General features: G+C 41.9%; 59 protein-coding genes and 1 riboswitch (1 of these 60 running past the window's edge). Of the genes, 12 read left to right on the forward strand and 47 right to left on the reverse strand.

Translation table 11 applies throughout. The annotated features are described in order from the left end of the window. Window positions 1-96: 96 nt before the first annotated feature. The 4 genes from DCC39_RS07850 to DCC39_RS07865 form a co-directional block, all read right to left on the reverse strand. Complete coding sequence (locus DCC39_RS07850; RefSeq protein ID WP_205948484.1) at window positions 97-414, reverse strand: YuiB family protein; 318 nt, start codon at window positions 412-414, stop codon at window positions 97-99. A 200-nt stretch (window positions 415-614) separates the two neighbouring features. Then, on the reverse strand, window positions 615-1829 hold the full coding sequence (locus tag DCC39_RS07855; protein WP_116554346.1) for an NAD(P)/FAD-dependent oxidoreductase: 1215 nt from the start codon (window positions 1827-1829) through the stop codon (window positions 615-617). A gap of 173 nt (window positions 1830-2002) precedes the next feature. Continuing rightward, on the reverse strand, window positions 2003-2359 hold the full coding sequence (locus DCC39_RS07860) for a HesB/IscA family protein (protein ID WP_407071845.1): 357 nt from the start codon (window positions 2357-2359) through the stop codon (window positions 2003-2005). A gap of 81 nt (window positions 2360-2440) precedes the next feature. Then, window positions 2441-2677: a YuzB family protein gene (locus tag DCC39_RS07865; protein WP_116554348.1), complete on the reverse strand. Its 237-nt coding sequence runs from the start codon at window positions 2675-2677 to the stop codon at window positions 2441-2443. A 205-nt stretch (window positions 2678-2882) separates the two neighbouring features. On the opposite strand from DCC39_RS07865, the gene DCC39_RS07870 reads away from it, so the two are divergent. Both DCC39_RS07870 and DCC39_RS07875 read left to right on the forward strand, forming a co-directional pair. After that, window positions 2883-3950: an NAD(P)/FAD-dependent oxidoreductase gene (locus tag DCC39_RS07870; protein WP_116554349.1), complete on the forward strand. Its 1068-nt coding sequence runs from the start codon at window positions 2883-2885 to the stop codon at window positions 3948-3950. Between the two features lie 51 nt (window positions 3951-4001). Continuing rightward, window positions 4002-4229: a NifU family protein gene (locus DCC39_RS07875; RefSeq protein WP_116554350.1), complete on the forward strand. Its 228-nt coding sequence runs from the start codon at window positions 4002-4004 to the stop codon at window positions 4227-4229. 93 nt (window positions 4230-4322) lie between these two features. Here DCC39_RS07875 and thrB read toward each other — a convergent pair whose 3' ends face one another. From thrB to DCC39_RS07895, 4 genes are all read right to left on the reverse strand, one after another. After that, window positions 4323-5237, reverse strand: coding sequence for a homoserine kinase (gene thrB / locus DCC39_RS07880; protein ID WP_116554351.1), 915 nt, complete (start codon window positions 5235-5237; stop codon window positions 4323-4325). Continuing rightward, window positions 5234-6298, reverse strand: coding sequence for a threonine synthase (gene thrC / locus DCC39_RS07885; protein ID WP_205948488.1), 1065 nt, complete (start codon window positions 6296-6298; stop codon window positions 5234-5236). Before thrC ends, thrB begins: the two co-directional genes overlap by 4 nt. Before the next feature lies 1 nt (window position 6299). Next, window positions 6300-7592 carry a homoserine dehydrogenase gene (locus DCC39_RS07890; protein WP_116554353.1) on the reverse strand — a complete coding sequence of 431 codons (1293 nt, stop codon included), beginning with the start codon at window positions 7590-7592 and terminating at the stop codon, window positions 6300-6302. 113 nt (window positions 7593-7705) lie between these two features. Then, window positions 7706-8668, reverse strand: coding sequence for a 2-hydroxyacid dehydrogenase (locus DCC39_RS07895; protein WP_116554354.1), 963 nt, complete (start codon window positions 8666-8668; stop codon window positions 7706-7708). 303 nt (window positions 8669-8971) lie between these two features. Here DCC39_RS07895 and DCC39_RS07900 point away from each other — a divergent pair, with 303 nt between their 5' ends. Beyond that, window positions 8972-9463, forward strand: a complete 492-nt coding sequence (locus DCC39_RS07900) for a phosphatidylglycerophosphatase A family protein (protein WP_116554355.1) — start codon at window positions 8972-8974, stop codon at window positions 9461-9463. A 71-nt stretch (window positions 9464-9534) separates the two neighbouring features. Here DCC39_RS07900 and DCC39_RS07905 read toward each other — a convergent pair whose 3' ends face one another. Continuing rightward, complete coding sequence (locus DCC39_RS07905) at window positions 9535-10305, reverse strand: TIGR01457 family HAD-type hydrolase (RefSeq protein WP_116554356.1); 771 nt, start codon at window positions 10303-10305, stop codon at window positions 9535-9537. Beyond that, on the reverse strand, window positions 10302-10757 hold the full coding sequence (locus DCC39_RS07910; protein WP_116554357.1) for a DUF86 domain-containing protein: 456 nt from the start codon (window positions 10755-10757) through the stop codon (window positions 10302-10304). The genes DCC39_RS07905 and DCC39_RS07910 overlap by 4 nt, the downstream gene beginning before the upstream one ends. A gap of 89 nt (window positions 10758-10846) precedes the next feature. Here DCC39_RS07910 and DCC39_RS07915 point away from each other — a divergent pair, with 89 nt between their 5' ends. Both DCC39_RS07915 and DCC39_RS07920 read left to right on the forward strand, forming a co-directional pair. Beyond that, complete coding sequence (locus DCC39_RS07915; RefSeq protein ID WP_116554358.1) at window positions 10847-11122, forward strand: DUF3055 domain-containing protein; 276 nt, start codon at window positions 10847-10849, stop codon at window positions 11120-11122. A gap of 66 nt (window positions 11123-11188) precedes the next feature. Beyond that, window positions 11189-11473 (forward strand): hypothetical protein, encoded by a 285-nt coding sequence (locus tag DCC39_RS07920; protein WP_116554359.1) that lies wholly within the window; start codon window positions 11189-11191, stop codon window positions 11471-11473. Window positions 11474-11649: 176 nt separating this feature from the next. Here DCC39_RS07920 and DCC39_RS07925 read toward each other — a convergent pair whose 3' ends face one another. Both DCC39_RS07925 and lipA read right to left on the reverse strand, forming a co-directional pair. Beyond that, entirely contained in the window at window positions 11650-11922 is a 273-nt protein-coding gene (locus tag DCC39_RS07925; protein WP_116554360.1) for a YutD family protein, read from the reverse strand. A gap of 94 nt (window positions 11923-12016) precedes the next feature. After that, entirely contained in the window at window positions 12017-12904 is an 888-nt protein-coding gene (gene lipA / locus DCC39_RS07930; protein WP_116554361.1) for a lipoyl synthase, read from the reverse strand. Between the two features lie 506 nt (window positions 12905-13410). On the opposite strand from lipA, the gene DCC39_RS07935 reads away from it, so the two are divergent. Further along, on the forward strand, window positions 13411-14397 hold the full coding sequence (locus tag DCC39_RS07935; protein WP_407071846.1) for a M23 family metallopeptidase: 987 nt from the start codon (window positions 13411-13413) through the stop codon (window positions 14395-14397). A gap of 20 nt (window positions 14398-14417) precedes the next feature. On the opposite strand, the gene DCC39_RS07940 is transcribed toward DCC39_RS07935, so the two are convergent. From DCC39_RS07940 to DCC39_RS07965, 6 genes are all read right to left on the reverse strand, one after another. Continuing rightward, complete coding sequence (locus DCC39_RS07940; RefSeq protein WP_116554363.1) at window positions 14418-14525, reverse strand: methionine/alanine import family NSS transporter small subunit; 108 nt, start codon at window positions 14523-14525, stop codon at window positions 14418-14420. A 1-nt stretch (window position 14526) separates the two neighbouring features. Beyond that, window positions 14527-16053 carry a sodium-dependent transporter gene (locus DCC39_RS07945; protein ID WP_116554364.1) on the reverse strand — a complete coding sequence of 509 codons (1527 nt, stop codon included), beginning with the start codon at window positions 16051-16053 and terminating at the stop codon, window positions 14527-14529. 263 nt (window positions 16054-16316) lie between these two features. After that, the gene (gene yunB, locus DCC39_RS07950) at window positions 16317-17090 is read right to left on the reverse strand and encodes a sporulation protein YunB (RefSeq protein WP_165820804.1); all 774 of its coding nucleotides are present in this window, start codon (window positions 17088-17090) and stop codon (window positions 16317-16319) included. Between the two features lie 70 nt (window positions 17091-17160). After that, window positions 17161-17463 carry a YunC family protein gene (locus DCC39_RS07955; RefSeq protein ID WP_116554366.1) on the reverse strand — a complete coding sequence of 101 codons (303 nt, stop codon included), beginning with the start codon at window positions 17461-17463 and terminating at the stop codon, window positions 17161-17163. A gap of 209 nt (window positions 17464-17672) precedes the next feature. Next, a complete protein-coding gene (locus tag DCC39_RS07960) occupies window positions 17673-19070 on the reverse strand; it encodes a bifunctional metallophosphatase/5'-nucleotidase (protein ID WP_116554367.1) in 1398 nt (465 codons plus the stop codon). 26 nt (window positions 19071-19096) lie between these two features. Next, on the reverse strand, window positions 19097-19942 hold the full coding sequence (locus DCC39_RS07965) for a DUF72 domain-containing protein (RefSeq protein ID WP_116554368.1): 846 nt from the start codon (window positions 19940-19942) through the stop codon (window positions 19097-19099). Between the two features lie 276 nt (window positions 19943-20218). Here DCC39_RS07965 and DCC39_RS07970 point away from each other — a divergent pair, with 276 nt between their 5' ends. Next, entirely contained in the window at window positions 20219-20491 is a 273-nt protein-coding gene (locus tag DCC39_RS07970) for a hypothetical protein (protein ID WP_116554418.1), read from the forward strand. A gap of 349 nt (window positions 20492-20840) precedes the next feature. Here the strand turns inward: DCC39_RS07970 and sufB are convergent, their stop codons facing one another. From sufB to DCC39_RS08040, 15 genes are all read right to left on the reverse strand, one after another. Further along, on the reverse strand, window positions 20841-22238 hold the full coding sequence (gene sufB, locus DCC39_RS07975; RefSeq protein ID WP_116554369.1) for a Fe-S cluster assembly protein SufB: 1398 nt from the start codon (window positions 22236-22238) through the stop codon (window positions 20841-20843). A gap of 48 nt (window positions 22239-22286) precedes the next feature. Further along, complete coding sequence (gene sufU / locus DCC39_RS07980; RefSeq protein WP_116554370.1) at window positions 22287-22724, reverse strand: Fe-S cluster assembly sulfur transfer protein SufU; 438 nt, start codon at window positions 22722-22724, stop codon at window positions 22287-22289. Continuing rightward, the gene (locus tag DCC39_RS07985) at window positions 22714-23934 is read right to left on the reverse strand and encodes a cysteine desulfurase (RefSeq protein WP_116554371.1); all 1221 of its coding nucleotides are present in this window, start codon (window positions 23932-23934) and stop codon (window positions 22714-22716) included. The genes sufU and DCC39_RS07985 overlap by 11 nt, the downstream gene beginning before the upstream one ends. Next, window positions 23934-25238 (reverse strand): Fe-S cluster assembly protein SufD, encoded by a 1305-nt coding sequence (gene sufD / locus DCC39_RS07990; protein WP_116554372.1) that lies wholly within the window; start codon window positions 25236-25238, stop codon window positions 23934-23936. Before sufD ends, DCC39_RS07985 begins: the two co-directional genes overlap by 1 nt. 26 nt (window positions 25239-25264) lie before the next feature. After that, the gene (gene sufC / locus DCC39_RS07995) at window positions 25265-26047 is read right to left on the reverse strand and encodes a Fe-S cluster assembly ATPase SufC (RefSeq protein WP_116554373.1); all 783 of its coding nucleotides are present in this window, start codon (window positions 26045-26047) and stop codon (window positions 25265-25267) included. Window positions 26048-26295: 248 nt separating this feature from the next. Continuing rightward, window positions 26296-26430 carry a hypothetical protein gene (locus DCC39_RS19600; protein WP_276309901.1) on the reverse strand — a complete coding sequence of 45 codons (135 nt, stop codon included), beginning with the start codon at window positions 26428-26430 and terminating at the stop codon, window positions 26296-26298. 255 nt (window positions 26431-26685) lie between these two features. Continuing rightward, window positions 26686-27978 (reverse strand): O-acetylhomoserine aminocarboxypropyltransferase/cysteine synthase family protein, encoded by a 1293-nt coding sequence (locus DCC39_RS08000; RefSeq protein WP_407071844.1) that lies wholly within the window; start codon window positions 27976-27978, stop codon window positions 26686-26688. A gap of 88 nt (window positions 27979-28066) precedes the next feature. Continuing rightward, window positions 28067-28384, reverse strand: coding sequence for a thioredoxin family protein (locus DCC39_RS08005; RefSeq protein WP_116554375.1), 318 nt, complete (start codon window positions 28382-28384; stop codon window positions 28067-28069). A 207-nt stretch (window positions 28385-28591) separates the two neighbouring features. After that, on the reverse strand, window positions 28592-28978 hold the full coding sequence (gene gcvH, locus DCC39_RS08010; RefSeq protein ID WP_116554376.1) for a glycine cleavage system protein GcvH: 387 nt from the start codon (window positions 28976-28978) through the stop codon (window positions 28592-28594). Window positions 28979-29035: 57 nt separating this feature from the next. Beyond that, a complete protein-coding gene (locus tag DCC39_RS08015; protein WP_116554377.1) occupies window positions 29036-29395 on the reverse strand; it encodes an arsenate reductase family protein in 360 nt (119 codons plus the stop codon). A 24-nt stretch (window positions 29396-29419) separates the two neighbouring features. Further along, window positions 29420-30583, reverse strand: a complete 1164-nt coding sequence (locus DCC39_RS08020) for a toxic anion resistance protein (protein ID WP_116554378.1) — start codon at window positions 30581-30583, stop codon at window positions 29420-29422. Further along, the gene (locus DCC39_RS08025; protein ID WP_116554379.1) at window positions 30570-31223 is read right to left on the reverse strand and encodes a 5-bromo-4-chloroindolyl phosphate hydrolysis family protein; all 654 of its coding nucleotides are present in this window, start codon (window positions 31221-31223) and stop codon (window positions 30570-30572) included. The genes DCC39_RS08020 and DCC39_RS08025 overlap by 14 nt, the downstream gene beginning before the upstream one ends. A 227-nt stretch (window positions 31224-31450) precedes the next feature. Continuing rightward, on the reverse strand, window positions 31451-33226 hold the full coding sequence (locus DCC39_RS08030; RefSeq protein ID WP_116554380.1) for an acyl-CoA dehydrogenase family protein: 1776 nt from the start codon (window positions 33224-33226) through the stop codon (window positions 31451-31453). 93 nt (window positions 33227-33319) lie between these two features. Next, entirely contained in the window at window positions 33320-34495 is a 1176-nt protein-coding gene (locus tag DCC39_RS08035; RefSeq protein ID WP_116554381.1) for an acetyl-CoA C-acetyltransferase, read from the reverse strand. A 36-nt stretch (window positions 34496-34531) separates the two neighbouring features. Continuing rightward, window positions 34532-36916 carry a 3-hydroxyacyl-CoA dehydrogenase/enoyl-CoA hydratase family protein gene (locus tag DCC39_RS08040; protein WP_116554382.1) on the reverse strand — a complete coding sequence of 795 codons (2385 nt, stop codon included), beginning with the start codon at window positions 36914-36916 and terminating at the stop codon, window positions 34532-34534. 217 nt (window positions 36917-37133) lie between these two features. Here DCC39_RS08040 and DCC39_RS08045 point away from each other — a divergent pair, with 217 nt between their 5' ends. Together DCC39_RS08045 and DCC39_RS08050 are read left to right on the forward strand one after the other, a co-directional pair. Continuing rightward, window positions 37134-37421 carry a hypothetical protein gene (locus tag DCC39_RS08045; protein ID WP_116554383.1) on the forward strand — a complete coding sequence of 96 codons (288 nt, stop codon included), beginning with the start codon at window positions 37134-37136 and terminating at the stop codon, window positions 37419-37421. A 76-nt stretch (window positions 37422-37497) separates the two neighbouring features. Next, the gene (locus DCC39_RS08050; protein WP_116554419.1) at window positions 37498-37764 is read left to right on the forward strand and encodes a spore coat protein; all 267 of its coding nucleotides are present in this window, start codon (window positions 37498-37500) and stop codon (window positions 37762-37764) included. A gap of 266 nt (window positions 37765-38030) precedes the next feature. Here DCC39_RS08050 and DCC39_RS08055 read toward each other — a convergent pair whose 3' ends face one another. The 13 genes from DCC39_RS08055 to DCC39_RS08115 all read right to left on the reverse strand — a co-directional run bounded on the left by DCC39_RS08055 (window position 38031) and on the right by DCC39_RS08115 (window position 53112). Continuing rightward, window positions 38031-39143, reverse strand: coding sequence for a saccharopine dehydrogenase family protein (locus DCC39_RS08055; RefSeq protein WP_205948485.1), 1113 nt, complete (start codon window positions 39141-39143; stop codon window positions 38031-38033). 18 nt (window positions 39144-39161) lie between these two features. Then, window positions 39162-40793, reverse strand: coding sequence for an AMP-binding protein (locus DCC39_RS08060; RefSeq protein ID WP_116554385.1), 1632 nt, complete (start codon window positions 40791-40793; stop codon window positions 39162-39164). Window positions 40794-41041: 248 nt separating this feature from the next. Next, window positions 41042-42241, reverse strand: a complete 1200-nt coding sequence (locus DCC39_RS08065; RefSeq protein ID WP_116554386.1) for a thiolase family protein — start codon at window positions 42239-42241, stop codon at window positions 41042-41044. A gap of 2 nt (window positions 42242-42243) precedes the next feature. After that, window positions 42244-43536, reverse strand: a complete 1293-nt coding sequence (locus DCC39_RS08070; protein ID WP_205948486.1) for an acyl-CoA dehydrogenase family protein — start codon at window positions 43534-43536, stop codon at window positions 42244-42246. A 179-nt stretch (window positions 43537-43715) separates the two neighbouring features. Next, on the reverse strand, window positions 43716-45650 hold the full coding sequence (locus DCC39_RS08075; protein WP_116554387.1) for a sigma-54-dependent Fis family transcriptional regulator: 1935 nt from the start codon (window positions 45648-45650) through the stop codon (window positions 43716-43718). Between the two features lie 399 nt (window positions 45651-46049). Next, window positions 46050-46850 carry a metallophosphoesterase gene (locus DCC39_RS08080; protein WP_240613580.1) on the reverse strand — a complete coding sequence of 267 codons (801 nt, stop codon included), beginning with the start codon at window positions 46848-46850 and terminating at the stop codon, window positions 46050-46052. A gap of 70 nt (window positions 46851-46920) precedes the next feature. Then, the gene (locus DCC39_RS08085) at window positions 46921-47151 is read right to left on the reverse strand and encodes a hypothetical protein (protein ID WP_116554389.1); all 231 of its coding nucleotides are present in this window, start codon (window positions 47149-47151) and stop codon (window positions 46921-46923) included. Window positions 47152-47301: 150 nt separating this feature from the next. Next, the gene (locus DCC39_RS08090; protein ID WP_240613575.1) at window positions 47302-48729 is read right to left on the reverse strand and encodes a flotillin family protein; all 1428 of its coding nucleotides are present in this window, start codon (window positions 48727-48729) and stop codon (window positions 47302-47304) included. A 271-nt stretch (window positions 48730-49000) separates the two neighbouring features. Further along, window positions 49001-50692, reverse strand: a complete 1692-nt coding sequence (locus DCC39_RS08095; protein ID WP_116554391.1) for an AMP-binding protein — start codon at window positions 50690-50692, stop codon at window positions 49001-49003. A gap of 81 nt (window positions 50693-50773) precedes the next feature. Continuing rightward, window positions 50774-51088: a DMT family transporter gene (locus DCC39_RS08100; RefSeq protein WP_116554392.1), complete on the reverse strand. Its 315-nt coding sequence runs from the start codon at window positions 51086-51088 to the stop codon at window positions 50774-50776. Continuing rightward, on the reverse strand, window positions 51088-51429 hold the full coding sequence (locus DCC39_RS08105) for a DMT family transporter (RefSeq protein ID WP_116554393.1): 342 nt from the start codon (window positions 51427-51429) through the stop codon (window positions 51088-51090). The genes DCC39_RS08100 and DCC39_RS08105 overlap by 1 nt, the downstream gene beginning before the upstream one ends. A gap of 68 nt (window positions 51430-51497) precedes the next feature. Next, window positions 51498-51594: riboswitch (guanidine-I (ykkC/yxkD leader) on the reverse strand. Between the two features lie 5 nt (window positions 51595-51599). Continuing rightward, window positions 51600-52295 carry an IucA/IucC family C-terminal-domain containing protein gene (locus tag DCC39_RS08110; protein ID WP_116554394.1) on the reverse strand — a complete coding sequence of 232 codons (696 nt, stop codon included), beginning with the start codon at window positions 52293-52295 and terminating at the stop codon, window positions 51600-51602. Then, window positions 52288-53112 carry an ABC transporter ATP-binding protein gene (locus DCC39_RS08115; protein ID WP_116554395.1) on the reverse strand — a complete coding sequence of 275 codons (825 nt, stop codon included), beginning with the start codon at window positions 53110-53112 and terminating at the stop codon, window positions 52288-52290. Before DCC39_RS08115 ends, DCC39_RS08110 begins: the two co-directional genes overlap by 8 nt. 176 nt (window positions 53113-53288) lie before the next feature. Between DCC39_RS08115 and DCC39_RS08120 the strand changes: the two genes are divergently transcribed. Continuing rightward, on the forward strand, window positions 53289-54299 hold the full coding sequence (locus tag DCC39_RS08120; RefSeq protein WP_240613576.1) for an ABC transporter substrate-binding protein: 1011 nt from the start codon (window positions 53289-53291) through the stop codon (window positions 54297-54299). A gap of 53 nt (window positions 54300-54352) precedes the next feature. Then, window positions 54353-56263: an iron ABC transporter permease gene (locus DCC39_RS08125; RefSeq protein WP_240613577.1), complete on the forward strand. Its 1911-nt coding sequence runs from the start codon at window positions 54353-54355 to the stop codon at window positions 56261-56263. Window positions 56264-56491: 228 nt separating this feature from the next. On the opposite strand, the gene DCC39_RS08130 is transcribed toward DCC39_RS08125, so the two are convergent. After that, complete coding sequence (locus tag DCC39_RS08130) at window positions 56492-57496, reverse strand: LLM class flavin-dependent oxidoreductase (RefSeq protein ID WP_116554397.1); 1005 nt, start codon at window positions 57494-57496, stop codon at window positions 56492-56494. Window positions 57497-57576: 80 nt separating this feature from the next. Here DCC39_RS08130 and DCC39_RS08135 point away from each other — a divergent pair, with 80 nt between their 5' ends. Beyond that, on the forward strand, window positions 57577-57671 hold the beginning of the coding sequence (locus DCC39_RS08135) for a DUF456 domain-containing protein (protein WP_116554398.1). The gene runs 388 nt beyond the window's last position; only the first 95 of its 483 coding nucleotides appear in the window; its start codon is at window positions 57577-57579; its stop codon lies off the right edge, out of view.

Here is a 57671-nt window from a genome sequence, read left to right on the forward strand (position 1 = left end):
CGAAGGCGATTCATCTCCACCCTGCTTCGCTGAGGATGGAGTCTTCTCGCCTAAATACGATAAAAAAACCCTCTTTGCGTCTATAGCAAAAAGAGCTTAAAACATCTGATATCCTCTAACCCTCAGCATCCGAATGGCGATGCCTGCAATAATCGTACCGATGAAACCAAATGACAAGATTAAAATGTCAGCAACGGCAAGGCCGGTCAGGCGAGCGGCTAAATCCGAAAAAGCTGGGCCCGGATTTGTTACATATTCATAAAACCGAACATTATCGACAATCATGACAACAATTAACGGATAGACGACTGCCATAATCCACGTTGAACGCAGAAGCATATTTAATATAAAACCAATCCCAAAAAAAAGAACGAGGAATAATAACATCGATATAATTAGTTGTGGCAGTTGCAAAACGCTTCACCCCCATATCATTTTTCAGTTTACTCGAAAGGGGAATAGCCGTCAACGAAAGACACGATTTTGCAACAGTTAAGAATACCAGCTACGCATGAATCAGAGGTTAAACTCGTTTAACATTGGAAAGAGCAGATCTGGTTTTATCCATTCTTAATTACAATGAAGGCATCAAAAGTTTCTGATGCCTTGATCATTTAAAATAATTTAAGTTTCCCTTTCTTCAGAACAAGCCCTGGGCCACCGAGCAGGAATAGATAGCGGTTATCGATGATTTTTTTCATTGCTGAAGCCGTGCTTCCGTAAAGTTTCTTATTTCCAACAGTCCCGATTGCTTCTCCTTCACCTAAAGAAGCAACGGTTCCTTTGATATCAGGTTTAAATGATGCAAGTTCTTCATTGCCGCGAATGAGTCTCAAAAGGTTGGTTGCACATGTATATGCTTCTTGAATCGCGATTTGTGCTGTAGGTGGATATGGTCGATCATTTTCTTCATTAATGATTAGCGCACAGTCGCCAACAACAAATACATTGTCATAGCCAGGCGCGCGCAAGTCTTTATTAACCTTTACACGGCCGCGCATCGCTTCGAATCCAGAGTTCTCCACAATGGAGTTGCCGCGTACACCGCCCGTCCATACAACTGTGTTTGATTTAATCTCCTCTACCTGGTCATCCTTAGATAAAATAACGCCTTCTTCGGTGCATTCTTTAATCATTGTACCGAGCTTAAATTCAACGCCTTTTCTTTCTAGAATATTTTTCGCATACTCGACAAGCTCTGGATCAAATCCTGGCAAAAGTGTCGGCATGGCTTCAACGTTGATGATTCGAACGTTGCTGCGATCAATATCAAATTCGTTGCACAGCTTTGGAACACGATCCGCGAGTTCACCGATAAATTCAATTCCTGTGAAGCCGGCACCGCCAACGATTAATGTAAGCCTTTCCTTTTTCTTCTCTTTATCATTATTATAGCTTGCAAATTGATACTCGATATGCTCGCGAATTTTTCTAACCGAGTCAATGTTCCTAATGCTAAACGCATTTTCTTTTAACCCTTTAATGCCGAACGTTTCAGGTTCAAAACCGAGTGCAATGACAAGATAATCGTAATCTAATTCTCCGTTTTCAAGAATGACTTTTTGCTCTTCGCGTTTAATTTCTACGACTGTATCTTGAACAAAATTAACCTTATTCTCATCCACCACATCGTTAATCATAATCCTCGTCCGGTCATGATGCATCGTTCCAGCCGCCGGCTCATGGAGCCATGTTGTCTGATAGTGGTAGTTATGTTTATTGACAAGGATGATTTCTGCTTCGTTTGCATTTGTCTGTTTTTGCAAACGCACCGCTGTCATGATTCCGCCGTATCCAGCGCCAAGTATTACAATTTTAGGTCTACTCAATCAAATCACATCCACCTTAACGAATTTTTCAACGATTACCGAAATATGTTGCTAAATTTTCACAATTCGTCCCATATCAATAGTATTCTTTTTTCCTAGCTTTTTCAACCCAGAATCTGATGAAAAGTAAAAAACCCTTAATCTTTCCGATTAAGGGAGAAATGATAACATGATTAACAATCGCTTGTAGGCGTGCCGGCATTTGTCGCTGTTCGAAACGATGAGCCGCACCCACAGGAAGCGATGGCGTTCGGATTGTCGATGGTGAATCCGCCGCCCATCATGTTTTGTTTGAAATCAATGACGGTTCCTTTTAGCGCGGGCGCACTATCTACGTCAACAATCACTTTGATGCCGTTTGATTCAAACTGCTCATCACCGTCGTTTACTTCCGTATCAAATCCCATGCCATATGATAAACCGGTACATCCACCGCCTTTGATTCCTATGCGCAAAAATGAATCCTGTTCATTTTCCTGTTCCATCATTTCTTTAATGCGGTTAGCTGCGGGTTCAGTTAATGTCACAATCACGATAATCGCTCCTTTCCAAATGAATATAAAAGTTTCCTATCTATAGTATACAAAATCTTTTGCATTTTGCTCAAGAAATTAAAACATTGGATTTTCCTCTAAATATTCGTATATATTATCAACGAGCTCTTCAGGAGTTTCTCCTGTTACCACTTCACCGTTCACCAGTGCGTATAAATTGTCATAGCATAACCCGCAATTGCTTAGACAGCCATATTCGATAATGTCGAGGTTTGGGTCTTTTTCTAAGATCTCTCTCGCTCTCTGGGAACCGCTCGCTAAATTGCTAATACAAAATTCGATGATTGGATTCAATATGGTTCACCTCTTGTCTTCCACTCCTTATCCTAACTTTTCCCTTTGCCCCCGTCAATTATTTTACAACCTGTATTGTTGTAAACTGTATAAAGGTTCGTTATACTTTAGACGAATCTAATGAATGGAATCAAGACAAAATAGAACTTATTTGATCATTTTTTTAACAAATTTTTAACAAAGTTGGGCAAAGGAGAACGGTAATATGAGAAGATTGGTTATACTCGGTGGTGGTTATGGCGGATTACGAATTCTGCAGCGTCTTTTATCATCTTATCTTCCAATCGATCTTGAAATTATTTTAGTGGATCGTGAACCTTTTCATTGTATGAAAACAGAATATTATGCGCTTGCGGCAGGGACAATTTCTGACCAAGATGTGCGTGTTGCATATCCTCAACATCCTAAATTTTCCTTTGTCTTTGGAGAAGTGACAAACATTGATTTAGAGAATAATCAAATTGAAATAAAAGACAGAGATGAACCTCTTGCCTACGATGAACTCGTGATAGGGCTCGGCAGCGAAGATAAGTATCATGATGTTCCCGGAGCTGATGAATTTACATTAAGTATTCAATCGATTGATGGGGCAAGACAAACATCACAAGTGTTAAGCAACTTGCCCCCGAATGGCATAGTTGCAATTGTGGGCGGCGGGTTAAGCGGCGTTGAAATGGCGAGTGAACTTCGTGAAAGTCGCCCTGACTTAACCATTCAATTGTATGATCGCGGAAAAAGAATTTTGTCGGATTTCAGCGAGCGATTAAGCAGCTATGTAGAAAAGTGGTTTATTGAACACGATGTAAAAATTATAAATGAATCAAACATTACAAAGGTGAAAAAAAACAAACTGTATAATAATGGCGAACCAATTGAAGTTGATGCGATCGTCTGGACAGCCGGCATCCAGCCCCATCACCTTGTGCGGGAATTACAGGTTGAAAAAGACAGATATCATCGAATTGTTCTTTCGCCGCACCATTATATCCCAGCCTATCCAAACGTTTATGTTGTCGGTGATTGTGCCAGCCTTCCCCACTCACCTAGCGCCCAACTCGCTGAAGAGCAGGCTGAGCAGATTGTCTCAGTGATGATAAAACGTTGGAACGGTGAGGAGCTGGCCGAACTGCCGCCTATTAAGCTAAAGGGCGTCCTTGGTTCGCTTGGAACAAAAAGCGGTTTTGGAGTCATGGGAGGCACGTCACTTACAGGCAGAGTGGCTAGACTGCTTAAATCGGGAGTGCTTTGGCTTTATAAGCGCAGCAACGTTTAATATAGATTTTTTGAATCAAACCGATTATAATAAGAAGTAAGAAAGGGGTGGATGTTGTTGCATGAACAAGTGCAAGAGGTTTTAGATAAACTTCGTCCGTTTTTGCTCCGTGACGGAGGCGACGTTGAACTCGTAGATGTTGAAGATGGAATCGTAAAAGTGCGTCTTATGGGCGCATGCGGAAGCTGCCCAAGCTCCACGATTACTTTAAAAGCGGGAATTGAGCGCGCGTTGCTTGAAGAAGTTCCCGGCGTGAAGGAATTAGAGCAAGTATTCTAATCGTGCGTCTTAAAGACATATAAAATAGCTTTAGCTTATAAAGAACCGTACCCTTTACTGAGAAGAGCACGGTTCTTTTTGTTTTGTTTAAAATTACGAAAAAGAATTTTTTAATATCGTAACTGTCGCCCCTTCTTTTGATGGGGCTAGTAATTGGCAATTGTATGAAGGATAAGCATGTTTCAATTTCTCAATAGCAGCCAAGCCTTTTCCTTTTGCTGTGTAGCACATGATCGAAGGGCCCGCACCGCTTAAAGCAACACCTTCTAATCCGTTCTTTTCACCAAATGCTGTAATAAGGGGCAAATCTGGAATAATTTCCGAACGATAAGGTTGGTGAAATAAATCATCTTTCATCATTTTTCCCGCTGTTTTGAGATCGCCTTTTAATAATGCCGCAATAAGCACATTCGCCACGCTTGAAGCCTGGATACTATCCTGATAAGTGAGTGTTGATGGGAGTACTTCCCTTGATTCGCTTGTCATTAATTGATTTGTAGGTGTCATGATCACCATATCAATATTTGGAATCCCGCACGGAACGACAATCGTATCCTTTTCACTGTGGCTCGCAACGATAAGGCCGCCATAGACTGATGCGGATACATTGTCAGGATGGCCTTCGTAAATGCTTGCAATCCTTGCTTTTTCTTTTTTTGATAATGACAAATCAAGCAGTTGGTCAGCAAGTTCGATTCCTGCGACAATGGCGGCTGCACTGCTTCCAAGCCCGCTCGCAAGCGGTAGCTCACAATCCACATGAAGCTTGCAGGCTGGGACCTCTTTTTGAACGCCTGATTGCCTTGCGGTAAAAGCAGCCGCCTTGAAAATTAAGTTCTCTTCGTCCGTTGGGATGCTTTCAAATCCCGGCGTCCGGTAAATAAACTCCCACTGTTTTGATGGTGCAGCTTCAATCAGCAGAAAGCGATCAACCGCTAAACCAACGGAGTCAAATCCAGGCCCTAAGTTTGCGGTACTCCCAGGGACTTTGATTCGCAGTTTTCTCATGCATCCGTCCCCGCTCTTAAGCTTGCGGCTAATGCTTTTTCATCGTTTTCAATTAATGTAGGTTTCACTTCGATTGCTTCCATCGCAGTCGTCGGATCTTTTAATCCGTTTCCCGTTAGCACTGCAACAATTCTGGAACCTTTTTTAATTTCACCTGTGTCAAGTTGCTTTTTAACGCCTGCAAGTGAAGCACAGGATGCGGGTTCAGCAAAAATGCCTTCTTTTCTTGTAATCAGTTTATAAGCTTCAAGGATTTCTTCGTCGCTTACTTCATCAATTTTTCCGTTAGATGATGCAGCAGCATCAACCGCAAGATGCCAGCTCGCAGGATTGCCGATACGAATGGCTGTTGCAATTGTTTCTGGTTCTTCGATTACTTTGTTGCGTACGATGGCTGCAGCTCCTTCTGCTTCAAAACCGCGCATTTCTGGAAGCTTTGTTCCTTTGGCATGATGATATTCTTTAAAACCTTTCCAGTAAGCAGAGATGTTGCCTGCGTTACCGACGGGAATGGCAAGAACGTCAGGCGCGTCGCCAAGTTCATCGCAAATTTCAAATGCCGCGGTTTTTTGACCTTCCAGCCTGTAAGGATTGACTGAGTTTACTAGTGTAATCGGCTCCGTTTCGCTTATTTTCCGAACCATTTGAAGCGCTTGGTCGAAGTTCCCTTTAATCGCAAAAATCTCAGCACCTAAAACCATGGCTTGCGCAAGCTTGCCGAGGGCAATTTTGCCGTCTGGAATGACAATGACCGTCCGTAATCCTGCGCGAGCGCCATATGCCGCCGCTGCGGCAGATGTATTCCCGGTTGAAGCGCAAATGATTGCTTTCGATCCTTCTTCTTTCGCCTTTGCAACAGCCATGACCATTCCTCTGTCTTTAAATGAACCAGTCGGATTGGCGCCTTCATATTTTACATACAAATCAACGCCCCATTCCTCTGACAACCGTTCAAGGCGGATGAGCGGGGTATTGCCTTCTTTTAACGTTAGCATTGGTGTTTTGTCTGTTACGGGTAAATAGTCTTTATAATGTTCAATTAGTCCATTCCACTTCACAATTTTACTCCCCTTCTACCCTATAGCTGCTTTTCACTTCATAAACGACATCAAGGTCGCGTAATTTTATTAAAACTTCTTCGTAAGCCTGTTTGTTTGTCTTGTGTGTAACGATAACGACTTGGGCCATGCCATTTTTATCCAATGGTTCTTGCAATAATTTTTCAAGGCTGATATGATGCTCTGCAAAAAGTGAGGAGATTTTCGAAAAGGCACCAGCTTCATCCTTCACTTGAAAGCGAAGGAAATACTTTGAGTGAATTTCATCCTTTTCCTTTAACTGTCTATCAAATTGAGGCAAAATGACGCTTTTTCCGTTGACGCCAAGCCGCATATTTCTTACAACCGCAATGAGATCAGACACAATCGCTGTCGCTGTCGGCAGCTGGCCTGCTCCTGGTCCGTAGAACATCGTTTCCCCAACCGCTTCGCCGTAAACATAAACGGCGTTAAACTCGTCATTTACCGAAGCAAGCGGATGAGCGTGGGGCAACAGTGTTGGCTGAACACTAATCTCTACTCGCCCGTTGTCGCGTTGGGCAATTCCAATCAGCTTTATTGTATAACCAAACTGCTTTGCATATTCGATATCATCTAAACCGACTTTTGAAATTCCTTCGACTGTTACATCATCCAAATGGATCTTCATTGAAAAACCGAGCGTACTTAGAATCACCATTTTCCTTGCTGAGTCAAGGCCTTCCACATCAGCCGTTGGATCGGCCTCTGCAAAGCCAAGTTTTTGGGCTTCTTTTAAAACATCTTCATACGAAGCTTTTTCTTTGCTCATTTTTGTTAAAATATAATTTGTCGTTCCATTGATGATTCCCATCATTTTTGTAATCCGATCAGATGACAAACCTTCAACAAGGCTTCGGATAAGCGGAATACCGCCTCCGACGCTTGCCTCGTAAAATAAGTCACAGCCGTTTTCTGTCGCGGCGGCAAGCAGTTCTCCGCCGTGTAGCGCCATTAAATCTTTATTTGCTGTTACCACATGTTTTTTATTTTTCAAAGCTGTTAAAATATATTTTTTTGTTTCATCTATCCCCCCAATCACTTCGATCACAACATCAATTTCGGGGTTATCAATAATATCTTCAGGGCAATTCGTTAAAATGGACGGATCAACCTTAACATCGCGTTTTTTTTCAAAATCCTTGACTAATATTTTTTTTACTTGAACCGGACAGCCCACTTGGTGCAGAAGCTGCTCTTGATGCGCTTCAATAATTCGGACAACACCGCTTCCGACTGTTCCAAATCCGAGCAATCCGACATTTACCTGTTGTTCCAAGTCTGTACACTCCCTTTGTTTTCCTGGAAAGAACAATTGTTTTTCCCAAACGGACTCAATAGGAACATTATAGTAAGCTTTTCGTTACGTGGCAAGAGGAAATTTATCGACAATTAATAAACGGGCGTAATGGCCTTTCCTTCTTTTAGAAAAGCATAAATATTGTTTGCCGCGAGTGTCGCCATCTTCATTCTTGTTTCGTAGGAAGCACTTCCAATATGCGGAAGGGCAACGACATTATCAAGCTTAACAAGCGGATGATCCGCGGACACGGGTTCCTTCTCAAAGACATCAAGCCCAGCACCTCTGATTTCTCCATTCGTTAACGCATGGTACAATGCTTCTTCATTGACCAATGCTCCTCTTGAGGCGTTAATGAAGATGGCTGATTGCTTCATCTTTTGAAATGCATTTTCATTGAAGATTCCTTTCGTTTCTTCTGTGAGCGGCGCTAAACAAACGAGAAAGTCGGAAAGCTCAAGCAACCCATTGAACGAGCAATAGGTAGCGCCAAGTTCTTTCTCAACTTCGGGCTTCCTGCTTCTGTTATGGTATAAAACGGTCATATCGAAGCCGCGCGCACGTTTTGCCACCGCTTCCCCGATCCGCCCCATTCCAAAAATGCCGATTGTTTTATGGTGTACATCGGTTCCCGCCAACTGAAATGGACTCCATGTTGTCCATTGGTTCTGTTTTATATAGGTGGCAGCCTCTGGCAGCTTCCTTGCCGTTGCCATCAACAAGGCAAACGTTAAGTCTGCTGTCGTATCTGTTAATACGTCTGGTGTATTTGTAATGACGACATCTTTCTCATGAGCGAGCTTAACATTAATGTTGTCATATCCTACGGCCATATTTGCAACGATTTTTAAATTGTTCATTTGGTTGAACAACTCTTCGTCCACTTGTTCCGTTAACATGGTTAGGAGTGCGGTTGCTTCTTTTGCCTCAGAAAGCAACACATCCCTCGGTACAGGAATGTCAGGTTTATCCCACATTTTTATCGTTGCGACATCTTTTAAACTTTCAATTGCTTCCTCCGGAAGCAGCCTCGTTATGTAAACAAGCGGTTTCAATGTAACGCCTCCTTAATGATGAGCTCCCTTTATTTTCGCATATCCACCTATGCACCGTAAAGAAAACTTGCCCATTCTTGCACGAACCTTTTGACTTCTTCATAATAGAATTAACTGTTCCATATAATTTAAGAAAAACACGATCATTTCTGTCTTGGAGGCAAGAGGTGGGATTTGTTTAAATTGGCGAACCAATTTATCCTTTCTTAGGAGGCCGGAAGACAGATTGGTCTAAATTTGCGGTACAGCAAATTTATACTTTTTTATATTCTAACTGTTTTTTTGGACGAAGGAGGGGAAACAATGCAAAATGATCCAGTTGCAGTTGCTGCACATAGATGGCTGCTAGAACGCGGCGTTACGATAGAAGACATTACTGAACTTGTTTTCTATTTGCAAAAGCAATACCACCCTGATTTAACATTAGATTTGTGTAGGGAAAATGTCGAACGTGTCCTTTCGAAACGTGAAGTTCAAAATGCCATTATTACAGGTATTGAACTTGACAGGCTTGCGGAAAAAGAGATGCTGAGCGAACCGCTCCTCGATTTAATCAAACGCGATGAAGGTTTATATGGAGTTGACGAAATTGTTGCTTTCTCGATTGTAAATGTGTATGGATCGATTGGATTTACGAATTATGGTTATATCGACAAGCAAAAACCTGGCATTTTAAAAAAATTAAACGATAAAAGCAGTGGCAAAGTCCATACATTTCTAGACGACATTGTCGGCGCGATTGCAGCCGCCGCATCAAGCCGGCTTGCACACCGGATGAAAAATGTCGAACCTTAATTGCTAAGCGGCATGGAACAGATTCGTTCATGCCGCGTTTTCTTTTTCTAAATCCCTCTTTTTTACACTGCTCATATAACAAACTCTTCCAATGAATCACATACATAAGTAGGCTGCTTCTTAACAACTAGCAGCTGCTCCTTCGTCGTTACCCCAGTATGGACGAGCAACGTATCGAGTCCAGAATTTATCCCTGCAAGGATATCGGTATCATAATTGTCTCCAATCATTATTGCATCTTCTTTCCCGACGCCGAGCCGTTTTAACGCTTGACCGATGATGATTGGTTCCGGCTTCCCAATGAAAATCGGGGTAACTCCCGTCGAAGTTGAAACAACAGATGTAATTGCGCCGTTTCCTGGGACGAGCCCGCGCTCGGTAGGGATTGCTTTATCCGCATTTGTAGAAATCAGCTCGGCCCCATTTCTTACGGCCAGGCATGCCTTCGCCAGTTTTTCGTACGTAATGGCGCGATCAATTCCGATGATGACGTAATCAACATTTTCATCGCTCAAAGCAAACCCTTTCTTTTCAAGCGCGTTTTTCAGGCCCTCTTCTCCAATCATAAAAACGTTTGCTTCCTGCTTTTGTTCATAAATATAGTCTGCAGTCGCCAGGCTGGACGTTATAATTTGTTCAGAAGTCGCCGATACGCCAAAGCCTTCCAACGTATTTGCAACTTGTTCAGGTGTTTTTGAAGAATTATTTGTAACAAAAAGGTAAGGAAGTCCCTTTTCGGCAAGCTTATGAACAAACTCGACCGCTGAATCAATCCTTTCTTTTCCACGGTATATCGTTCCATCTAAATCGATTAAAAACCCTTTGTAGTTTTTCACAATCATTCCCTTTCTGAATCATCAGGCAGGAAAGCAGAAACGGGACCAAGTTCTTCAGTTAAATAAAATCTGATTTTAGACGGAAACTTCTTGAGCGCCTCGATATTGTCAAAAACCTTGCCATGTAATTCATCAAAATCAATCGTTATGTAAGAGCTAACGATTTCCTTACGGTAAGATACGAAGTCTTTGATCATCTTGGCATCTGATTCATCGATCACTTTTTCATCGAGTAAAATATCAATAATATCTTCATAGCTTCCCGGATCGCGCATAATAAAACCATCGATCATCGCATTGCCAACATCAATGACAGACTCAATGACGACATGGGCGATTCGTTCAAAGGCAAGCTGTGAAAGTTTAGAATCCCATGATTCTGTTTCCTCTACTGTCTGTAGACAACTTTCCATATAATCAAGCGTTGCTTCAATTTTCTTTCGATCAACGAAATACATCATACCACCTGCTTATCTCATTTGTCATATTATAAGTGTAGCATAACTGAATTTATGATACAGTCTAGGAAAGTAGAAGGGAGATAGCAATGGGAGAAGAACGATTTTATTTATATGATGAAACCGAAGATACAAAAACTCGCTTCGTCAGTTTCATGGGCGAAAACCAACGATTTGATTTGGGTATTATGAAAACGGATCGCTATTTTGGCAAATCACTCGTTTTTGACATTCAAGGCGGCCGCTTTGCGATCATTGGAAGAGATGACCTTGAAGAACCAGGCTATTTGGAAGAAACCTTCCGGTTAAATGAAGAAGATGCCCACGATTTGCGATCCTTCCTTAATGAAGTGATTGAAATTTAATTACATGAAATAAGCCCTTTTTGGGAAGTTTATCACGTAACTATGACTTCAAAAGGGTGAATGTAAATGGACAAAAAAGGCAATAAAGGCGAACGAAATAAATACAGCGACTTTGTTCCAGTGGAAAAAATGCATAACGAAGTGATTCCAGAAGACTTTCCTGAAGGGCCTTATGGTTCACCGATTAACAGGCGGCTTGGAAAATCGACGCCATTCGGAAAAGATCAACATGCAATCAGCAACTTTGCCAATGAAAACAAGGAATTGCATGAAGACTTGCCGCGCCAATATCCCGGTGCCCATCCGCCCCATGATGATAAAGAAGTGGACAGCGAGCGGCCGCTTTATTAAATTAAGAAAAACGCTAACGCTTTCTTTCTTAGGAAGTCAGAGGCCAGAAGCCAGATTGGTCTAAATTTGCGAAAGAGACAATTTAATACTTAATTTTTTAAAAAGGCAAACGCGCCTTTCTTAGAGATTAGAGACAAAAGGACAAGCGCCAGCGGAGTGATGCACTTCACTGGCGCTTATTTTATTTTTTTAATGACAAAAAAAGCGCAGCCAAAATTGCAATATTCGTAAATATATTCTGATAAAGCGCTGATTTTTGAATCAATCGGCGCTTTCGGGTGATGATCTTCAAAAAATCCGCGCAGCCGCAATTGGTTGTATCCCCAGTCGCCGACAATGTAGTCGTATTTGTTTAAAATGTCACTATAACGGGCTTTGAATGCTTCTTCGTTCCAGCCTTCTTTAACATCTTCAATGACCTCATAATGAGTCCCTTGGATTGTGACCACAACCGGCTCCCACCTTTCTTAAGAGGTTGTTCAAAAAGTGTGAATGTGTTTCACATCCACCTTGCAAGTAAAGAGAGCGAAACGCCTGCTCTCTTTACTTGGCTTGTGCATTGGCAGCTTTCACTTGTTCATCGGCATGGTATGATGAGCGAACAAGCGGGCCGGATTCACAATGGCTGAATCCTTTTGACATGGCAATTTCTTTTAATTCGGCAAATTCATCCGGGTGCCAATATTTTTGAACGGCTAAATGTTTTTTTGTCGGCTGTAAATATTGGCCAATTGTCATAATGTCAACATTGTTCGCACGAAGATCGTCCATCGTTTCAATGATTTCTTCTTTCGTTTCCCCAAGGCCAATCATAAGGCTTGATTTCGTTGGAATATTTGGATTCATTTCTTTTGCGCGACGCAAAAATTCAAGTGAACGTTCATACGTTGCTCTCGCTCTTACTCTTTTTGTTAGACGGCGAACCGTTTCGATGTTGTGGTTTAAAATATCGGGTTTTGCGTCCATGACGATTTGCAGGTTTTCCCTTACTCCGCCCAAGTCAGAAGGCAAAACTTCAACACTGCAAAATGGATTGCGGCGCCGGATTGCCCTTACTGTTTCAGCTAATACGGCTGCCCCTCCGTCTTTTAAATCATCTCTTGCAACCATTGTAATGACAACATGTTTTAGCCCCATCTGCTCGACGGACTCAGCAACTCTTTCAGGCTCCTGCCAATCAAGTTCGTTAGGCAAACCCGTGTTGACCGCGCAAAATCGGCAAGCTCTTGTGCATGTTTCGCCTAAAATCATAAAAGTAGCCGTTCTTCTCACTGCCCAGCATTCATGGATATTCGGACACTTCGCCTCTTCACAGACGGTATGTAATTTCTTTTCGCGCATCATTTTCTTTAAGCCTGTATAGTTTTCGTTCGTATTTAATTTTATTTTTAACCAGTCAGGCTTCCGCAAATATTCTTGCTGTTTCGCCATATGATTCACTCCAATCGGTGTCTTTACTATGTTTATTATATATGGTTAAGACAAGAGGATCCATCTATGAAGCCAACCAGCTACAATAAAATCCCCACTATCAATTTATTTGCTGTTTCAAATGTATCATAAAAAGCATCGACACCTCTAATGAATTGCCTGATATATGAAAGAAGCTAAAGAATTTTAATGAGCAGTCTTTTGAGTTTGAACGGCTAAACGTAGAAAGCTGGAGAGCGGTCATCATTGTATTTACTTTCAGTCGCTTGGAAGCTTCGAAGTGTCTTGCTAGCTTCTTTGTCGAATTCAAACCAACTGTGAATTAAAACTCTTTTATTCCAAATGTATAGAAGCCAGAGTCCGGATGTGTCCCAATTTGCGAAAGTGCAAATATAACTTTTTATTCTTTCCAAAAATAAGAAATCATGTTTTCCCGTTCTTTACCCAAAATAAGAGGAGAACAACTTGTGGCGGAATCGTCGCCGACGAAGGGAGTTGCTTATACTGTGAGGAAATTTCAATTTTTCCTCATTGTCTTTCTTGTTTTTTCTTTAACGACCGAAACAGTGGCGAAGGAAGAAAAAAATAATACAGAGGAACGCATGAGCCTTTATAAAAAAATGGAAGCCATCACTCAAATCGATTGGACTTATTTTGCGGCAGTTGATCAATACGAACGGAGTGCCCGGCGTTTAAATAAAAACATTCCGGAGGAAAAAGGCCAAATCGCAATCTATTTTTCCCCAGATGAATGGACTGGCCCGATTAATCCAAATCAAAAGGATACAAATCCATTAACGATAAGCATTTTCGGCGGAATTGGTTTAGACGGCAATGGAGATGGCATCGCCGATCGAGAAAACGATGAAGATGTCCTGTACACGTTTGCAAATCATTTGCAAAAATATGGGCCGCATCCTGATGATATTCGAATGGGATTATGGGATTATTACAAACGGGATCTCATTGTTAGCATCATTACAGGGAACGCGAAAATATATAAGCACTTTGGAACGATTGATCTTGATAAAAATGCCTTCCCTGTTCCGCTTCAAGCAAATTACAACTTTAAAAATACATGGGGAGATAGGCGTGGCTGGGGCGGGCTCCGCATTCATGAAGGAACTGATATATTCACCGGATACGGCGTACCTGTCCGGGCAACGACTTACGGGATTGTTGAAACAATTGGTTGGAATCGTTACGGAGGATGGCGAATCGGCATAAGAGACTTAAACAACACGTACCATTATTTTGCCCATTTAAACGGCTTTGAAAAAAACCTTGAAAAAGGTTCAGTCGTCAAACCAGGCGACACAATCGGCTTTGTTGGAAGCTCTGGATACGGTCCAAAAGGAACGGCTGGAAAGTTTCCTCCTCACTTACATTACGGAATGTACCGCTTCAATGGCCAGAAAGAATGGGGTTTTGATCCTTATCCATCCTTAAAAACTTGGGAAAGGCAGGAAAGAAATGCAAAAAAAAAGGGTTGAGCAAAAGCTCGACCCTCTTCCTATGCTTTTCTTTTTGATGCACGTACCGCATTCCAAATACTAGCGATTAAACCGCCCCAAAGAATCACCATTCCCAACACCATCATAAAAATTGCGCTTCCAGTCATGTTATTCATCCTCCCTATGCTGGTCAAGTGTGCTTCGATTCCATTTTGTCAGCGATACGATAATTCCTAAAACAATCACTCCAATGACGACTGACCATCCGCTGTATAGAATAAACGAATCGGAGTAGCCACCATAGTTTCCGGTGCCAGTTTCTGTTTTAAATTGTTTAAGCAAATTCGTCTTAAATAAATCAAACAGCATATAGCCTAAGATGAGCGGTGTAATGATGCCGAGGCATATATTCCACCACGTTCCGACACGCATATCTGAAATGGCATTTGCATGTTCTTTTAAATCTGTGAGTTTTCTTAAGAACCATGCGATAATGATTACTTCCACCAACCCGACGAATGCAATTCCGAACTGGTTGATAAAATAGTCGACAGCATCCAGGAAATTTATCCCGCCATTCGTCGCAAATAATAACGAAACAATTGCAGCGAGGCCGCCACCAATAAATACCGATTTTTTTCTTGAGATTCCAAATTTATCGGAAACCCCGGAAATATACGTTTCTAATATTGAAATAAGCGATGTGATCCCGGCTAATACGAGCGATAGGAAAAATAGCAGGCCAAAGAACCCATTCCATATCGGGAACTCATTAATGATTTGCGGGAAAACAACGAATGCCAACCCAATTCCGCCTGCCACCACTTCTTTTACAGGAACGCCGCTCACAGAAGCCATAAACCCAAGAGCTGCAAAAACACCAATTCCAGCCAAAAGTTCAAAACCTGAGTTGCTTAACCCTGTGATAAAAGCATTGTTTACAATATCTGACTTTCTAGGAAGATAGCTTGCATACGTAATCATAATGGCAAACGCAATGGATAAACTAAAGAAAATTTGCCCATAGGCGGCAACCCAAACTTCACCTTTAAAAATTCGGCTCCAATCCGGTTCAAAAAATGCCTGCAATCCTAGAGAAGCACCGTCGAGAGTAACCGCACGTATAACGATAATTAAAAAAACAACAACGAGCAGAGGAATAAAGATACGATTCGCAATTTCGATCCCCTTCTTAATCCCTCTTACGAGAAAGAACAAGGCAACGGCCCAAACAAGAACAAGCGGTATAAGAACTCCCGGTACTAGCGAACCGACCTCACCTGCTGGAGCGGCTTTCAAATAATTTTTAAAAAGAAAAGATTCCGTATCGCTTCCCCATGCCAAGTTAAATGAAAACACAGCATATGAAATGGCCCAAGCAACGATCACTGCATAGTACGTTGAGATGACAAACGCTATAAAGATTTGCCACCAGCCAAGCCATTCAAGTTTTTTATTCATTCTTCGAAATGTTAACGGTGCAGACCCTTGATATTTATGCCCTAATGTAAATTCCATAATCAGAATCGGTATACCTGCCGTTAAAAGGGCGATAAGATAAGGGATAAAGAAAGCTCCTCCGCCATTTTCATAAGCAACAGCCGGAAAACGCCAAATATTCCCGAGTCCAATTGCCGAGCCGACAGCAGCTAAAACAAAACCTGCCCTTGTACCCCACTGGCCTCGACTTTCCATCATATGACCTCCTTTTTTAAAAGTTAAAGTTAAATTGGCAATTCGCCAATTTAAACCAATCCTACCTATCACCTCCAAGAAAGACGCATCAGCGTTTTCTTAATAATAAGGTATACTTTCGAAGCTTGTTCAATTACTAAAATTGTCAAAAAATCGTTGGAATTCTACTTGTTTTCAAGTATAGCCTACTGTTTAAAAAAATGTCAAAGACAAACTTTATCCCCCATCATTGAAAATAAGACCCCACTTATTGGAGTCTCTCTTTATCTCGCATTTGGAACGATGGCTGGCGGCATACCCTGATTGGAATTATTATAGAACTCTGGAACTTCTCCATTTATTAATGTAAATACGAGCGGAACATTTGTTGTTACCGTATCTGTTTCCGTTGCGAATGGGACAACGACGTTTACGTTCACATCAAGTCTTATATTAATTTCAATCCAAATGTTATTAATCCCGACAAGCTTGACGTTGCTGATAGGCTGTGATTTAACCTCCCCTATCGTATGAAACCGGATTGGGATTTTCGGACCGAGGTTAGCAAGCAACGTATTATGTGTTGCTTTACCGAGTGAAATGTAGTGGACGACCCCCTCTTCTCCATCTCTTATGCTCTCAGCCTCTGTACCGTCTGCCGTTTCAGTCCATTGATTAATTTCACCCCTCTCGACTTTATTCAAATATTCCTGTGCCCTCTTCGTGGCTTCCGACAATATATGATTAAAGACTTTTGAATTTATTCTCGCTGATGTAATTTTCCCGTTTTGATCTATATCTGTAATAACGAGTTCATCATGCTCTTCCAATTTTTCAAGATCCCCAACCATTTTACTTGATACGGCATCATTAATCGCTTGCTGAGCGATTCGTTGTGTTTCTGCCTTCGCAATTTCAATGAGCGTTGGCTTTATATTTCTTTCCACGAGCCATAAACCTTGTAATGTCATGATTGTAAAAATAACAGAAGAAATAGCAAAAACCGTTCGAAAAGGCAATGGCCCTCGCACCCGACGGAGCCGTTTCCTTCTAAACAAGAAAACCCCCCCTTTCATGCTATATATATGCATGATGGAGAGGTTTCACACATTTAATTTAAAGCGAGGCTCAAAACATTTTCAGCAAGGCATCCTTTCCTTTCATACCGGCTGTAATACCCAATGATTCCGCTTCATATGTGACAGATTCCAGCGGCGCTTCCAGCAATTCATCAATTGTTCGAACGCCAACAGCTCTGCCGGCAATAATTTTCCTGTCTTTTAGTTTGTCGTTCAATAATTGCACATCGAGCGCGCCGCACATTATATATCCTTTTTCACTGCTGACTGACATAAAGTTTGTTTTCGGCAGTTTTACAGTTACTGCAGTGAAAGGCTTTCCGTCGATAAACAGAGGCTCAACAGAGATCATTTTATGCCCACTCCTTTCTCTATATATCCTTTTAAAAAATAACTTAATTTGCACCTGCGTCTACCAGTTTAGCTCCGAAGCAGGATTTCTCGGCGCAGGGCAACAAAGATGTATTTCTTTGTAATCGCCTTGCTCTTTCGCAAATTTAGGCCAATCTGGCTTCTGGCCTCCTAAGAAAACGCGTTAGCGTTTTTCTTATATATATGTCACTAGGCGAACAAATGTCCCAACTTCCACGCAAGCAGATCACGAAGCATTTCCGGAAGAAAGTAGCGTTTTTCTTTCGCTTGGGCTATAGCAGGGTAAAGCCGGCCAAATGTAAACATATCAATCGTTGCAATGGTATAGGTCTCCTTCGGATCTAGCGGTTTCCCCATAATATAGATATCACGTGCCCTGTTTTCGCCATCGCTTAATTGCTGGATCTCAAACGAAATGCCGTCGTAAATCATCGATCCCATTACCTTCCCGCGAAAACCAAGGCCTTGTATTGTTAGGCCAACCACTTCTCTCCTCAGGCTTTGGGCAATGATTTCTTTTATTTCACTGCCTTTCAGCTTGACAACACACGGATTGATTGGATGCGGGCAAACACGGTGCAAATCTTTTTTCGTAACAATTCCCTGGGGAAGCCCTTCAAGTAAAATCCCCGCATTCACCATCGAAATTTCAGTATTGCACCATTCTTTTAAACTTTCAGCCAAGAGCTTAGTAAATGGGGATTGGCCATACCATGACACTTGAAGCGGTTTCGAAAGTGTTGCCACTTCTTCCTTTAGCCGGTGATTGCCTTCTTCACGCAGTCTTTGCACAAGCCTTTCCGTTGTTTCATTTTTTTTCATTTTATCAACAGGGACGCAAGATGCTTCTGTGGAAACGAGTTGCTTCATGTCTCGATCATAGGTCAATGTAATTTGGCCGACATAATTTCCAAACTTTCCTGCCTGCGCAATCAGTGTCCCTTTCACAATTTTTCCTTGCTGCAAAAGGTGATGGGTATGGGCCCCAATGATGACATCAATGCCTTCCATTGCTTCGGCTGCCTGCACATCCCATCCATATCCCATATGCGAGAGCAAAATTAAAATATCCACCTTTGGACGTAATTTTTTAATCAGCGGCGGAAGGATTTCCCAAGCATCGGCGATTTTCCAGCCAAGCATGTCATAAAAAGAATAATATGGAATAGTAATTCCGATGACGCCAACCTTTAAGCCGTTTTTTAAGTGATGAATATCATAGGCTTTTGACCAACTCGGCGATTCTCCATTTTTATGGAATAGGTTTGCAACTAATACTTGGAATTCGGCTTTTTCGTAAAGGGAATCCAACTCTTCTTTTGAAAACGTAATGCCTTCGTTATTCCCAATTGTTGCATTATCGTATTTCAGTTCATTTAACAGTTCAATATTTCCTTTGCCTGACAGCCCTTCTGTTATGCTGTCAAATCGGTCACAATGATCGCCGATATCAAAAAGAAGCGTCTCTTCATTTTTCATGTGATGCAATTTTCTTTGCTGCTTGATGAAATGAGCGATTTCTGACCAATGGTCCAAATGACTATGAATATCGTTCGTATGATAAATATGAATCGTTTCGAGCGCCATGTCTTCCCCCCATTACGCTATCGCGCTTAAAATAAATCGAGTTGCCTTGGTGCGAGAGTTTCATATTGGATCCCAAGAATTTGCATCATTTCTTTTGCATTGTCAGCAGCATCGCCGCCTGAATTGTTATTAAACAAAGCATAAACGTTTTCGCTTTGCTTCTCTAATTCGCGCAATTGATTGGCCAATCCTTTTAATTCCTCACTATTATAGCGATATAAGTAGCGGACTTCCCGCCAATTTTTATCTTTTGGCCTGTTCCATCCATATGTATTCCTTCCATGAAAGCGGACAAGCGTTGCCGCTTTTGCCGTTGAACGTGTAATGAAGGGGACTGACGCCTCTCCTGCTTGTGGTTCATCACAAACGGTATGGATCCATCCTTCTTCTGCCATGAAGCGCAATGTTTTTTCCTTGTATGGCGGACGAAACCAAGATTGATGTCGAAATTCAAGCGCCACTGGCAAATCGCCCATTTGAGCCTTTATGTGTCGAAGCTTTGAGACGTTTTCTTTATTCAATGTAAACCATGGAGGAAATTGAAAAAGAATCATTGCTAGTTTACCCGCTTCATGTAAAGGAACAATGGATTCTATATATGCATCAAACATTTCCTTTTCCGAAAGAAATGGATTTTTCCCTCGATCATGCCCAGTCATCCCTTGGTACGCCTTAGCGATAAACTTAAAGGAGTCGGGTGTGCTTTGTATCCAATTATCGATATTTCTTTTTGGCTGCACCGCATAAAAACTTGCATCAAGCTCGACTATCGGAAAATGGCTTGCATAATGTGCAAGCTTTTCTGTTTGTTTAATTTTGTCAGGATAAAGCGTGTCATGGTCTCCCCAGCCTGTCACACCAATATAAATCAATGTTCCAATCCTCTCCTTTTCTTGATTTTATTTTGACTCTTTCCGTTAAAAAAGGCAACTTCTTGGCTTTAAAAACCATTACAATTTGATAGCATGTCTCGTTTTAAAGCTTTCTATTTTTTGTTATAATGTAAGGTATGTATTACAAGGGCGTTATGGAAAATGATAAAACTCCTTAAATGAATAGATGTTGCTAGAAGAAAATGAAGAATATGGGAATGGGTTTGGAGAGGAGAATCAAAACAAATTAAATAATTTCTGAAAGGCATGTGTAAAATGGACAATGATAAACTTGATTTGATTTTAAGTGAGCTGAAAAACATCAAGTCCGAACAAGAACGTCATAGTGACTTACTCCATCAATTAATTAAAACAGTTGGTGCCACAAACACAAAACTTGAGTCAACAGAATCGAACGTTCACAGGCTTCACGATGAACTCTCATCTCTCAAACAAGGACAAGAACGCCAAGACAAAATTCTTGAATCGCTTGCCATGCGCTCCCTTGAACAAGAAACTGAACTGCGTGATTTGAAAAGGATTAAATAAATAACGCCCAAAATACAAATCAACTCACAAAGTTTGTTAACATACGTTAACATACATAGAATGTACAGCACGGCATTTCGTCGTGTTTTATTTTTATTTACTATATAATGTCTAAAAAATAGAAGAAGACGAACTAGCAAAGGTCGCCTCCCTTTCTTACTAATACATACATTTATTCTTGTCGTTGTTGCAAAACAACAGCAGACACTTATCTGGATATCACACCTCAGTATGAAAGTGATAATTGAATAAAATTGCCACCCATTTGAATTCTAACGTGGCAAAAACATGGCAAAATAACAAATTGAACCCTCGCCACTAATGCAGTAGTGACAAGGGTTCCTATGATTTATCCTACAGAACCTTCCATTTCGAATTTAATGAGACGGTTCATTTCAACGGCGTATTCCATTGGGAGTTCTTTCGTAAACGGCTCAATGAAGCCCATGACGATCATTTCAGTTGCTTCCTGCTCTGAGACACCGCGGCTCATTAAATAGAAGAGCTGTTCTTCCGATACTTTCGAAACTTTCGCTTCGTGTTCAAGCGAAATGTTATCGTTCATAATTTCGTTGTACGGAATGGTGTCTGAAGTAGAGATATTGTCCATCATTAAAGCATCACATTCAATGTTGGCGCGGGCCCCTTCTGCTTTCCGCCCAAAACGGACAATTCCTCGGTACGTTGTTTTTCCACCTTGCTTCGAAATTGATTTTGATACGATAGAAGAGGTTGTGTTTGGCGCAAGGTGAATCATTTTCGCTCCAGCATCCTGGTGCTGCCCTTTTCCTGCAATTGCAATGGAAAGTGTTAAACCACGTGCACCCTCGCCTCTTAAAAATACGGCAGGATATTTCATCGTAAGTTTTGAACCAATATTGCCGTCGATCCATTCCATCGTTGCGTTTTCATCACATACTGCGCGCTTTGTCACTAGGTTAAACACATTGTTGGCCCAGTTCTGGATCGTTGTGTAACGGCAGTATCCGTCCTTTTTCACGATGATCTCAACGACAGCGCTGTGAAGGGAGTTCGTTGTATAAACAGGTGCCGTACAGCCTTCTACATAATGGACAGAAGCCCCTTCATCAACGATGATAAGCGTTCTTTCAAATTGCCCCATATTTTCCGAATTGATTCGAAAATAGGCTTGGAGAGGTGTTTCACACTTCACGCCTTTTGGAACATAGATGAAGGAACCGCCTGACCATACAGCTGAATTTAACGCAGCAAATTTGTTATCTGATGGAGGTACAGTTTTTCCGAAATGTTCTCTAAAGATGTCTTCATTTTCTTTTAGGGCGGAATCTGTGTCTTTAAAGACGATTCCCATGTCTTCCAAGTCTTTTTTCATGTTATGGTAGACAACTTCAGATTCATACTGGGCTGATACGCCTGCCAAGTACTTTTGCTCCGCTTCCGGAATTCCAAGTTTATCAAATGTACGCTTAATTTCTTCCGGAACTTCATCCCATGAGCGTTCCGATTTTTCGGATGGTTTCACGTAATACGTAATTTCATCGAAGTTTAAATCGGATAAGTCGCCGCCCCATTGCGGCATCGGCATTTTATAAAATTGATCAAGCGATTTCAAGCGAAATTCGAGCATCCATTCAGGCTCATTTTTCATTCTCGAAATTTCTTCGACAATTTCACGGGTTAATCCGCGTTCCGAACGGAAAATAGAAACGTCTTTATCTCGAAAACCATATTTGTATTCGCCAATTTCAGGCATTTTTTTAGCCATTATTATTCCTCCTTTTCTAATTTAAAACAAGGAGCCCGTTATACTTCATTACTCTTCGTTTTGAAGGCCTTTCTCCATTGCCTTCCAAGCTAGTGTAGCACATTTTATCCTCGCCGGAAACTTAGAAACACCTTGAAGTGCTTCGATGTCCCCTAAATCAAGGTTACCGGATGCATAATCCTTCCCTTGAATCATTTCCGAAAATACGCCTGACATTTTAAGCGCGTCTTCAACAGGAAGGCCTTTAATGGCTTCCGTCATCATTGAAGCAGAAGAAAGGCTGATCGAACAGCCTTCACCACTGAATTTAGCATCCGCCACCTTGCCGTCTTCAACTTTTAAATGGAGTTGTATCCGATCCCCGCAAGTCGGGTTATTCATATTTATTGTGATTGCATCGTCCTCAAGCGAACCGTGGTTTCTCGGGTTTTTGTAATGATCCATGATCACTTGCCTGTAAAGCTGATCAAGATTATTAAAAGACATCACCGAAATACTCCTTCGTTTTAACTAGCGCATTAGCTAGAGAATCAATATCTTCTTTCGTGTTGTACAGATAGAAGCTTGCTCTTGCAGTCGCTGTCACATCAAGCCATTTCATAAGAGGCTGTGCGCAATGGTGCCCCGCCCGAATAGCGATTCCTTCTTGGTCAACGACTGTCGCCAAGTCATGTGGATGAACACCTTCAAGGTTAAATGTTACAATCCCTGCACGTTCTCTCGGTCCGTATACTTGAAAGCCTTCGATGCTTTCCAAACGGTTCAGCGCATAGTCGGCAAGCTCATGTTCATAAGCCGCGATTTCATCCAATCCAATATCTTCAAGAAAATCAATTGCCGCGCCTAAGCCGATAGCCCCTGCAATAATCGGTGTTCCGCCTTCAAACTTCCATGGAAGCTCTTTCCACGTGGAATCATATAGTTCAACGAAATCAATCATCTCACCGCCAAATTCAACCGGCTCCATGTTCTCTAGATGCTCTTTTTTGCCGTATAGGACACCAATTCCTGTAGGTCCACACATTTTGTGGCCTGAAAACGCAAAAAAATCACAGTCTAATTCTTCAACATCCACTTTCATATGCGGGGCACTTTGCGCACCATCGACAACGCATACCGCCCCATGTTCATGGGCAATCTTCGTCACTTCTTTGATTGGATTAATCGAACCAAGTACGTTGGAGACTTGTGTCATTGCAACGATTTTCGTTTTGTTTGTCACCGAATCCTGAACATCGTCTAAGCTGATTGTGCCGTCTTGTTGAAGTGGAATATATTTTAACGTGGCGCCAGTTGCCTTGGCTGCCTGCTGCCATGGAATGATGTTGCTATGGTGCTCCATTGGCGTTAATACGATCTCGTCGCCTTCTTGTAAATTGGCTCTCGCATAGCTCCAAGCAACAATGTTAAGAGAAGTTGTCGTGCCCCGGGTAAAAATAATTTCCTCAACCGAGGCCGCATTAATAAATTTTCGAACCTTCTCCCGCGAACCTTCGTATGCATCGGTCGCTTTTGTTCCAAGTGTATGAACGCCTCGGTGGACATTTGAATTGTAGCCCTTGTAGTATTCAGACAATACATCAATGACTTGAACCGGCTTTTGGGAAGTCGCAGAACTATCGAGGTATACAAGGGGCTGTCCATTTACCTCTTGATTCAGAATCGGAAACAATTGGCGTATTTCTTTGGCATTCATTATTGAATTTTCCTTTCAATTAAACCGACCAAAGCTTGTTTAACCCCTTCAATTGGCAACGTTGCAACAACTGGCTCCAAAAAGCCGTGAACAATCAGGCGTTGCGCTTCCAAACGATCGATTCCTCTGCTCATAAGATAATAAAGCTGCAAATCATCGACTCTGCCAACTGAAGCAGCATGGCCCGCTGTTACATCATCTTCGTCAATGAGCAAGATTGGGTTTGCATCACCGCGCGCTTTTTCACTAAGCATCAGAATACGTGAAGTTTGCTCGGCATTCGATTTCGTACCGCCATGGTGAATCTTGCCAATTCCGTTAAAGACGCCTGTTGCGCTGTCTTTCATAACCCCATGGGCAAAAATTTGTCCGTCAGAATGTTTTCCAATTTGATCAACACGGACAAGAAAGTTTTGTATCTGTTTCCCGCGGCCAATTGTCACCATTTTGGCATCAGCGGATGAACCGTCGCCAATACATTCTGTCCAGTTTTCCGATACAGTATTTCCATCATTCATTTGTCCAAGCGCCCATTCGATTCTTCCGTCTTTTGAAACCATTCCCGTTCGATTAATATAAGAAGTCACAGAACTTCCTAAATTGTCGACTGCACCGTAACGGATAAGGGCATTTGGGCCTGCAAACACTTCCGCAATAATCGTTGCAACAGATTCCTTGCCTGATCCTGTTGATAAATAGTTTTCAACGTAAGTAACGGAACTATTATCTTCCGCTACGATTAACACATGGTTAAATAATCCCGAAGCAGGATCTTCCTGCCAATAGACTGCTTGCAATGGGACTTCTATTTCAACATTTTTAGGAACATAAAGGAACGTTCCGCCGTTTAACAATGCGGCATGCATTGCTGTTAAACGGTGTTTATCAATTTTAACAGCCTCTGTCATGAAATATTTTTTTACAAGTTCACTATGCTCTTGGAAGGCTGTCCTAAGATCTGTGAAAATAACACCTTTATTTTTCAGTTCTTCGGAAAGCTGTTTAAATGCAACCGTGGCATTGCGCTGAACAATAATATTTCCTTCAGGCTGCTCCTCGTCTAGCAGCTCTTTCACTTCTTGAGGCAATTCCTGAAGCGTTCCAACCGCCTCAGCAGCCACTTGATGTTCAAAAGACGTGTAATTCCAATTATCTATTTTCGTTTTGTCGGGTTTTGGCATCGCGAGTTCGTTTGAAAGCTTCAGCCCGCGAATACGAAGCTCCAGCAACCATTCCGGTTCGTTGCGCTCTTTGGAAAACTCGCGAATATATGCCTCATCGTATACGATCGTTTCAGCTGTCATTAATATTCCTCCTAGCTGCTGTGCTTCTATTTCTGGCCTACTGTTTCATCTTCAATGCCCAGTTCTGCTTTAATCCAATCATACCCTTCAGCTTCCAGGCGCTCAGCAAGCTCTGGGCCGCCAGATTTTACAATTCTCCCTTGCATCATGACATGGACTTTATCCGGCTTAATATAATTTAACAAACGTTGATAGTGTGTAATGATCAGCGCTCCAAACTCAGGATTCCTCATTTCGTTGACGCCTTTGGCAACAATTTTCAACGCATCAATATCAAGACCTGAATCAATTTCATCCAAAATTGCAATCTTCGGCTCAAGCATGAGCAACTGCAAAATTTCATTTCGCTTTTTTTCTCCGCCTGAAAAACCCTCATTTAAATAACGTTGGCTGAATGATTCATCCATATCAAGCAATTTCATTTTTTCATCAAGTTGGCGGATAAATTTCATTAGTTGAACTTCGTTGCCTTCCCCGCGCTTCGCATTGATGGCTGTTCTCATGAAATCCGCATTCGTTACACCACTGACTTCGCTCGGATATTGCATCGCAAGAAATAGACCTTCTCTTGCACGTTCATCAACTTCCATTTCAAGCAAGTCTTTGCCGTTGAACGTTACACTTCCTTGAGTGACTTCATATCTAGGGTGTCCCATAAGCGCAGAAGCAAGCGTTGATTTTCCTGTTCCGTTAGGACCCATTACGGCATGGATTTCTCCGCCCTTAATTTCAAGGCTTAAATCTTTAATAATCTCTGTATCTTCAATCGATACATGTAAATTATCAATTTTTAAATGTGGTGCTGTCATGAAAAATACCTCCAGTAGATGAATGTAATTTCGATGTTAGGTTATCATTTGCAAATGGGAAAGTTTTGCCTAACACCCACAATTTCTCAACATGAATATTGGTTTTTGTATTCTCAATCTATTCTCATTACAATCTTATAACAAATAAAAATGTTTATCAAGTAATGTCCCTCTATAGCAATTAGGCTATCCAAACAGATGAAAAGCCAGTCACCCATTGACTGGCTTTTCATCTATTTATCGTCATACTAATGATCTTTCACAGCGTCCTTGACAACCCAGCGGCTTTTCTTGTAGCTTTGTTCCCTTGTTTTTTCCACTTCAATCCGTTTTTCAAAGCTTTGGCAATATTCGTCAAATCCAAAACCATGCGCTTGATGCATTGCCCTTTCCATTTCACTTGTGTAATTCAAGTTTAATGGGGATAAAATAATAAACCAATCCTTTCAGTGTTTTTGATTTGGTTAACACTATGACCATACCCTAACATTTTAATGTTGAAACAACAAACGTCATATTTGTAGAAAATCAACCGTATCTCTCCTTCTGCCACGGGCAGGCCAGATGAACCTCATGGTTAGCAATAATCCTTAAAATCTCTGCGGAATCTATAAAGGCCTCTTAAACAGAGGCCGAAGTTATGCTGATTTTGCTTTTTGAAATGCTTGTTCAAGATCTTCAATTAAATCTTCGACATTCTCAATACCAACGGATAGGCGAATCATATCGGCACTGACACCAGCGCTTTTCAATCCTTCTTCATCAAGCTGGGAATGCGTTGTACTTGCTGGGTGGACGATTAAGCTTTTCGCATCACCGACATTGACAAGATGTGACCAAAGGTTTACAGAATTGATAACCTTTTCCCCAGCTTCTCTTCCGCCTTTGATTCCGAATACGATGATAGAGCCTGCCCCTTTTGGCAAATATTTCGCCGCAAGTTCTTTTGATTCATGATCTTCCAGTTCGGGATACGATACCCATTCTACATCAGGATGGTTCTTTAAGTACTTAACGATTTCTCTCGTATTGGCAATATGCTCTTTCATTCTTACGTGAAGGGTTTCCAATCCAAGCGCCAACTGGTGGGCGTTAAATGGGCTTAAAGAAGGACCCATGTCACGAAGCAGCTGAACGCGTGCTTTCGTAATAAATGCCTGATTCCCTAACGCTTCAGCGTATACTAATCCATTGTAGCTTGGGTCCGGCTCAGTGAAGCCCGGAAATTTCGGGGAGTTCCAGTCGAAATTGCCGCCATCAACGAGAAGGCCGCCCATTGTTGCTCCTGCGCCGCCGATCCATTTCGTTGCAGAGTGAACGACAATATTCGCCCCATGTTCAATTGGCCGGCATAAATATGGGGTACCGAACGTGTTGTCAACAATTAAAGGGATGCCATTTTCATTGGCAATCTTCGCTACTGCTTCGATGTCCAGTACGTTAAGCCCAGGATTGCCAATCGTTTCAGCAAAAATCGCTTTCGTCTTTGACGTGATCGCATTGCGGAAATTTTCCGGATCGGAAGGATCAACAAAAATTGTTTTTATTCCGTACTTTGGTAATGTAACAGCAAACAAATTGTATGTACCGCCATATAATGTGGAAGCAGCCAGGATTTCATCCCCTGTGCCGGCTATGTTCATAATAGCCATCGTAATCGCAGCCGAACCGCTTGCAAGCCCCAAGCTTCCAACCCCGCCTTCCATTTGTGTGATGCGTTCTTCTAAAGCACCAACGGTTGGATTCATAATCCGTGTATAAATATTGCCTGGTTCTGTAAGCGCAAAAAGATTCGCGGCATGTTCTGTATCTCTAAATTGGTAAGCGGTTGTCTGGTAAATTGGCAAGGCTCTCGATCCCGTCACAGGGTCGGCTTCAAGGCCAGCGTGAACGCCAAGTGTCTCTATACGATATTTTTTTTCTTCTGACATGGTCATTTCCTCCTTAATTCGCACTAAATACATTGGAATAATAAAACTTTAACAACGTTTCCTTCGATTGTCAATGTTATCTTTAGTTTTATTCCGAAAACTTAGTTAACAAATAGAATAATTTCTCCAACTCGCCGAAAGCGACGAAACGTTCGACCGGCTCTCCGTTTTTAAAAAATACGAGAATGGGAACGCTCATAATTTTAAATGGCTCAGCTAAATCAGGCATTCGATTCAGATCACAAGAAACGATGGGAAACGTTACATTCATTTTACTTATTACTGTTTCCAGCATATTTCTGGCAAGCTTGCACGTTCCACAAAACGGGGTGTGGAAAAAAGCAGCCACTAAAGGCTCTTCTTGTAATTTTGTTTTAAATTGTGTTTCATTCAATTCTGAAATCACGCAACTAAAACTCCAATCTCTTTACAGTTTCCTCATTAAAAAAATCCTAGCAGAGCATAAAAGCGTGCTGTAGGATTTTTTCGTTTTGGTTCTATTGAAATTCCCGCGGAAGTCGATTTGCCTTCCGAGAAGCGGGTTTTTCTTACGAAAAAAGGTTCTCTCCAGGCAAAATCGCCCCGCTAACATTTCATATAGGCAATTGTTCGATTATTCGTCCTCAGATACCATTTTTTCGTAGTCTTCCGCAGACATTAATTCATCGACTTCAGACATGTTCGTTGGTTCAATCACGATCATCCAAGCTTTTTCATAGGGTGATTCGTTTACGAATTCTGGGCTGTCATCAAGGTCTTCATTAATTTCAACGACCTTGCCGTTCACTGGCGCATATAGTTCTGAGACTGTTTTGACTGATTCTACACTTCCGAACGGCTCGTCCGCCTCTACTTCGGCGCCAACTTCAGGCAATTCGACAAAGACGATGTCGCCTAATTCCGATTGTGCGAAATCGGTAATGCCAACTCTTACATTGTTTCCTTCAACTTTTACCCATACGTGTTCATCTGAATAGCGTAAATCGTTTGGCAAGTTCATTGAAATCCCTCCAATAAATAACTTAATTGGTATCATTATGAATGATTATGATTTGTTTTACAACTTCCAAGCTTTCTCGTATAAATCTTCTTTAAAACCAACAGTTACGTTGTTTCCGTCAGTAGCGATTGGGCGTTTAATCAGCATGCCATCTGAAGCAAGCAGCTCAAGCATCTCTTCTTCAGATGCTGTTTTTAGACGATCTTTTAAACCGAGTTCACGGTATTTCATTCCACTTGTATTGAAAAATTTCTTCAACTCAAGTCCACTTTTTTCAAACAGGTCTTTTAACTGTTCTTTTGAAGGCGGGTTTTCGACAATATGAACTTCATTGAAGTCAATACCGTTTTCTTCTAGCCATTTTTTCGCTTTACGGCATGTCCCGCATTTCGGATACCAGTAAAATGTTAAAGCCAATGTTTTGTCCCCCCATCATATCATTTATCGGTATTCTAACAGCTTTTGTTTCAATTCATTTTCCATTGATAGCAAATCTTGTTCTGCCTGATTGCGTTTTGCACGGCCTTCCGCTTGAATGCGAAGTGTTTCTTCGATTGTAGCGATTAAGTTTTCCTGTGTTTTTTTCAATGTTTCAATATCGACGAGGCCCCGTTCATTCTCTTTCGCTGTTTCGATTGTATTTGTTTTGAGCATTTCCGCATTTTTTAACAAAAGCTCATTTGTTGTTTTCGATACTTGCTTTTGTGCTTCAACCGCATTGCGCTGGCGAAGCAAGGAAAGGGCAATCGCAATTTGGTTCTTCCATAGCGGGATCGCCGTTAAAATCGATGATTGAATTTTTTCGACTAGCGCTTGGTTTGTGTTTTGGATAAGGCGGATTTGCGGTGCGCTTTGTAAGGTGATTTGCTGGCTCAACTTCAAATCGTGGATTCTCTTTTCAAGCCTCTCCGCAAATTGAACCATATCATTTACAGCTTGAAAATCCATTTGGTCTTGGCTCATTTCTGCTTTTTGTTTAAGCGCCGGTATGATCTTTGTTTCCAGTTCTTCTAATTTTAATTCACCGGCAGCGATATAAATGGTTAGCGCGTGAAAGTAGTCTTTGTTTTCTTCAAATAATTTATTTAAAATCGCGTTGTCTTGTGTTAATGACTGTTTAAATTTATCAAGCTTTACGCTAATGCGATCGATTTGCGCGCCGGTTTTTTGATATTTTGAAAGAATCTCATTGACTGAGTTTGACACCTTTCCAAACATACGGGAGAAGATGTTCCGCTTTTCTGCCTGTAGTTCATTTGGATTCACTTGCTCAAGTTTTTTCATTAATTCCGAAAGCACGTGGCCAATTTCGCCTGTGTCTTTCTTTTGGACATGTTCAAGCATCGTGTGTGAAAAGTTTAACAGCTTTCCTTGGGCCGCAGTTCCGTATTGCGCGATGGCATGCTGGTTTTTCGGGTCGATCTGTTTTGCCAGTTCCATTGCTTTTTCTTTGTCTTCATCCTCAAGCCTTTCAATCCGTTTAACCGGGCGATCACCCGATTTCTGAATTTCCTTGGCTTGTCCATTTTCTTCTTGGATCCCAAATGGATTTGCCAGCAAATCATCAATTTTATCCGTTTGTTTTTGTCCGTTATGCTCGTTCACTTGACGACCTCCTCTCGGTGTCTTTTAATCGATTCACGGATTGCTTTGCTACGTCCAATTCAAAATGTAATGTATCAACGTCATCAACTAACATAGCCCGTAAATCTTCTTCAATTGCTTCATTGATTTGAGAAATCATCTCTCTTGTTTCCCTTAAAGATCTGGAAAGTTCTTTCGTTTTTGCGGGCTGTGAGGATAGAAAGGCATATTTCTCTGTTAATTCAACGAGAGAGTCTAAATGGCTATAGAAAAAACGTTCCGCTTGATAAAAACGCCTCGGTTCTTTTTTTGTGTTTGAATAAATTTTTTGGACCGTACGAATCATGTTGAAATTTTGTTTGATGTGAGAAATCCCCCGCACACTTGTCATTGATTTTCGAAGCCTGACAATTTTCTGCTTCGCTTCTTTTAAATTTTCCTCAATAAATTTGTACTCTCTTCTTGTAAGGCCGTTTTTTCGCAAATGCTGGAAATGTTCGATTTGCTTTAAAGAAAAATAAACAACTCCTCCACCAAGCAAAGCGTAAAAACTAGCCAACAAAAAAGATTGGTGAAAAGCAAAAAAGCTAACCGGCCAAACGATTCCGGCGCTAAAGAAAGCGGCTACCGAACGCAATATAAATTGAAGCAGTGCTTTCATTTATCCCAACTCCCGTTATTTTGCAATTAAAGTCTTCATAGTTCTATTGTAAACGATTCCTTCAAAAAGCAAAATGAAAAAGACAAGCTCCTATTGAACATTTTTAGAATAAGTAGAAAAAGTCATTTTTCCACATTATTTTCCGGTTACCCATAAAATTAAGGCCTTGAAAGAAACCGTATAAAAAAAATCGCCCCCTAAAAGGGAGCGAACAACTGATGTTCATATTAAACCACATATTTCTCTTCTTGAATGATCGCTTCTGCGATTTCGCGCTTTTTGGCGATGACGTTAATTGGGTTGTGGCGTGTTAGTTTGCGAAGGACTGACATCATCATGCGCAAGCTGTCGCCTTCCTCAATGAACAATAGAGATTCTTTTGCGTGTGCTTCAATTTTATTGAATGCTTCCTGGCAGTAAACCTCTGTCAAAAGCAGTTTTATTTTGCTGTTTTCCAGGCCGTCTTTGTTAATCGCCTTTTCCGTACGGAGCACAGCCGATTCCATTGCGTAAATTTCACTTACGATGTCAGCTGCATTTGCAAGAACTTCTTGCTCATCGTTCAATTTTTTGCCAAGCTTTTGCAGCGCCATGCCTGCGACAGACAAGAACACTTTTTTCGCCATTTTGATCAAATATTTCTCCTGGGCTAACGGCTCATCCCCCACTTCTTCAGGCATTAACGCCATGATTTCAGCTTGCAGTTCTTGTGCTTTTTGTAAAAGCGGCAATTCGCCTTTCATCGCTTTTTTCACAAGCGTACCCGGTACAATCAGGCGGTTGATTTCGTTTGTTCCTTCAAAAATACGGTTAATGCGGGAATCACGGTACATTCTCTCAACTTCGTATTCTTGCATATAGCCATATCCGCCGTGAATTTGCACCGCTTCATCAACGACGTAGTCCAAAACTTCAGACGCAAAAAATTTATTTAGTGAGCATTCAATGGCATATTCCGCAATCGCATTGGCTACGGCAGTGCCATCCTCTTTTTCCTCTTCTGAAAGATTTTGGAAGCGCTGCTCAAACAGGCCGACAGTACGGTATGTGGAACTTTCAGCCGCATATGTTTTCACCGCCATATTTGCAAGCTTCTCTTGGATAAGACGGAAATTTGAAATTGGCGTATTAAACTGCTTGCGTTCATTTGCATATTTTGCGGCAAGTTCAATGCCGATTTTCGAACTTCCTACAGCGCCAACAGCAAGCTTGTAACGCCCAACATTTAAAATATTGAATGCGATAACATGGCCTTTGCCAACTTCATAAAGAAGATTTTCCTTTGGCACTTTTGCATCTTCCAAAATCAATGTACGGGTGGAAGAGCTTTTAATTCCCATCTTCTTCTCTTCCACACCGGTAGAAACCCCTTCGAAGTTTCGTTCAACGATAAACGCGCTGAATTTATCGCCGTCAATTTTTGCATAGACGACAAATACATCGGCAAATCCCGAGTTTGTGATCCATTGTTTTTCACCGTTTAAAATGTAGTGAGTACCTTCATCATTCAGCTTTGCCGTCGTTTTTGCACCCAGCGCGTCAGAACCTGAAGAAGGCTCTGTCAGTGCATAAGCGGCAATAAGTTCACCAGTCGCCAGTTTGGGAAGGTATTTTTTCTTTTGCTCTTCATTTCCGAAAAAGACAATCGGCAATGAACCGATGCCGACATGGGCGCCGTGCGTAATGCCGAAGCCGCCAGCTCCGCCCATTTTTTCAGTAATCAAGGCTGAACTGATTTTATCGAGGCCAAGGCCTCCATATCCTTCCGGTACATCGGCGCCTAGCAGTCCGAGTTCACCGGCTTTTTTTAGCAGTTGAACGGAATATTCAAATTCGTGGTTTTCGAGCTTCTCATGGACAGGCTTTACTTCTTTTTCAACATAATCTGCTGTTGTCTTAGCAATCATAAGCTGTTCTTCATTAAAGTCTTCTGGAGTAATAATATCTTCTGCATCGACATCTTCAACTAAAAAACTTCCGCCTTTTTTCATTACTTCCACCATCTTTTATTTCCTCCTCTAAGTCGTTTGTGAAGATTCTAAGTTATTGGATACATGATTTGTCATCGCATCGAACTTGTGAACATTTCCTCTTTCTTAAAGCAATTCAAAGACACCTGCGGCACCCATTCCTCCGCCGATACACATGGTGACAACGCCAAACTGCTCATTGCGGCGTTTTAATTCATGAATAAGCGATAATGTTAATTTCGCACCTGTACATCCGAGCGGATGCCCGAGCGCAATAGCTCCTCCGTTTACGTTTACCTTGTCATGATCGAGGCCGAGTTCGCGGATAATTTGAATCGATTGAGAAGCAAATGCTTCATTTAACTCGAATAAAGCAATGTCTGATTTGCTTAATCCAGCAATTTCAAGCGCTCTTGGAATGGCTTTTACTGGACCGATTCCCATAATTTCCGGCGGAACACCTTCCACGGCAAATGAGCGGAACTTCGCAAGCGGCGTCAAGCCTTCCGCTTCTGCTTTCTCCCGATCCATGATTAAAACCGCCGCTGCACCGTCGCTCATTTGTGAAGCATTCCCGGCAGTAACCGTCCCATTTACTGAAAAAGCAGGTTTCAGTTTTGCGAGAACTTCCATTGTTGTGCCTTCCCTTACCCCTTCATCCATGCTGAAAGTAAAGGTGCGTTCTCGAAGTTTGTTATTTTCATCAAGTGAACGATTTGTCACTTCTACCGGGACAATTTCATCAACGAATTTCCCGTTTTTGATCGCTTCGGCTGCACGCCGATGGCTTTCTACCGCAAAAGCATCTTGATCTTCCCGAGAGATTTCAAATCTTTTTGCTACCTCTTCTGCAGTATGCCCCATCCCCATATAATATTCAGGTGCTGTTTCGACAAGTTTTGAATTTAATCGATACACATGCCCGCCCATTGGAAGCATGCTCATCGATTCGACACCGCCCGCGATAATCGCTTCAGCGCTTCCAACCATAATCCGTTCCGCCCCGTAGGCAATCGTTTGAAGCCCTGATGAGCAATAGCGGTTGACGGTCACTCCCGGTACTGTGTCTGGCAGTCCGGCCAGTGCACCAATATTTCTTGCGACATTCATCCCTTGCTCAGCCTCTGGTGTGGCAGTTCCGATGATGATGTCATCAATCCGTCCATCATACCCATTCGCCCGCTTTAGCGTTTCTTTTACGACAAGCGCACCGAGATCATCAGGCCGGGTTTGGGCGAGGCTTCCGCGTTTTGCCTTGCCGACAGGTGTTCTTGCTCCGGCAACAATCACTGCTTCTCTCACAGTTTTTTTACCCCCTCGATATTCTATAGACTGTTTTTAATTCCGCAACGGTTTTCCTTTTACAAGCATATGCTGCATTCTTTCCTGCGTTTTGCGTTCGCCAATTAAACTTAAAAATGCTTCTCTCTCAAGATCAAGCAAATATTGTTCATCAACTGGCGTTCCATACGGAAGCTTTCCGCCAGCGATAACGTTAGCAAGCTTCTTCGCAATATGGACATCGTATTCACTGACGTAGCCTGAATATTGCATTGATTTGACACCCATGAGCATTGTGGCATAACCCGTTTCACCGACAACCGGAATTTTGATGCGTTTCGGTGCGCGATAGCCCTCATCTGCCAAATGAATCACTTGCTGTTTCGCGTCGTAAATCAAATGGTCGCCGTTCATGCTTATCCCGTCTTCATCATGTAAAAATCCGTACTCTTTTGCTTCATCTGCTGAAGTAGATACTTTCGCCATTGCGATCGTTTCAAACGTTTTATTTGCGATTTTCTGCAAGTCCAGATCCGTTCCTTCGGGCAATCCTTCCAGCAGACGCCGGTAAAGTTCCTTGTTGCCTCCGCCGCCAGGGATAAGCCCAACGCCGACTTCTACAAGGCCCATATAGGTTTCTGATGATGCTTGGATTTTTGCCGCCGGCATCGCCACTTCAGCCCCGCCGCCCAACGACATGGAAAACGGCGCTGCAACGACAGGCTTTGCCGAATAACGAATGCGCATCATCGCATCTTGGAATTGGCGAATCGTCAATTCAAGTTCAAAAAAGTTATCATCCTGCGCCTCCATAAGCATAAGGGCGAGATTGGCGCCTACACAGAAATTCTTTCCTTGGTTCCCGATGACAAGCCCTTTGTAATCCCCTTGCTCAGCTTCCTCAATGGCCGTATTTATCATTTGAATGATATCAAGGCCAATCGCATTGTTCTGTGAATGGAATTCCAAATTTAAAACCCCGTCGCCAAGGTCAATCAGGCTTGCCCCGCTATTCTTTTTGATTACGTTGTTTTGCTCTTTTAATTTTACGAGGTTAATCGTTTTTGGGTTTTCTTCCGCTTTCTTGTAGCTTCCGTTATCATAATAAAATGTGCTTCCATTATCCTTTTTATAAAATGAACGGTTGCCGGCAGCTAACATATCCTTTACCCAGCTTGGAACTGTTTTTCCTTCCTGTTCCATCTTGGCAACGGATTGTTCAACGCCGATTGCATCCCACGTTTCAAATGGGCCCTGTTCCCATCCAAAGCCCCATTTCATCGCTTGATCGACAGCATAAATATCATCTGCAATCTCATATGCCTTTTCTGCAGCGTAAAGCAATGAAAGACTTAATGTGTTCCATAGCAGCTGGCCGGCACGATCATCGGCATAAATTATTGTTTTTAAACGTTCAGATTTTTTTGCTTGCTTTGCAAGCTCAATGGACGGGGCCTTTAACTTTTTGCGTTGTTCATACTCCATTGTCTCCGGATTCAATTCCAAAATTTGTTTGCCTTCTTTTTTGTAGAAGCCTTGTCCTGTTTTGCTGCCGAGCCAGCCTTTTTCGAGCATTTCTTTCATAAAGTGCGGTACATGAAATCGATCTTTCTCTTCCCCGTCAACGTTTTCATAAACATTGTTTGCAACATGGATAAATGTATCAAGCCCTACAACATCCAATGTCCGAAATGTCGCACTCTTCGCTCTTCCAATGAGTGTTCCTGTTACAGAATCGATTTCACCGACAGAGTAGCCACTTTTCAATAGTTCTCCAACGGTTACAAGCAAACCGTACGTCCCGATCCGGTTGGCTATGAAGTTTGGCGTATCCTTTGCTTCGACTACCCCTTTGCCAAGGACATTTTCGCCAAATTGCTTCATATAAGCAACAACTTCCGGCTTTGTTTCTTTCGTTGGAATAATTTCAAGCAATTTTAGATAGCGTGGAGGATTAAAAAAATGCGTTCCTAAAAAATGGGCCTTGAAATCAGCTGATCTCCCTTCAGCCATCGCTTCAATCGAAATGCCGGAAGTGTTTGAGCTGACAATCGTTCCCTCTTTTCGGTAAACGTCCACTTTTTCAAACAGTTGCTTCTTAATCTCAAGATTTTCTACGATGACCTCAATAATCCAGTCAACCTCTGCCAGTTTCTCAAGATCATCCTCTAAATTTCCAGTTGTAATAAAACTGGCATTTTTCTTTTTAGTAAGTGGGGCGGGCTTTTGTTTAAATAACTTCGCCACCGCTGCATCTGCAAGACGGTTGCGCACCACCCGATTTGAAAGAGAAAGTCCCTTTTCTTTCTCTGCTTTCGTTAACTCATTTGGTACAATATCCAGCAGCAATGTAGGGATTCCAATATTCGCCAAGTGGGCAGCGATTCCTGAACCCATCACACCTGATCCAATCACGGCTGCTCTCTGTATTTCACGAGCCATAAAAGAACCTCCTCAATTTGAATGAATGCTCATTCATTTTTGTTATAAAAAAATTTGAAATTTCCTTTTTCACTATTTAATATAACGGATTTTCTCGATGAACGCAATAAAAAATTATGCAGAGAGAGCTTGAATTTCGACTCATTCAAGTTCATGCGTGATAATTTCATCCATTTTGCCGCATACTAAAATTAATTTTTTACGAGGAGGGAATTGTATGGACAATCAGCAACCATTGCAAACCGAACAAAATATTATGCCACAGCCGCCAAACATCATATCAACAAAAGACCATTTGTATATGACCGATATGTTATCGTGGAATTTGCTGGCTATGAAAAAAGCGTATCATTGGGCTGAAGAATGCACAGATCCCGAAGTAAAACAAGCAATCCAAAAGTCAGGTGACATGCACCAGCGCCATTATGAAAGATTACTTAGCCACTTAAAACCTCAGGCTATGTCAACACAACAAATGACAAATATGCCACAACAACAGCAATAAGGGAGGAATTCTCGTGCAATCGAATCAAAGCAATAAAATTAAAAACCCTCAATCACAAGTTCCCAAGACTGAGCTTATGAATGATCGCGATCGGTTAAATGATATGCTGTCAACTGAAAAATATATGACAGACGGCTATGATACCGCTTTGAATGAAGCAAGCCATGAGCAGCTTTATCAAGATATTCTCATGATATACACCGAAACACAAAACTGCCAGCGTGATCTTTTCAATTTAATGTTTAAAAAAGGCTGGTATAAATTAGAGGCTGCGGACGGGCAACAGCTCCAACAATCCCAGCAACAATTTGCCAATTACATGACAACACAGTTTCCCCATTAATTTAACCCATTTTTACTGATAAATAAGGGGCTTATCAAGTAGCCCCTTGTTTACCAGTGCCTTAACGGCTCAATATATAGATTGAAATGGCTACATTATCCTTCTCGACTTTGGTGTTCCCTTCAATCGACCCAAAACGTTCATTTGTTTTATTTACGTAATTTTCTACCTGAAACTCTTGGATGGAGCACAAATCTGATTCTAACAGGTGAGCGGACTAAACATTACGCTTTTAATATAAGCTGTAATATCTAGCCTGGATCTCATTAATAAGGCGTGGCCTGCCAGGTGTGATAGCCCAGATTAGCCAATGTAGCGAGAATGTTGCGCGTGCCGATCGCTTTTGTGATGGGTTGGAAACCCGTAGCTAAGAGCTGGCCAGCGAGAATCCGGCGACATGCTTCTGCCGCTAATGCGCCGGTTTGCAAGTAAGGCGAATTTCCTCGCAGTACTACATTTACGCCACCGGTGTTACCACGACCGATACAAGAGATGACCGACCGGTTGACATCTGGATTCTCCCGGGATGGTTCTTCAGGAGTGATGGTTCCGCCAATTTCATTTGTAACCTTTTCCTGCTCTTTGGCACTCAAAGAACGATACTTTTCTTCGAACTCCTCGAGTACTTTTAAAATGCCGCCGAACATGACTTCATTCTTAAAGCCCACCAACGTCGCACAGTTGGTCACCCGCTCGTCATTCTCGAACCACACCGTTTCACCGCCACCAGACCAAGGTAAAGCTTTGAATAACCGGTGCTGATCCGGAGTCTTAACATCATATGCTTTTGCGTATGGCCACATCCGCAAGGTATTGTTTTCTAGGTAGTATTGTGGCTTGGTGCACATCCTTAGAAAAGACTTGGTAGAAGTAGTGCTGGTAGACGAGTCTGCAAAATAAAGGATATCCAACGAGTTCACACCGGGAGTTTCCAACGCTATCTCAGCCGCCATCATTCCAGCAGTCCACATATAAGCTGAGGCCGGAGCTAAAAGTAAGGCTTTCTTGTCAAACTTCTCACCATATTGATCGCGTAAGAAGAACATCCAATCAGTTTCGCCGGTTGAGTCAAGGTAGTGGCAATTAGCCGTCAGTGCTGCCTTTACCACAGTTTCACCGACTTGCATAAACGGCCCTACAACGTTGTAGACCACCTTTTTTCCTGTGAACAAATCGGTTAGCGCTGCTTCCTTATGGGCCACCTCGACTACGCTATAGTCTGCGTTCTCAAGCTCGGGCACTAGGGTACATTGCTCTTTCAAGCGAGACATACTTCTTCCAGCGGCAATGAAAGGAATCCCCAGTTCAGCCAGATGTTTCATAATCAGTTTGCCTGTATAACCACTAGCACCATAAACAACTACGTCTTTATTTTTCATCATTACTGCCTCCTCTTTTTAATTGTTAACACGAACGGAATCAACCCGGTCCCCTCTGCGAGAGAAAATAACTCCCTCACCAGTATTCAGGTGTTGAACTAGAAATCTCTCTACTGGTTTCTCCGACGCTGTTTTAGGAATTTCAGCAAGTACTTGAAAGTAATCGGGATGAGGGCCTTGACCGATAACCTCGCTAACCTTAGATAGAAAGTCATCGATAACTAGTTTTCTCTTTTCATTCAACACGATAGCGGCAATCACCGTTTTTTCACCTGGAGAGTTGCTGTCTAAGGCTACACCGTAGACATACACATCGTTAATGTCGGGATGTTTGGCCAACGCTGTCATCATGTCCTCGACAATAATGAATTCGCCGTTTCTTCTGACAGCACTGCCACCACGATAGGAGAAGTATACCCAGCCTTCTTCATCTTTGTAGCCGCAGTCTCCGCTTCGAAACCAATTCCCCTTGGTTTTCTTTTTCGATGCCTCGGGATCCTTAAAGTAGTTGACTGGGTCTGCTTTACCATCGGCATTCCTGAAGCAGATCTCACCGATATCAAAAGGTGCACAAGGTTGATCGTGTCTATCAAGAATTTCGCACTGGATACCAGCGGGCGGTTTACCAATGGATCCTACCGGACCAACTCCGGGCGGATTGAAAGTCATCCCGCCTTCTGCAGTTCCGTAAAATTCAAATATCTTGACGTTGAAACGCCTTTCGAACTCTTCCCACATAGCCGCCGGCATGCCAGCGCTTAAAACAAAACGAACATTATGCTGGCGTTCAGAAGGACTTTCCGGCTCGGAGAAAAGCGCTGTCGCCATGCCACCGAGCAAATTGAAAGTGGTGCATCCGTAGTGTGCGACGATGTCCCAGAGCCGGCTTTTCGTGAATGTTCGACTAATCACAAGAGGCAGACCCAAAGTAAGGGAATACCCTAAGCTAATAAGTTGAGCATTGGCGTGGGTTAGAGACAGACCAGTGTAGGGACGGTCCTCTGGTGTCAATCCGAGAAGCGTATGCAACGCGCCCACGCTGGCGAATCGATGGTAATTGGATTGAATGGCTTTAGGATCGCCAGTGGTGCCAGAAGTAAACAGCATTTGCATAGTATCGCTTAACGGTCTAGGCTTAGCTGGGCTCGGCAATTCTTTTTCCTTGTCAATAGATTGAAAAATATGATTTAAGGATGCAACGTAAGGGGTAGAGCAGTAATCGTTATCACTGTCTATCACCCAAGCCCACTCTAGGGGCTCTGGCCATGCCTTAAGTGCATGAATTTTACCAAGACCTTCTTCAGATACTAGCGCTCCGCGACAATCGGTGTGCAGCACCATAAACGCCAGACGTTCGGGTTGCACCCTAACATCGATAGGCACAAAAACTGTCCCCAATATTTCCGATGCTAGCATAGCTTCAACGAACTCTGGATGGTTTCTCATCACCAAAGCAAAACGATCGCCTTCCCTCAAGCCTACATTTGCTAGTGCAGAAGCCAACATCAAACCATTGTTTAACAATTGTTCAGCGGTACGATTTTCTTCCACGAATGTGTCGTCTTCGATTGACACGAAGGTCAGTAATAACTTGTTGGGCTCCTTTTTCGCCCAATGTTGAACGGCTCCCAAAGGAGTAAACATATTCATGATAAAATCACCTTGACTACGATGGCAGCGGCATCATTATCAAGCCAGTTGCCACCGTTTTCCACTAAGACGCTCTTGGCGCCTTCCGTTTTATTTTTCATAGTTACTCCATCCCCTTTCACATGTTGACATTAATGCAACCAATTCTGTCCGCCAATGTGTCGCCTTCGAGTAACACGAAGGTTATCAGTAATCTGTTAGGATTCTTTTCCGTCAAATATTGGACTGCCCCAAAGGAGAAAATATACTCATGATGAAAGCACTGTGATTACGATGGCAGCGGCATCATTACCAAGCCAACCACCGCCATTTTCCGCTAAGGCAACCTTGGCACCTTCTACTTGACGGGCACCGGCAAGACCTCGGAGTTGTTGAGTAAGCTCAAAAATCTGCGCTAAGCCGGTGGCTCCAATAGGATGACCCTTACGAATTAAGCCTCCAGAAACACTGACAGGAATTCGCCCACCAAGTGAAGTTGCTCCATCTTCCACCAACGCGGGGCCTTCACCTTGACCACACAACCCGAGAGCCTCGTAATACATCATTTCCGCCGGCGAAGTAGCGTCGTGAAGCTCGACGAAATCGATTTCCGCGGGATCGATCCCTGCTTGCTGATAGGCTTTTAGCGCGGTGCTTGCGGTAAGATCCGGTAAATTCTCCAAGTTGGCCCCACTGGCTAAAACCGAACTGCGAACATATACCGACGTTGTTAGACCTAGCTTTTTTGCCATTTTCGGTGAAACAAGCACAGCGGCCGCGGCACCATCGCCAAGCGGTGAACACATCGGGAGTGTCAGTGGATCGACAATGGTTCTTGCATTCATCACATCGTCCACGCTGAGCACATTATGAAATTGCGCGTATTCGTTCAGGCTTCCGTGGTAGGAGTTTTTGGCCGCGATTTGTGCGAAGTGTCGCTTTGTAGCCCCGCTCGCGTCCATATACTTTTGGGCCATATCCGCATAAATATCCATGAACACAGAATGCCTTTGCGCACTATCCACTTTTCTCCCTAAAAATCGAGTTAAAACATCTGGGTCAGTCGTATCTGTACAGCCCATAAAAACTTGCCCCACCCGTTGCCTCTCCGGATGGTAGAGCTTTTCCACCCCGAAAGCCAGTACCGCATCATAAGCGCCTAGTTCTACCATGGCAGCGGCTTGTTGGAATGCGGTCGAAGCGGTGGCACATGCATTTTCCACATTTATAACTGGAATTTGTTTATCATTGATGTCTTGAAGCACCACTTGGCCGTTAATACAAACTTGTCCAGTGATTAGCGGCGCACCGGCGGATCCGGCCCAGACCGCTTCAATACTTGAAAAATCAAGACCGCTGTCACTCAACGCCTGATTGATAGCAAGCAATCCCAAATCTTTGAGAGTCTTATCCGAATGATCACCGAACGGTGTCATACCTACGCCAGCAATGATCGCTTTCGTATTCAAGACTACATCCCCGCTCTTTCAAAATCGGTCAATAGATCCCCGCCCATAATGGACAGAGCTTCATTACAGCCATCTTCAATCAATGATGATCGTGCGTCCCGGAAGATTTTTTCTACGGGATATTCCAGTGTCACCCCATTACCACCAAACAACTGTACCGCGGCACTTGCCACTTCTAGGGCGTGCTCAGTGGCAGTGATTTTTGTAAACATAGCTGCTTGTAAGGCTGGCAAACGGGAAAGCATGTTGTAACGAGCCACTCTTCGTGTTATTGCACGTGATAGTTCAACTTTCCGTGCCATGTGGAAGATTCGGCGTTTGACGTCCTGATGCTGAATGATAGGAACACCACCTTGCCTTCTTTCGTGAGCGTAATCGTAAGCATACTCATAGGCGGCTCTAGCACAACCGGTAAACACCGCGCCCATCAAGGTGTTGGCCTCACTATGTATGGCGTACAATCCTTTTTCGTAATCTTTAGGCTCAATCAATAAATGATCAATATCCAATTTGACATTCTCAAAAAAGATTTCCCCTTGCGGTAAAGACCGTTGACCCATTTTCTCCAGCGCGGGACCCTTTGAGACACCCGGCGCATCCAACGGAACGATTACAACCGCTCCATGGGAAGGATCCACTTTGCCGTCTTTCGTTTTCACTTGGCAATAAAGAATAGCTAGTTCCGCGATCGGGCCATTCGATACCCAGGCAGATTTTTGACCGTTAATAATAATCTTCCCATCGGTTATTTCGGCTGAACAACCTGGTGTTCCGTAGTCTCCGCCTTTCTGGAAAGCGCGTCCTTCAGGATCTAAGCTATCCGTTCCGTGATCGGGTTCAGTAATCGCCCAGCATCCGATCAAAGATTCGTCATATTTTTTTGCGACAAAGTCATTGCCAAATTTCGACGCCATATAATGCGGTAAAAGATCGACGCCCGTCGAGATAGCAAGCCCTGCATCTCCATAACCCAATTCTTCGAAGATGACGCAGAAAATATCCGGAATATCTTCCGGCGCAAATGTTGCAAGGGCTTCCACATTGATTCCGAATTGGGTGTACTGTTTTCTGAACTCCCAAAATTGAGACTCTTCAGCAATAACTTTTTCGGCTGACAGTCTGTCTAGGGTTTGTCCAATCGGGCGCATTTTGTTTTTCGCGAAATCATTCAGTTGAGTCTGTAACGCCGATGCGGTTTCATACAGTCCTATTTCCGCCCCTAAATCACCTAGTTTTACTTTGGGGCGTGCGGGCCATTCGTTAAACGTCATGACATCAGATAGATTAGTACTCAAAATTACTTCCTCCTTAAGAATTATTTGATTCGCTTTATTACTAAACTATGCAATTCTTATGCCAACCTTAAAAACATCAAAAAGCACAGGACATAAAGAACCTGTGCTGTAAAGTAAGGTAACAAGGAACTGTCACGTTACAGTATGTGACACTGTAACAAGTTGTAACGTGACACTTTTTACTTTAGTTGAAATTCCTCTTTTTTTCGATAGATTGTCATGCGGGACACATTCAATAATTTTGCAGCTTGTGTTACATTCCCATTTGTCTTTTCCAGTGCTAGCATTAGCTCATTTTTCCCAATTTTAAATTTCTGCTGCGGAAAACGTTGTTTTTCATTCACTTTCTTCTTATTGGCCGGTAAGATTTCCTTTGGTAAATGTTTTGGCAAAATTTGTCTCCCGTTCGCATTAAATTTTGACTGTTCGATACAATTTTTTAACTGGCGGATGTTCCCCGGCCATTCGTACTTCATCAGTAAATCTATTGCTTCACCAGACATCTCGAATAACTTTTTTCCATTCTCAGTAAGGAAAGAGTCAACAAGTAACGGAATATCATCTTTTCTTTCGCGCAACGGAGGGAGAGAAAGAGAAATCACATTCAACCGGTAATACAAGTCTTCCCTAAAATTCCCTTTTCTTACCTCTTCCTTTAAATTTTTATGTGTTGCGCAAATAACCCTGACATTAATCGGAATAGGTTCTTTTGCGCCTATAGGAAAAACTTCTCTTTCTTCAAGTACCCGTAGTAGATAAACTTGTATGTCGATAGGTAAATCAGCAATTTCGTCCAAAAAAATGGTTCCGAGGTCAGCTAACAAAAATTTCCCCTTTTTTCCTTTGGACTTAGCCCCTGTAAAGCTTCCTCCTTCATAGCCAAACAGTTCGCTGGCAATCAAATCTTTTGGGATCGCTCCACAATTTACTGCAACAAAAGGATATTCACTTCTCGGTCCAAAATAATGAATCGACTGCACTAATACCTCTTTCCCTGTTCCGGTCTCTCCAAATATCATCATATTTTGATCACTAAAAGCTGCCTTTTTCGCTTTCTTTATCACTTTTAACATTTCTGGATCATTCGTTACAATATTACTAAAATCTTTCTTAGCTGAATTTTTTGATAATTTTAGCAATTTATAGGGTTGCTTTTGAAAAATAACAATTCCCCCAAGCAAATTACCGCCTAGCTTGTAGGATTGAACATTTACTTTCCACAAATTATCAGCCTGCTGAAATTGTTCAATATTAAATCGTCCCAGTGATTCTAAATTTTGTACCTCTGAAAATTGTAGGATGTCATATATTGATGAACCTTCTGATATATTTAATAGATAACTAGCCGCTTTGTTACATCTAGTAACTTTTCCATTTATGTCAAAGATCAGAAACGGATCCTGCATAAAATCTAGAAGAGATTGCAATGATAATAAGTGATCTTCCATGAGGCGATGCCCTAAAGCCTTTTCGATCTGCAAAGCCTGATTTATAACGAGATGAATATTATGCGCATGAACAAGTTCTTTCTCGCCAGTAATATTTAGAATTCCAATTATTTGATTGGTCATAGGATCTCTTATAGGTGCTGCTGAACATACCCAACGATGCCAACCTTGGCAATAGTGTTCGCTTGAAAAAATTTGAATAGGTTTTTCTTCAATTAATGCTGTCCCAATAGCATTTGTACCTGTGCTAAGTTCATCCCAGTTACTTCCAGGTACAAAACGATGTCTTTCAACATCCATCCACATTTGGCTGTTCGATTTCGCTTCAATGATTACTCCGGTTTTATCACATAAAACCACAGCAATTTTTTGATCAAAGAAATATTGATGAAGTTGCTCCATATATGGATTGGCAATATCTAATAAGAATTCGTTTTGTTCTATTTTTTCCTTAAGAGAATCACCTTTATATACTAAATCGGCTTCTTTCTTTAACGGATTTATAAAGCTTTGCTTACATCTTCTCCAAGATGACAGAATAATCGGGCGCAGATCTTTAGGAAAAACATCCGAAGAATGAAAGCGCTCCCATTTTTTCATAAGAGATTTTTCTAGGGAATGGAATTCATTAAAAGCACCTACAACCATATTGCGATATTTTTTCATTCCCGCCCTCCTCTCAAAAAAAATTCTTTGTGAAATATCATTTATAATGCCTGTTTCAACGAGTTAAATGTGTGCTTCCGTTCGTTTATTAACTAGAGTCATTCTATATAAAATTGCACAAATAGAACAATGCCTCCTTTTTCCAAATAGTAACATAAATATTCAAAAAAGTTAAACTTCCTAAAAACATATTGTATGAATTATAAGAAACAGTGAGAATTAGCTTTTCAACGAATCCTTATAAGTGTCTACGACTTTCCCCCACACTGTGCCAACACTATCGTCCTCAAAATTGCAAACTCCAGCAACACCAATGTTCCAACACATCTTGGTGCCGTGGAGGTTTTTTTATTCATTTAATCTTATGATTTTTTATTTCTTATAAGCCTGCTTTACCTATTATTCACTTTTTAACGTAAACACCGTTAATTCAGGAGAAGAGAGAAAACGCAAAGGCATTCTTGTCATCCCAATTCCCCTGTTTACGTAAACCACCATGTCAGAATTTCCCACTTTGTACAAGCCTTCCACATATTTTCTTCCAAATTTAGGAGTTACCACTGCGCCGAAAAACGGAAGCTTAATTTGCCCTCCGTGACTATGGCCGGAAATTTGAAGATCGACAGGGTACCTCGAAGCTAGCTCCGCAATATCCGGTTCATGAGCAAGCAAAATATTAAAGTGCCGCGGAGATAAATGGCCTAGCGCTTGTTCCAAATGATGCCGGTTAAACACGACATCATCAATGCCCGCAATGCCTATATGTTCATTTTCTTTCTTAATTTTTACCGTATTGTTTATGAGCAATCTGAAACCTGAATGTTCCATTAGAATTCTATAAAGAAACGTTCCATTGCCGCCGTGATCATGGTTTCCATAAATAGCGTATTTTCCAAATGGGGCTCTTATATTTTTCAAAATTGAAGGGATTTCATCCGCTTTCCTGTATGTAAACGGATTATCGATTAAATCCCCTGTAAATACCACGATATCAGGTTTCAGTTGGTTGATCTGGCTGGCAAGTTCTTCCAATCGGCCAATTTCATAAAAGCTGCACAAATGGGTATCGCTAAATTGGACGATTTTAAAGTGGTTAAAAGCCAGCGGGATTTTCCCTGAAATAATGGGGATTTCCTGAACTGTGAGCCTTCTCGGTTCGATAAATCGCGAATAGAAATAGAGTGAGCTAGACAAGGCCACTCCACCAATGAAAAATTTTTTAAAAAATGAACATTTTGTTATCGTCTGATTTTCCCCTTTCATTCAAAACCTACAATCTGCGAAAGTATTCTTGAAACCAACCATCATCCGCAATGGATTTCACTTCAGAAGCGATCATATGCTGCTCGCCTTCATCATCTATTGTTAGCCAATTGTCTAATTCATCTTTAAAAACGGGATAAACGTATCCCTTTGTGAACAGTACTTGCGCATTTTCAATTTCAATATAGTCATGCAACACTTTCGCATATACGTTTTTTATGCACTGAACGAGTTCCATTTTTATTCACACCCACTTTCTCATATCTATTTTACCACGGTACAACCGTCCGTAAGAAGTCAGAGGCCAGATTGGTCTAAATTTGCGACAAAGCAAATTTATACATATTTTTTAAAAAGGCAACCCATTAAGAGTTGCCTTCAAAATGAATCACTCCTGATTTTCATTTTTGGTGATTGGCTCATCAGTATCAATTGTTTTTTGTTCATCATTTAAAACGTCATTCGAATCGGAAGGATTGTTCCCTGCTATTCGATTCAATATGTCATTTACATCTATGCCCGTCATTTGAGCCAAGCTCTCCTGTAAGTTTACCATCGTATTCGTCACTGTTTGCGGCAAACTATTTATCTGTTTGCCACTCCCGCCATCTAAAATACGAATGGATTCCACTTTACTAATTGGTTCAGATACAGCTGAAGCAAACTCAGGCATCATTTTTATAATCATTTCTGTTAACATAACTTCCTTGTGCTTATGAAGCGCTTCCGCCCTTCTTTCGATTGCTGCCACTTCTGCTAAGCTTTTTTCTTCTATCTTTTTCGCCTCGGCTTCGGCTTCTTTCATTTTTTCATAGAATAACGCATCTGCTTGTTCTCTTCTTACCTTTACTTTTTCTTGTTCCAACTTTACATTGTTTTCTTGCTCTAATTGCTGCAGCAGCAATTCCCCTTCTTTTTTCTGTCTGTCAATTTTAATGCGTTCCTTTTCAATTTCAAGTCTTCTCGCTTCTTTTTCCAACTCATATGTCGCTTCTGCTTTCGCTTTTTCACGATTGGTTTCCGCTAAAATTTGGGAATCCTTAATTTCTTTTTCTTTTCTTGAATCAGCAATATTCATTTTACGCAAATATTCTTCTTTTGCAATTTCTTCGTTCATTTGAGCGACATGGACTTTTGTTTCTCTTTCATTCGTACTTTCTGCAATATCTGCTTGTTTTTTGACTTCGGATATTTTAGGCCGCCCAAGGTTCTCTAAATACCCTTCATCATCGGTAATATTTGTAAGCCCTAATGACGTGATTTTAAAACCCATTTCATCCAACTGGCTTTGCGCAATTTCTCTCACCTGTTCATTAAAGCTCTCACGGTTGCTATTAATATCTTCCACTGTCATTTTTGACAAAATGGCTCGTAAATTTGACCCTAGTACTTCTGAAATCTCATCCTCAATTTCTTTTTGTTTTTTTCCAAGAAATTGTTCAGCATATTTCACAATCCCTTCTAACGTATCGGCAACCTTTACAGTTGCTACCGCTTCACCAAAAATACCGACACCTTGAAGCGTGTATACTTTCGGAGTGGTTATTTTCAGCTGAAAGGATGTTAGTGAAACAGGCGTATGCGTTTGAAACAACCTCAAACGATGCCCACCACCACGGACAACCTTCATATACCGCCCTTGTTCATCTTGGAAAATATTCGATTCTTTATCGGGATCTCCTAATTTGGGCCCGGTAATAATCATTGCTTCATTTGAAGGAACCGTTTTGTATCGTATCTTCATATAGAAATACCAAACAATTCCGCCAACTAACGCCAAGACTAATAAAATGAAAAGTACAGCCATTCCAATCATTTGAATCATCCCCTTTATAATAAATATACTTTACTAAACAATAATATTGAAGATCCCAGATCCAATTACTTTACAGGCGAGTTTATGCGGGATAAAATTTTTCATTAAAAAAAGAACAGAGGCAATGTCTGTTCTTCATTTCAATCGATTTCATTGTCTATAAGGCAATGGTGAATCATCGGCCTACTCATTCATAGGGGAATGCCAGTCATTTACGCATCCTTTTCATGAATGAACCATCATTCACTAATTTTAAAAAAATAAAAGAAGCTTAATTTTGACTCTCTTTCTTTTTCTCTTCCTCTACTAAATTTCTTCGCAAGATTTTGCCAATGGCTGTTTTAGGAAGCTCTTTTCGGAATTCATACAGTCTAGGAACCTTATATGCAGCAAGATGTTTTCTGCAGTACTTGTCAAGCTCCTCTTCGGTACATTGTTTTCCTTCTTTTAAAACGATAAACGCTTTTACCGTTTCGCCTCTATATTTATCAGGAACGCCTACGACGACTGCTTCTTGGACACATTCGTTTTCATAAAGCACTTCTTCGACTTCACGCGGATAAATATTGTATCCTCCTGCAATAATCATGTCTTTCTTTCGATCGACAATATAGAAATAGCCATTTTCATCCATATACCCCATATCACCTGTATAAAGCCAGCCATCCTTCAACACTTCGTCTGTTTCTTCAGGACGGTTCCAATATCCTTTCATCACTTGGGGGCCTTTTACGGCTAATTCCCCGATTTCATTTATCTCTGCAGTGCTTCCGTCAGGTCTCAAAATCGCAGAATTTGTGTCAGGCCATGGAACGCCGATGCTGCCTTTGACACGTTCTCCCCAAATAAAATTCGCATGGGTGACTGGTGATGCTTCCGTTAAACCGTATCCTTCCACAAGCCTTCCCTTTGTTATTTCTTCGAATTTCTGTTGAACTTCTACAGGCAATGGTGCCGATCCGCTTATACAAGCATTTATTGATGAAAGGTCATATTTCTCAATGTCAGGATGATTCAACAAACCAATATACATCGTCGGCGCACCCGGGAACAATGTCGGCTTTTGCTTTTGGATCACCTTCAAAACATCTTCTGGTTTAAACTGAGGCATCAAAATCATTTCGGACATCATCATAATCGATAGGTTCATTACAACTGTCATGCCATATACATGAAAGAAAGGTAGAATGGCAAGAATTCGCTCTTCTCCAGTTTTAGATTTATAAAGCCATGCCCGGCATTGCTGCGTGTTTGCAACAAGGTTATAGTGAGTCAACATGACACCCTTCGCAAGCCCGGTTGTACCGCCCGTATATTGCAAAAGGGCTATATCTTCTTTCGGGTTAATCGATACTTCAATGTCTTGGGCGACGCCTTTTTTTAGTAAGGAAACGAAGCGATGTGTGGAATCGTTATAATGGATGTTAACGATTAAGCCTTTTTGCTGTTTCTTCTGAACGATTGGATAAAGAAAATTCTTTGGAAATGGCAAATAATCCTTCACACCCGTTACAATTACGTGTTCAAGTTTCGTTTTGTCTTTGACTTTCATCACTCTGGGATAAACTAAATCCAAGCAGATAATGATCTTGGCGCCAGCGTCCGCCAACTGATGCTCAAGCTCCCTTTCCGTATAAAGGGGATTCGTTTGGACAACGACACCCCCGACTAACAAAATCGCATAATAACTTATCACACTTTGTGGACAATTTGGAAGCATGACAGCTGCTCGATCACCTTTTTGCAAACCTAGTTTCTGCAACTCATTCGCTAATTTCAAAGCACTTTCATAAAGCTCCCCGTATGTCATTTCTTTCCCTAAAAAATGGATTGCCTTTTTCTCAGGGTGCTGTCTTACAGCTTCTTCTAAATAATAAAATAGAGGCTTTTCATCATAGAAAAGCGTTTTTGCAATCTCATCAGGATAATGCTCAAGCCACTTTTTTTCTAATGCTTGCGTCATGGCAAATCCTCCTCTTTACTTATTTCACCCTTTCTACAGTATAAATGAAAACGATTACTTTAAGAAGGGCGAATTTATAGTTCAAGAGATTAGTTTTAATCCTATCGCTGCCACAACAACCATGCTAATAAAAAGAATACGCAGCCAGTCTTTTGACTCTCCGTAAAAAAACATGCCTAATAGAACACCGCCGACCGTGCCAATGCCCGTCCAAACAGCATAAGCAGTCCCCATTGGTATGGTCTTCATCGCAAAGGTTAAGAGCGTTAAACTAATCGCAAATCCTCCTAGTAAAAGCGCAAACCATTTTAATTCTTTTTTTTCGCTGATCTTATTAAGCGCGAACACACCAAGCACTTCAAACATCCCGGCCAACACAAGTATAAACCACTCCATTAGCCTCTCTCCTCTTTAAACTCTTTTTCTTCCGTTACCAATTGCAAACCGATGACTCCTGAAAGAAGCAGAAGAATAAGCAGCAGTTTTGCAATTTTAAATGGTTCCCCAAAAATAAGCATTTCCACTAGGACTGTTCCGCCTGTTCCGAGCCCTGCAAAAACGGCATACGCTGTACCAACTGGCAGCTTTTTTGTTCCTTTAATCAATAAAATCGTACAGCTTATAATCGCGATGATTGTTCCTGTCCATGTCAACCAATCATTCGCGTGCTTAAGGCCTGCCACCCAAACGATTTCAAAGCCTGCGGCTGAAAAAATATACAACCAGTTCCTGTCCAATTCAAAACCACTCCTTTACAGCATGTTTTTCCCAAACAAAAAAGCCCGAGAGATATCTAATATCGATATCCTCCCGGGCTTTTATCCCTCCGTGTACACAGGTAAACCGTGCGTTTTCTCTCGGACCAGTCCAGGCAAAGCTGCGGAACCCTAGAAAACAATTATTTCTATTATAGCATATTTTTCTTCATACGGGGGCAATAAGAACACATGGAACAGCCAGGTATTTCAAAAAAGAAACAGCACGTTACACGTTTGTAGTCGTTCATTGCTTCCTCTAATGTCCGTCTATTCAAAAAACGTCCAAAAGGGGAACGGCGCTCAATTCCTTCCCATACTCCATTTTGTATAAGAAAGTCCAGATCTGCAAGGGCTTTATCCTTTTCTGGTATAAGCATTGAATACATCCATATAACATAACCCCATACGTTTTCCCATAAAATAAGTCTAGAGATTTTAGTTTTTTTAGCAAGATGTTGGATAGTGTCGCCAGCAAATGTACCTAAAATCGTCTGAAAAGCTTTTTTAGCTTCTTTATCAGAAACCTTTACCCATTCATCTTTTTCAAAGTAAAAAGACGGTAGCCAATTCTCGCCTTGAAAAGAGTCAATAACATGGATATTCTTTAATGTTCCTGTCCATAACAGCCGATATTTGCTTAGCATAAACAACAGGGCAACAACTACAAAAGCATATCTTCTCACCCACATTGAACTCTTTACTCTTGGAATGCTCGCCTTTGTATGTTTTTCTGTCGTGCGGAGTGCTTCGGCATAATTAGATGCGAGAAAAATAGCATTGTCTTTTTCTTTGACAATCCGGTATTGCTTTAACTCTTTCCACTGTTCTTTTGTCAGTTTATGCACCTGAAACTGCCTCTTTGTCTTTAAACAAGCAGCGTCCTCTTCCGTAAGGGACACAAAATGGCGTGCCAAACATCGGATCGGTTGAGATGTGACACTCCATATTAAACACATGACGTACGGTCTCGCAGGTAACCACTTGCTCTGGTTTGCCTTGTACATAGACGGTTCCATCTTTTATTGCCACTAAATTGTGGGCATATCGGCAAGCTAAATTTAAATCATGCAACACCATAATAATCGTCCGTTTTTCTTTTTCATTTAACTCAAACAATAAATCCAATATTTCAATTTGATGCGCCATATCCAAATATGTTGTCGGCTCATCAAGTAAAATTGTATCAGTGTCTTGCGCCAATGTCATTGCGATCCACGCCCGTTGGCGCTGGCCGCCAGACAGTTCATCAACAGGCTGATCACTCAGCTCTTCCAATTTCGTTGCTTTAATGGCGCCTTGAACCTTTAATTCATCTGTTTTTGACCATTTTTTCAACCAGGAATGATGCGGATATCTCCCCTGTTTAACGAGCTGATAGACCGTTAACCCTTCCGGAGCAATTGGGGATTGCGGCAAAATTGCCATTTTTTTAGCGACTTCTTTCGTAGACATTTTTGCAATATCATTTCCTTCAAGCATGACAGCTCCGGCTTTTGCTTTAAGCAGGCGGGCTGCTGAACGAAGCAATGTTGATTTTCCACAACCATTCGCTCCGATAAACACCGTAATTTCTCCTTTTGATATTTCAAGATCCAGTTCTTTAATAATTAGCTTATCTCCGTAACCAAGAGATAATGAGTGTGCAGAAAGCATAGTTTTCATTAAGATGCTCTCCTCTCATTTCAAATGATTTTCATTCTCAATTAAGTATATTGAAAATGATTCTCACTGTCAATTTTCCTTTTTTCTGAAAAATAATGCTTGTTATTTTTCAAATGAATGAATACAATAAATGAGAATGATTATCATAATCAATAAAATTCTGGAGGTAATAACAAGTGAAAAAATTTTCCCTTTTATTCCCTGTACTTATCATATTCTTACTCATAGCAGCTTGCTCTCAAAATGACAAGCAAAGTAAGAACAGTAACGAAAACGACGATAAAACGTCAGAGGCAGCCCAAGGAAACCCTGTGACCATTTCAGGCGTACTTGGGGATGTACAGCTTGATGAACCTGCCAAAAAAGTCGTTGTACTCGAATGGACATATGCTGAAAATTTGCTGGCAGTTGGCATTCAGCCGACAGGTGTTGCAGATATTCAAGGATATAAAGATTGGGTCAAGATCGATAAGGAGCTTGATGGAAATACAGTTGATGTTGGGACAAGGCAAGAACCAAGCCTTGAAAAAATTGCTTCACTTGAACCAGATTTAATTATTGCAATTAAATTCCGGCATGAAGCAATAAAAAATGAACTTGAAAATATTGCTCCGACCGTCTTTTTCGATCCTTACCCAACAGATGAATCGTTCGATCAATATACTGAGATGGAATCCACATTCAAAGAAATTGCAAAAGCGGTTGGAAAATCCGAGGAAGCGGAAAACGTTCTTAAAGAGTTAGATGAAGTATATGCAGACGCGAAAGAAAAAATTGAAAATGGAGACTTAGAAACAAAAGATGTTGTTTTAACACAAGCGTACAGTGCAAACCAGGCGCCTGAAATTCGTTTGTTTACACCGAATTCTCTCGCATCCGTCATTCTGGAAAAGATTGGGTTGAATAATCTTCATCAATCCAAACAATTTGAAGTATATGGCTATAGCACAGTGAATGTTGAAGCATTAACGAAATATGAAAATGCAAATTTCCTTTATGTCGTTCAGGATAACGACAATGTGTTTGAAAACCAGCTGAAAAATAATAAAGTATGGAATAATCTTTCATTTGTGAAAGAAAACCGCACTTATTCTTTAGGTGGAGATACGTGGCTGTTTGGCGGACCTTTATCTGCAAAAACCTTGGCTGAGCAAATCGTTGATGTGATGGTGACGGAAGAAAAATGAGTGTTTTCCACTGGAAGTCCTTGTGTTCTTTAGCAGGGGGCTTCCTTATCTTATTGATTGTCAGTATCATTCACCTTACTCAAGGACAAGCAGACTATACCTTTCAACAAATGTTTTCAGAAGTATGGATAGAAGGGCGTTTTCAGGATATTTTTCTCGGCCTTCGCCTTCCGCGTCTTGTGGTTGGGGTTTTAACCGGAGGAGCACTTGCAGTGTCAGGCGTCATCCTCCAAACATTGACGAACAATCCACTTGCATCTGCCAGTACACTTGGCATCAATGCCGGCGCCTTCTTTTTCGTCGTATTTTCGATGATCTTTTTCCCTAACATTCTTGGCCAATATCCGTTCATTGTTGCATTGTTTGGTGCAGTTTTCTCTACATTTCTTGTTCTGACGCTTGCAGGAAAAACACTGGATCCTGTACGCGTTGCTTTAACAGGCATGATTGTGTCTTTATTATTTTCTTCTTTAACCGGAGCACTTCAATTATTGTTTGAAAATGAAACGAACGGCCTTTTTTTATGGGGATCTGGTACGCTTATTCAACTTGATTGGAACGGAATTCAATTCTCACTTCCTTTTATTGCGGTTGGTACTATTGCTGCAATTATGATCGGCAAATCACTTGATGTGTTATCTCTTGGCGATGATATTGCAAGATCGCTTGGCCAATCAATCGTAAAAATGAAATTTTTTGCATGGGGAATTGCGGTTGGCCTTGCTGCGGTCACGGTTAGCGTTGTCGGGCCAATCGGCTTTATCGGTTTAATTGCGCCGCATATTGTTCGGCTACTCGGGATACGGGGACACCGCAATGTCATCATCCATTCATTTTTATGGGGAAGTGTGCTTCTCATTTCCGCCGATGTACTCGCACGCTGGATTCAACCGGCCGAAGAATTTCCTGTCGGCGCGATGACAGCGCTCATTGGGGCACCATGGCTAATGTATTTGGCTTACCGTACAGCCAAGCGGCAAAAAAGAGGTGAGAAATCACTCGGCGGTACAAAAAGGCCTGTCCCCCTAAAATGGGTAATCCCTCTCATTGCTGCTGGAATTTGTACGATGTTTTTTATTTCTTTTTCTTACAGCGGCGCATCTGCCTGGTCCCCGGTTTCTGAATGGACCTCTACGATTGTGTGGAACTTTCGCATTCCGCGCGTTATTACTGCATTTGTAATTGGTGTCATGCTTGCAATTAGCGGTGTTTTGCTTCAAGGTGTCCTGCGTAATCCTTTAGCTGATGCAAGTGTGCTTGGGATTACTTCAATGGGCGGAGCAGGCGCGATGACATTGCTCATTCTTTTGCCTGTCCTCTCTTATTCTTGGATGCCAATAGGCGCCATCATTGGTTCTGCCCTGGCGATCGCAATCATTATAGTCATCTCTAGGAAGAACAACTTTCAGCCGATCCTAGTCGCATTGATAGGAATTTCTGTTTCTGCTTTCGGCTCAGCCTTGATTCAGATCATGATTGTAAAATCAAGGCTTGTTGTTGCAGCAGCGTTAGTGTGGCTCTCTGGAAGCACCTACGCGAAAGGATGGGAAGATGTATCACTTATTCTTATTCTCTCAGTCATTCTTATTCCAATTGCCCTTTATTTCACCCGTCCGCTTGATGCACTGTCTTTCGGCGATGATCTTGCCGCAAGCCATGGTCTTGTCGTTTCAAAAACACGTATTTGGTCGCTTCTTATCGGAGTTGCGTTAAGTGCAGTCGCTGTTTCGATTGTCGGAACGATTGGTTTTATCGGCCTGCTTGCGCCCCATGCCGCCCGCCGCCTAGTTGGCTACAGACATTTGCCTCTCATGCTTGTAAGCGGTCTTTTAGGCGGCTTGCTTCTCGTAACTGCTGACTTTATCAGCCGGGTAGCGCTAGCACCAAAGGAGATTCCCTCAGGGCTTATGGTTGCGTTAATTGGTACACCTTATTTGCTTTATTTATTACGAAAGATTAGATAATTGCATTTGGATCCTCTGGTGCTGATACAATTTTTTTTCATGTTTATTTACCGCTTGTTCAATCCTTTAAAACGGCGAACTCTCTTTTTCGTATAGGCAGCGGTTCTTTTCTTATTCGTTTAATTATCGTGGCAATCATTAAAAACTAACTTTCAGAAGAAAAGGCACCCCTATCCACAAGAAAAATAGAGGTGCCGATTCGATTAATTTCGGAATATGGAGGGAAAATTATCCCAACTTCGAAAGAATTTCATACGAACGAAGCCTTGCTTCATGATCATAAATCTGCGTGTTAATGATAAGCTCATCCGCTTTTGTTCGCTCAATAAACGCTGTCAATTCTTTTCTAACTTTTTCTGGCCCTCCAACGATGGATGAATTTAACCTTTGTTGTAGCGCCGCTTTTTCAAATTCGGTGTAAAGCCCTTCCATACTCTCGACCGGCGGCTGAAGCGGCATCGGAGTATTGCGAATCAAGTTTAGAAATTGCTGCTGCATCGATGTCGACAAACGCTCTGCTTCAGCATCTGTGTCAGCGGCAATCACGTTAACGCCAAGCATGGCGTATGGGTTTTCGAGAACTTCTGACGGCTCAAAATGAGAACGGTAGATTTCCAAAGCAGGCATCGTATTTTCTGCGGCAAAATGGCTCGCGAAAGAAAATGGGAGCCCAAGCTGCGCAGAAAGCCTGGCACTAAAGCCGCTAGACCCGAGCAGCCAAATAGGAATGTTTAACCCTTCCCCTGGGAATGCACGTACGCGCCGCCTTCCCGTATCATCACGTTCAAAGTAGGAACGCAACTCTGCGAGCTGTTCAGGGAAATCACTCCCGTCACTCATATGATTTCGACGTAATGCAAACATTGTCATTTGATCCGTACCCGGCGCCCGGCCAAGCCCAAGATCGATACGTCCCGGGTAGAGTGATTCCAACGTTCCGAACTGTTCCGCGATGACAAGAGGTGCGTGATTCGGCAGCATAATCCCACCAGAACCGACGCGGATACTCGATGTTCCTCCCGCAACGTATCCGATTAAAACAGAGGTTGCCGAGCTTCCGATGCCAGGCATATTGTGATGCTCCGCCAGCCAGTATCTGTTGTAACCTAACCGCTCTGCATGCTGTGCAAGATCAAGTGTATTGCGGAACGAATCAGCAGCTGTCCCTCCGGAAAGAATAGGTGAAAGATCAAGAACTGATAATGGTACATTATGAAAAGTAAGAGTAGACATATGTTCATCTTCTTTCTTAGATAATGTTATATTTAGTTTACAATAGCCAACTCTTTTTTCAAAACAGAAAGGTTGATTTGATGTCAGTACTCATATGGATGATCATCACTTTGTTATTTATTGGGAGTTTCGTTGGCCTCATTTTTCCGCTTATTCCTTCGATTCTTCTTGTATG

The organism is Pueribacillus theae, assembly GCF_003097615.1.
Lineage (GTDB): Bacteria > Bacillota > Bacilli > Bacillales > UBA6769 > Pueribacillus > Pueribacillus theae.

Bases quoted from the DNA above. Each gene is read 5' to 3' on its own strand.
- DCC39_RS07870 (WP_116554349.1), top strand. From the start codon at position 2,883: ATGAGAAGATTGGTTATACTCGGTGGTGGTTATGGCGGATTACGAATT.
- DCC39_RS07875 (WP_116554350.1), top strand. From the start codon at position 4,002: ATGTTGTTGCATGAACAAGTGCAAGAGGTTTTAGATAAACTTCGTCCG.
- thrB (WP_116554351.1), bottom strand. From the start codon at position 5,237: ATGAGAAAACTGCGAATCAAAGTCCCTGGGAGTACCGCAAACTTAGGG.
- DCC39_RS07900 (WP_116554355.1), top strand. From the start codon at position 8,972: ATGCAAAATGATCCAGTTGCAGTTGCTGCACATAGATGGCTGCTAGAA.
- DCC39_RS07905 (WP_116554356.1), bottom strand. From the start codon at position 10,305: ATGATTGTGAAAAACTACAAAGGGTTTTTAATCGATTTAGATGGAACG.
- DCC39_RS07910 (WP_116554357.1), bottom strand. From the start codon at position 10,757: ATGTATTTCGTTGATCGAAAGAAAATTGAAGCAACGCTTGATTATATG.
- DCC39_RS07915 (WP_116554358.1), top strand. From the start codon at position 10,847: ATGGGAGAAGAACGATTTTATTTATATGATGAAACCGAAGATACAAAA.
- DCC39_RS07920 (WP_116554359.1), top strand. From the start codon at position 11,189: ATGGACAAAAAAGGCAATAAAGGCGAACGAAATAAATACAGCGACTTT.
- lipA (WP_116554361.1), bottom strand. From the start codon at position 12,904: ATGGCGAAACAGCAAGAATATTTGCGGAAGCCTGACTGGTTAAAAATA.
- DCC39_RS07940 (WP_116554363.1), bottom strand. From the start codon at position 14,525: ATGACTGGAAGCGCAATTTTTATGATGGTGTTGGGAATGGTGATTCTT.
- DCC39_RS07945 (WP_116554364.1), bottom strand. From the start codon at position 16,053: ATGGAAAGTCGAGGCCAGTGGGGTACAAGGGCAGGTTTTGTTTTAGCT.
- DCC39_RS07955 (WP_116554366.1), bottom strand. From the start codon at position 17,463: ATGATCTCTGTTGAGCCTCTGTTTATCGACGGAAAGCCTTTCACTGCA.
- DCC39_RS07960 (WP_116554367.1), bottom strand. From the start codon at position 19,070: ATGGCGCTCGAAACGATTCATATTTATCATACGAACGATATTCATAGT.
- DCC39_RS07970 (WP_116554418.1), top strand. From the start codon at position 20,219: ATGGACAATGATAAACTTGATTTGATTTTAAGTGAGCTGAAAAACATC.
- sufB (WP_116554369.1), bottom strand. From the start codon at position 22,238: ATGGCTAAAAAAATGCCTGAAATTGGCGAATACAAATATGGTTTTCGA.
- sufU (WP_116554370.1), bottom strand. From the start codon at position 22,724: ATGTCTTTTAATAATCTTGATCAGCTTTACAGGCAAGTGATCATGGAT.
- DCC39_RS07985 (WP_116554371.1), bottom strand. From the start codon at position 23,934: ATGAATGCCAAAGAAATACGCCAATTGTTTCCGATTCTGAATCAAGAG.
- sufD (WP_116554372.1), bottom strand. From the start codon at position 25,238: ATGACAGCTGAAACGATCGTATACGATGAGGCATATATTCGCGAGTTT.
- sufC (WP_116554373.1), bottom strand. From the start codon at position 26,047: ATGACAGCACCACATTTAAAAATTGATAATTTACATGTATCGATTGAA.
- DCC39_RS19600 (WP_276309901.1), bottom strand. From the start codon at position 26,430: ATGCATCAAGCGCATGGTTTTGGATTTGACGAATATTGCCAAAGCTTT.
- DCC39_RS08000 (WP_407071844.1), bottom strand. From the start codon at position 27,978: ATGTCAGAAGAAAAAAAATATCGTATAGAGACACTTGGCGTTCACGCT.
- gcvH (WP_116554376.1), bottom strand. From the start codon at position 28,978: ATGAACTTGCCAAACGATTTACGCTATTCAGATGAACACGTATGGGTA.
- DCC39_RS08025 (WP_116554379.1), bottom strand. From the start codon at position 31,223: ATGAAAGCACTGCTTCAATTTATATTGCGTTCGGTAGCCGCTTTCTTT.
- DCC39_RS08030 (WP_116554380.1), bottom strand. From the start codon at position 33,226: ATGGTGGAAGTAATGAAAAAAGGCGGAAGTTTTTTAGTTGAAGATGTC.
- DCC39_RS08040 (WP_116554382.1), bottom strand. From the start codon at position 36,916: ATGGCTCGTGAAATACAGAGAGCAGCCGTGATTGGATCAGGTGTGATG.
- DCC39_RS08045 (WP_116554383.1), top strand. From the start codon at position 37,134: ATGGACAATCAGCAACCATTGCAAACCGAACAAAATATTATGCCACAG.
- DCC39_RS08050 (WP_116554419.1), top strand. From the start codon at position 37,498: ATGAATGATCGCGATCGGTTAAATGATATGCTGTCAACTGAAAAATAT.
- DCC39_RS08055 (WP_205948485.1), bottom strand. From the start codon at position 39,143: ATGAAAAATAAAGACGTAGTTGTTTATGGTGCTAGTGGTTATACAGGC.
- DCC39_RS08060 (WP_116554385.1), bottom strand. From the start codon at position 40,793: ATGAATATGTTTACTCCTTTGGGAGCCGTTCAACATTGGGCGAAAAAG.
- DCC39_RS08075 (WP_116554387.1), bottom strand. From the start codon at position 45,650: ATGAAAAAATATCGCAATATGGTTGTAGGTGCTTTTAATGAATTCCAT.
- DCC39_RS08085 (WP_116554389.1), bottom strand. From the start codon at position 47,151: ATGGAACTCGTTCAGTGCATAAAAAACGTATATGCGAAAGTGTTGCAT.
- DCC39_RS08090 (WP_240613575.1), bottom strand. From the start codon at position 48,729: ATGATTGGAATGGCTGTACTTTTCATTTTATTAGTCTTGGCGTTAGTT.
- DCC39_RS08095 (WP_116554391.1), bottom strand. From the start codon at position 50,692: ATGACGCAAGCATTAGAAAAAAAGTGGCTTGAGCATTATCCTGATGAG.
- DCC39_RS08100 (WP_116554392.1), bottom strand. From the start codon at position 51,088: ATGGAGTGGTTTATACTTGTGTTGGCCGGGATGTTTGAAGTGCTTGGT.
- DCC39_RS08115 (WP_116554395.1), bottom strand. From the start codon at position 53,112: ATGAAAACTATGCTTTCTGCACACTCATTATCTCTTGGTTACGGAGAT.
- DCC39_RS08130 (WP_116554397.1), bottom strand. From the start codon at position 57,496: ATGTCTACTCTTACTTTTCATAATGTACCATTATCAGTTCTTGATCTT.